Origin of the sequence: Shewanella sp. TB7-MNA-CIBAN-0143, from assembly GCF_040310065.1 — a bacterium.
Lineage (GTDB): Bacteria > Pseudomonadota > Gammaproteobacteria > Enterobacterales > Shewanellaceae > Shewanella.
On sequence record NZ_JBEOPL010000013.1, the window covers coordinates 1 to 57,671 of the forward strand.

53 protein-coding genes (1 of these 53 running past the window's edge) are annotated in these 57,671 nt (G+C 42.0%); 29 read left to right on the top strand and 24 right to left on the bottom strand.

Translation table 11 applies throughout. The annotated features are described in order from the left end of the window. Positions 1-766 precede the first annotated feature (766 nt). The 21 genes from AAEY97_RS11760 to AAEY97_RS11860 all read left to right on the top strand — a co-directional run bounded on the left by AAEY97_RS11760 (position 767) and on the right by AAEY97_RS11860 (position 23,735). Positions 767-1,222, top strand: coding sequence for a hypothetical protein (locus AAEY97_RS11760; protein WP_101085232.1), 456 nt, complete (start codon positions 767-769; stop codon positions 1,220-1,222). A 172-nt stretch (positions 1,223-1,394) separates the two neighbouring features. Beyond that, positions 1,395-1,853 (top strand): tRNA (adenosine(37)-N6)-threonylcarbamoyltransferase complex ATPase subunit type 1 TsaE, encoded by a 459-nt coding sequence (gene tsaE / locus AAEY97_RS11765; RefSeq protein WP_101085233.1) that lies wholly within the window; start codon positions 1,395-1,397, stop codon positions 1,851-1,853. Positions 1,854-1,855: 2 nt separating this feature from the next. Beyond that, positions 1,856-3,199, top strand: coding sequence for an N-acetylmuramoyl-L-alanine amidase (locus tag AAEY97_RS11770; protein WP_101085234.1), 1,344 nt, complete (start codon positions 1,856-1,858; stop codon positions 3,197-3,199). Between the two features lies 1 nt (position 3,200). Next, entirely contained in the window at positions 3,201-5,063 is a 1,863-nt protein-coding gene (mutL, locus tag AAEY97_RS11775; protein ID WP_162023871.1) for a DNA mismatch repair endonuclease MutL, read from the top strand. A 1-nt stretch (position 5,064) separates the two neighbouring features. Then, complete coding sequence (gene miaA, locus AAEY97_RS11780) at positions 5,065-5,991, top strand: tRNA (adenosine(37)-N6)-dimethylallyltransferase MiaA (protein WP_101085236.1); 927 nt, start codon at positions 5,065-5,067, stop codon at positions 5,989-5,991. Between the two features lie 83 nt (positions 5,992-6,074). After that, complete coding sequence (hfq, locus tag AAEY97_RS11785; RefSeq protein WP_011638750.1) at positions 6,075-6,332, top strand: RNA chaperone Hfq; 258 nt, start codon at positions 6,075-6,077, stop codon at positions 6,330-6,332. A gap of 20 nt (positions 6,333-6,352) precedes the next feature. After that, entirely contained in the window at positions 6,353-7,660 is a 1,308-nt protein-coding gene (gene hflX, locus AAEY97_RS11790; protein WP_101085237.1) for a ribosome rescue GTPase HflX, read from the top strand. Positions 7,661-7,693: 33 nt separating this feature from the next. Continuing rightward, positions 7,694-8,854, top strand: coding sequence for an FtsH protease activity modulator HflK (gene hflK / locus AAEY97_RS11795; RefSeq protein WP_101085238.1), 1,161 nt, complete (start codon positions 7,694-7,696; stop codon positions 8,852-8,854). 2 nt (positions 8,855-8,856) lie between these two features. Continuing rightward, complete coding sequence (gene hflC, locus AAEY97_RS11800; RefSeq protein WP_101085239.1) at positions 8,857-9,735, top strand: protease modulator HflC; 879 nt, start codon at positions 8,857-8,859, stop codon at positions 9,733-9,735. Between the two features lie 704 nt (positions 9,736-10,439). After that, positions 10,440-11,030, top strand: a complete 591-nt coding sequence (gene petA, locus AAEY97_RS11805) for a ubiquinol-cytochrome c reductase iron-sulfur subunit (protein WP_101085240.1) — start codon at positions 10,440-10,442, stop codon at positions 11,028-11,030. Then, positions 11,030-12,244, top strand: a complete 1,215-nt coding sequence (locus tag AAEY97_RS11810; RefSeq protein WP_101085241.1) for a cytochrome b — start codon at positions 11,030-11,032, stop codon at positions 12,242-12,244. The genes petA and AAEY97_RS11810 overlap by 1 nt, the downstream gene beginning before the upstream one ends. Then, entirely contained in the window at positions 12,244-12,978 is a 735-nt protein-coding gene (locus tag AAEY97_RS11815; RefSeq protein ID WP_101085242.1) for a cytochrome c1, read from the top strand. The genes AAEY97_RS11810 and AAEY97_RS11815 overlap by 1 nt, the downstream gene beginning before the upstream one ends. Positions 12,979-13,073: 95 nt before the next feature. Then, on the top strand, positions 13,074-13,703 hold the full coding sequence (gene sspA, locus AAEY97_RS11820) for a stringent starvation protein SspA (protein WP_011638743.1): 630 nt from the start codon (positions 13,074-13,076) through the stop codon (positions 13,701-13,703). After that, complete coding sequence (locus tag AAEY97_RS11825; RefSeq protein ID WP_011638742.1) at positions 13,703-14,173, top strand: ClpXP protease specificity-enhancing factor; 471 nt, start codon at positions 13,703-13,705, stop codon at positions 14,171-14,173. The genes sspA and AAEY97_RS11825 overlap by 1 nt, the downstream gene beginning before the upstream one ends. 97 nt (positions 14,174-14,270) lie before the next feature. Next, complete coding sequence (locus tag AAEY97_RS11830) at positions 14,271-14,840, top strand: aminodeoxychorismate/anthranilate synthase component II (RefSeq protein WP_101085244.1); 570 nt, start codon at positions 14,271-14,273, stop codon at positions 14,838-14,840. 128 nt (positions 14,841-14,968) lie between these two features. Further along, positions 14,969-17,458 carry a S9 family peptidase gene (locus tag AAEY97_RS11835; RefSeq protein WP_350998989.1) on the top strand — a complete coding sequence of 830 codons (2,490 nt, stop codon included), beginning with the start codon at positions 14,969-14,971 and terminating at the stop codon, positions 17,456-17,458. A 102-nt stretch (positions 17,459-17,560) separates the two neighbouring features. Beyond that, a complete protein-coding gene (locus AAEY97_RS11840) occupies positions 17,561-18,703 on the top strand; it encodes an HDOD domain-containing protein (protein ID WP_101085246.1) in 1,143 nt (380 codons plus the stop codon). 337 nt (positions 18,704-19,040) lie between these two features. Beyond that, positions 19,041-20,258, top strand: coding sequence for an aspartate aminotransferase family protein (locus tag AAEY97_RS11845; RefSeq protein ID WP_101085247.1), 1,218 nt, complete (start codon positions 19,041-19,043; stop codon positions 20,256-20,258). Between the two features lie 117 nt (positions 20,259-20,375). Next, positions 20,376-21,395 (top strand): arginine N-succinyltransferase, encoded by a 1,020-nt coding sequence (gene astA, locus AAEY97_RS11850; RefSeq protein ID WP_101085248.1) that lies wholly within the window; start codon positions 20,376-20,378, stop codon positions 21,393-21,395. A gap of 9 nt (positions 21,396-21,404) precedes the next feature. Further along, a complete protein-coding gene (gene astD / locus AAEY97_RS11855; RefSeq protein ID WP_350998993.1) occupies positions 21,405-22,865 on the top strand; it encodes a succinylglutamate-semialdehyde dehydrogenase in 1,461 nt (486 codons plus the stop codon). Positions 22,866-22,934: 69 nt separating this feature from the next. Beyond that, positions 22,935-23,735, top strand: a complete 801-nt coding sequence (locus AAEY97_RS11860; RefSeq protein WP_350998996.1) for a DUF1338 domain-containing protein — start codon at positions 22,935-22,937, stop codon at positions 23,733-23,735. 104 nt (positions 23,736-23,839) lie between these two features. Here AAEY97_RS11860 and AAEY97_RS11865 read toward each other — a convergent pair whose 3' ends face one another. From AAEY97_RS11865 to crp, 4 genes are all read right to left on the bottom strand, one after another. After that, positions 23,840-25,174 (bottom strand): ATP-binding protein, encoded by a 1,335-nt coding sequence (locus tag AAEY97_RS11865; protein ID WP_182743171.1) that lies wholly within the window; start codon positions 25,172-25,174, stop codon positions 23,840-23,842. Beyond that, positions 25,171-25,845 (bottom strand): response regulator transcription factor, encoded by a 675-nt coding sequence (locus tag AAEY97_RS11870; protein ID WP_101085252.1) that lies wholly within the window; start codon positions 25,843-25,845, stop codon positions 25,171-25,173. Before AAEY97_RS11870 ends, AAEY97_RS11865 begins: the two co-directional genes overlap by 4 nt. Beyond that, complete coding sequence (locus tag AAEY97_RS11875) at positions 25,826-26,176, bottom strand: PepSY domain-containing protein (protein WP_242445083.1); 351 nt, start codon at positions 26,174-26,176, stop codon at positions 25,826-25,828. The genes AAEY97_RS11870 and AAEY97_RS11875 overlap by 20 nt, the downstream gene beginning before the upstream one ends. 130 nt (positions 26,177-26,306) lie before the next feature. Beyond that, positions 26,307-26,942, bottom strand: a complete 636-nt coding sequence (crp, locus tag AAEY97_RS11880; RefSeq protein ID WP_101085253.1) for a cAMP-activated global transcriptional regulator CRP — start codon at positions 26,940-26,942, stop codon at positions 26,307-26,309. 297 nt (positions 26,943-27,239) lie between these two features. On the opposite strand from crp, the gene AAEY97_RS11885 reads away from it, so the two are divergent. Next, positions 27,240-28,019, top strand: coding sequence for a tetratricopeptide repeat protein (locus tag AAEY97_RS11885; RefSeq protein ID WP_502959399.1), 780 nt, complete (start codon positions 27,240-27,242; stop codon positions 28,017-28,019). Between the two features lie 240 nt (positions 28,020-28,259). Here the strand turns inward: AAEY97_RS11885 and AAEY97_RS11890 are convergent, their stop codons facing one another. The 3 genes from AAEY97_RS11890 to AAEY97_RS11900 all read right to left on the bottom strand — a co-directional run bounded on the left by AAEY97_RS11890 (position 28,260) and on the right by AAEY97_RS11900 (position 30,565). Continuing rightward, entirely contained in the window at positions 28,260-29,156 is an 897-nt protein-coding gene (locus tag AAEY97_RS11890) for a phosphoribulokinase (protein WP_059744602.1), read from the bottom strand. A 133-nt stretch (positions 29,157-29,289) separates the two neighbouring features. Beyond that, entirely contained in the window at positions 29,290-29,538 is a 249-nt protein-coding gene (locus AAEY97_RS11895) for a YheU family protein (protein WP_101085255.1), read from the bottom strand. 13 nt (positions 29,539-29,551) lie between these two features. Continuing rightward, positions 29,552-30,565 carry a hydrolase gene (locus AAEY97_RS11900; protein WP_192114210.1) on the bottom strand — a complete coding sequence of 338 codons (1,014 nt, stop codon included), beginning with the start codon at positions 30,563-30,565 and terminating at the stop codon, positions 29,552-29,554. 112 nt (positions 30,566-30,677) lie between these two features. On the opposite strand from AAEY97_RS11900, the gene AAEY97_RS11905 reads away from it, so the two are divergent. Both AAEY97_RS11905 and AAEY97_RS11910 read left to right on the top strand, forming a co-directional pair. Further along, entirely contained in the window at positions 30,678-31,190 is a 513-nt protein-coding gene (locus AAEY97_RS11905; RefSeq protein WP_101085257.1) for a TAT leader-containing periplasmic protein, read from the top strand. Between the two features lie 23 nt (positions 31,191-31,213). Continuing rightward, on the top strand, positions 31,214-32,803 hold the full coding sequence (locus AAEY97_RS11910; protein WP_101085258.1) for a GMC family oxidoreductase: 1,590 nt from the start codon (positions 31,214-31,216) through the stop codon (positions 32,801-32,803). A gap of 70 nt (positions 32,804-32,873) precedes the next feature. On the opposite strand, the gene AAEY97_RS11915 is transcribed toward AAEY97_RS11910, so the two are convergent. Together AAEY97_RS11915 and AAEY97_RS11920 are read right to left on the bottom strand one after the other, a co-directional pair. Then, positions 32,874-33,365 (bottom strand): TIGR02444 family protein, encoded by a 492-nt coding sequence (locus AAEY97_RS11915; RefSeq protein ID WP_350999001.1) that lies wholly within the window; start codon positions 33,363-33,365, stop codon positions 32,874-32,876. A 72-nt stretch (positions 33,366-33,437) separates the two neighbouring features. Continuing rightward, positions 33,438-35,348, bottom strand: a complete 1,911-nt coding sequence (locus AAEY97_RS11920) for an ABC transporter ATP-binding protein (RefSeq protein WP_101085260.1) — start codon at positions 35,346-35,348, stop codon at positions 33,438-33,440. 176 nt (positions 35,349-35,524) lie between these two features. Here AAEY97_RS11920 and AAEY97_RS11925 point away from each other — a divergent pair, with 176 nt between their 5' ends. Then, positions 35,525-35,722, top strand: coding sequence for a YheV family putative zinc ribbon protein (locus AAEY97_RS11925; protein WP_162023862.1), 198 nt, complete (start codon positions 35,525-35,527; stop codon positions 35,720-35,722). A 36-nt stretch (positions 35,723-35,758) separates the two neighbouring features. Here the strand turns inward: AAEY97_RS11925 and AAEY97_RS11930 are convergent, their stop codons facing one another. The 8 genes from AAEY97_RS11930 to sfsA all read right to left on the bottom strand — a co-directional run bounded on the left by AAEY97_RS11930 (position 35,759) and on the right by sfsA (position 43,047). Next, positions 35,759-36,277 (bottom strand): hypothetical protein, encoded by a 519-nt coding sequence (locus tag AAEY97_RS11930; RefSeq protein WP_101085262.1) that lies wholly within the window; start codon positions 36,275-36,277, stop codon positions 35,759-35,761. A 490-nt stretch (positions 36,278-36,767) separates the two neighbouring features. Next, entirely contained in the window at positions 36,768-37,622 is an 855-nt protein-coding gene (gene panC / locus AAEY97_RS11935) for a pantoate--beta-alanine ligase (protein ID WP_350979023.1), read from the bottom strand. 243 nt (positions 37,623-37,865) lie between these two features. After that, the gene (panB, locus tag AAEY97_RS11940; RefSeq protein WP_101085264.1) at positions 37,866-38,660 is read right to left on the bottom strand and encodes a 3-methyl-2-oxobutanoate hydroxymethyltransferase; all 795 of its coding nucleotides are present in this window, start codon (positions 38,658-38,660) and stop codon (positions 37,866-37,868) included. 68 nt (positions 38,661-38,728) lie between these two features. Beyond that, complete coding sequence (folK, locus tag AAEY97_RS11945) at positions 38,729-39,214, bottom strand: 2-amino-4-hydroxy-6-hydroxymethyldihydropteridine diphosphokinase (protein WP_162023860.1); 486 nt, start codon at positions 39,212-39,214, stop codon at positions 38,729-38,731. A 2-nt stretch (positions 39,215-39,216) separates the two neighbouring features. Continuing rightward, positions 39,217-40,518 (bottom strand): polynucleotide adenylyltransferase PcnB, encoded by a 1,302-nt coding sequence (gene pcnB, locus AAEY97_RS11950; protein WP_162024398.1) that lies wholly within the window; start codon positions 40,516-40,518, stop codon positions 39,217-39,219. Positions 40,519-40,759: 241 nt separating this feature from the next. Then, positions 40,760-41,641, bottom strand: a complete 882-nt coding sequence (gene gluQRS, locus AAEY97_RS11955) for a tRNA glutamyl-Q(34) synthetase GluQRS (protein WP_101085267.1) — start codon at positions 41,639-41,641, stop codon at positions 40,760-40,762. Between the two features lie 139 nt (positions 41,642-41,780). After that, positions 41,781-42,224, bottom strand: a complete 444-nt coding sequence (gene dksA, locus AAEY97_RS11960; RefSeq protein WP_011638715.1) for an RNA polymerase-binding protein DksA — start codon at positions 42,222-42,224, stop codon at positions 41,781-41,783. A gap of 118 nt (positions 42,225-42,342) precedes the next feature. Then, a complete protein-coding gene (gene sfsA / locus AAEY97_RS11965; protein WP_101085268.1) occupies positions 42,343-43,047 on the bottom strand; it encodes a DNA/RNA nuclease SfsA in 705 nt (234 codons plus the stop codon). A gap of 144 nt (positions 43,048-43,191) precedes the next feature. Between sfsA and pepB the strand changes: the two genes are divergently transcribed. Continuing rightward, positions 43,192-44,466 carry an aminopeptidase PepB gene (gene pepB / locus AAEY97_RS11970; protein WP_011638713.1) on the top strand — a complete coding sequence of 425 codons (1,275 nt, stop codon included), beginning with the start codon at positions 43,192-43,194 and terminating at the stop codon, positions 44,464-44,466. 53 nt (positions 44,467-44,519) lie between these two features. Here pepB and thpR read toward each other — a convergent pair whose 3' ends face one another. Continuing rightward, on the bottom strand, positions 44,520-45,065 hold the full coding sequence (gene thpR / locus AAEY97_RS11975) for an RNA 2',3'-cyclic phosphodiesterase (protein ID WP_350999005.1): 546 nt from the start codon (positions 45,063-45,065) through the stop codon (positions 44,520-44,522). Between the two features lie 208 nt (positions 45,066-45,273). Here thpR and AAEY97_RS11980 point away from each other — a divergent pair, with 208 nt between their 5' ends. The 3 genes from AAEY97_RS11980 to mrcB all read left to right on the top strand — a co-directional run bounded on the left by AAEY97_RS11980 (position 45,274) and on the right by mrcB (position 52,635). Continuing rightward, the gene (locus AAEY97_RS11980) at positions 45,274-47,535 is read left to right on the top strand and encodes a putative bifunctional diguanylate cyclase/phosphodiesterase (RefSeq protein ID WP_192114216.1); all 2,262 of its coding nucleotides are present in this window, start codon (positions 45,274-45,276) and stop codon (positions 47,533-47,535) included. A 184-nt stretch (positions 47,536-47,719) separates the two neighbouring features. Beyond that, positions 47,720-50,266, top strand: coding sequence for an ATP-dependent helicase HrpB (gene hrpB / locus AAEY97_RS11985; protein ID WP_350999100.1), 2,547 nt, complete (start codon positions 47,720-47,722; stop codon positions 50,264-50,266). A gap of 68 nt (positions 50,267-50,334) precedes the next feature. After that, entirely contained in the window at positions 50,335-52,635 is a 2,301-nt protein-coding gene (gene mrcB, locus AAEY97_RS11990) for a penicillin-binding protein 1B (protein WP_350999009.1), read from the top strand. Between the two features lie 141 nt (positions 52,636-52,776). Here mrcB and AAEY97_RS11995 read toward each other — a convergent pair whose 3' ends face one another. The 6 genes from AAEY97_RS11995 to AAEY97_RS12020 all read right to left on the bottom strand — a co-directional run. Beyond that, positions 52,777-53,586 (bottom strand): ion transporter, encoded by an 810-nt coding sequence (locus AAEY97_RS11995; RefSeq protein ID WP_162023856.1) that lies wholly within the window; start codon positions 53,584-53,586, stop codon positions 52,777-52,779. 129 nt (positions 53,587-53,715) lie between these two features. Next, positions 53,716-54,051: a hypothetical protein gene (locus AAEY97_RS12000; RefSeq protein WP_101085274.1), complete on the bottom strand. Its 336-nt coding sequence runs from the start codon at positions 54,049-54,051 to the stop codon at positions 53,716-53,718. Between the two features lie 23 nt (positions 54,052-54,074). Continuing rightward, entirely contained in the window at positions 54,075-54,728 is a 654-nt protein-coding gene (locus tag AAEY97_RS12005) for a hypothetical protein (protein ID WP_162023855.1), read from the bottom strand. Positions 54,729-54,734: 6 nt separating this feature from the next. Next, complete coding sequence (locus AAEY97_RS12010) at positions 54,735-55,424, bottom strand: PspA/IM30 family protein (RefSeq protein WP_101085276.1); 690 nt, start codon at positions 55,422-55,424, stop codon at positions 54,735-54,737. Between the two features lie 10 nt (positions 55,425-55,434). After that, positions 55,435-55,848: a YjfI family protein gene (locus AAEY97_RS12015; RefSeq protein ID WP_101085277.1), complete on the bottom strand. Its 414-nt coding sequence runs from the start codon at positions 55,846-55,848 to the stop codon at positions 55,435-55,437. Between the two features lie 79 nt (positions 55,849-55,927). Beyond that, a protein-coding gene (locus AAEY97_RS12020; protein WP_350999012.1) for a polyamine aminopropyltransferase crosses the window boundary here: on the bottom strand, positions 55,928-57,671 show its 3' portion. The gene runs 17 nt beyond the window's last position; only the last 1,744 of its 1,761 coding nucleotides appear in the window; its start codon lies beyond the right edge, outside the window — the gene reads right to left on this strand; it ends in the stop codon at positions 55,928-55,930.

Below are 57,671 nucleotides of genomic sequence, written 5' to 3' on the forward strand. Positions count from 1 at the left end.
AAACGTCGCTCCAAATCACTTCCCTAGTTTGAAATCCCTAGTTTAAAATACAACATTAGCTCAGTTGCGCTTTTAGAAAATGCGATACCTTTTTGTTTGCCAAGCTAGACGTCATAAAGCGGTCATCAGTTCGAACCACTCTTTATTTATAAAGAAACGTCGCTCCAAATCACTTCCCTAGTTTGAAATCCCTAGTTTAAAATACAACATTAGCTCAGTTGCGCTTTTAGAGAATGCGATACCTTTTTGTTTGCTAAACTAGACGTCATAAAGCGGTCATCAGTTCGAATCCCCCATTATTAAAAAGATATGTCACTCCAAATTACTTCCTTATTAATCCTATTTGCTCCAAATCTTCTTTGTTCTAAATCTTACGAATAACTACAGCGACATTAGCTCAGTTGCGCCCTTAGAGAATGCGATACCTTTTTTGTTTGCCAAGCTAGACGTCATAAAGCGATCATCCGTTCGAACCATTATTGAGAAACGTATAGCTCGATCTACATTTTTTAATAGCCATCAATCCGAGTCTAATTCAGTCTGAACCTTATTATTTTAATAAATTTGCATCATTTGTGTTTGAGCAAATCTTTTTGCAATCAACAAATAAGTGATCTAGTACTCACTTCTTCATGGATCTCTAAAGTAAGCGCATATTGGTGAAGTAAAACATGATCTGCTTCAAATCATTTACTGTTGTAATCTTTGATAATCAACTCAAGATAGATTTTCCTAAGAAGTTAGGGCTTTAAACGAGGTGAGTTTTATGCGGATCCAACAACTAAGTGAGCTACTTGATTACGTTGCTAATTGCCATCTCGATATGGAGAAATTATATAAGCGCTTAGATCGTAATGCGGATTCCTCTCGAGTTAAGATGATGTTGACTTATTTTCAACAACACCAAAGACATATTTACGAAACGTTAGAAAGCTATATTGAAGATGCACCATCAAGAATATTAAATACTTGGTATAAAGACATTACTTTTGAAGATTTTAGCAAGCGTTGCAATGAAACGTCACTCCCTGCCAATATGAAAGAAGACGAAGTGCTTGAATTGCATTTAGACCTAGAAAACCGCTTAATCGCGTTACTAGAAAAAACAGCTATTAGTAGCCCAACTGATGAAATTAAAAGTGCATTAATGGACTTAGTCCGTGTTGCACAAACTCAACAAAAACGTTTAGTTCATAGCACCATCCGTATGGATGACATTTAAACGAGGCGTTGAAATTTTAATATAACTTCCTGAAGTGTGATTTTGCCAGCTATTCCCAGTAGCTGGTTTTTTTATTAACAAAAAATAACCACTATAACAGTGGGAGTTCCCCGGTAACTTCTGGTATATTTAGCATTCTTGTATCTCTTTTTTATGGAAGCTGACTTTACACATGACATCGCTGTTTAAAACCCTTGAAAATGAACAAGCTACTGTTGCCCTTGGACAACAAATTGCACAGTGGATAAAGCCGCCACTCACTATTTATCTTACGGGGGATTTAGGGGCGGGTAAAACAACGTTTAGTCGAGGCATTATTCAAAGTTTAGGTCATCAAGGCGCGGTGAAAAGTCCGACATACACCTTGGTCGAGCCCTATGAATTTAATGATATGGATGTATTTCATTTTGACCTATATCGATTAGCTGACCCAGAAGAACTCGAGTATATGGGTATCCGTGATTATTTTACTGACAGAAGTGTGTGTCTAGTTGAATGGCCTAATAATGGTCATGGATTACTCCCTGAGGCTGACATCCATTTGCATTTGCGTTATAAAGAATCTCAAAGACAAATTGAATTACAAGGCTTATCCCCTGCTGGGCAGGCAATTATAAATAAAATAAAATAATAATGACTTTAAAAAATACGTTTTTTACCTCTGTAGTATTCATGCTGTTGTTTTTGCAGTCTAATGTGGTTTGGGCTGCCAACCAACTTGATAGCGTGCGCATTTGGGCTGCCCCAGAATCGACGCGAGTGGTGTTCGATTTAACTCAATCACCTAATTATGACAGCTTTACCTTAACCGGTCCTCATCGTTTAGTGGTCGACATTCAAGATACTGGCGCCAAGATTAATTTAGATAAAATAGCTAACAATAGTAAAATTATCAAAAAGATACGCTTTAGTTCTCCACCTAAAAAAGGTGTATTGCGTCTGGTTATGGATTTAACTAAACCGGTAAAGTCCAGTCTATTTACATTGCCTCCAACCGCTCCTTATGGCAACCGCCTTGTCGTCGATTTAGAAGATTCTAACGGCGAGTCGCCAACGGTGAATACGGTCAGTCGTTCTGCTAATCAGTCATCTAGAGATATTGTGATCGCCATTGATGCTGGACACGGTGGTGAAGATCCTGGCTCAATTGGCCCCTCTGGGACTTACGAAAAGCGTGTGGTGATGGAAATTGCAACGCGTTTAGCCAGCAAAATTAATCAAACAGCAGGAATGCGTGCTGTGATGACGAGACGTGGTGATTATTATATTCATCCAAATAAACGCTCTGAGCTGGCTCGTAATATTAAAGCAGATTTATTGATTTCAATTCATGCAGATGCATTTACTTCTCCTCAGCCTCAGGGCGCATCGGTTTGGGTATTATCTATGCGCCGTGCAAATACTGAAATTGGTCGTTGGCTTGAGCAAAAAGAGAAGCACTCTGAGTTATTAGGGGGTGCTGGAGAAATTATTCAAAACTCTGATAGCGAACAATATTTAGCCATGACCCTTTTAGATATGTCGATGAATAGTTCTATGGCGATAAGTAATTCTATTGCTGGCGATGTATTAAAAGATCTCAACAGTGTCACCAAATTACATAAGCATAAACCAGAAGCTGCTAGTTTGGCGGTACTTAAATCGCCGGATATACCTTCAATTCTGGTGGAAACAGGTTTTATTTCTAATCCACAAGAAGAGCGTTTACTAAGAAACCCAGCGCATCAAGAAAAGATAGCCCGCGCCATCCATTCGGGAGTGCAACGTTATTTTGCTAGTAATGCGCCCAGTGATACTTTGATTGCTAAAACACGCTCTGACAGCTCGCAAACACAAAAGCATAAAGTACAACGTGGTGAGTCATTGTCTGTTATCGCTCAGCGATACCGCGTTTCTATTTCACGTTTAAAGCAGGCTAATAACTTGAAGTCAGACGTGGTTCGTGTTGGTCAACATCTTGTGATCCCAAGGGCTTAATATGGCTATTCAGCTGCTACCACCTCAACTTGCAAACCAAATCGCAGCCGGTGAAGTAGTGGAACGTCCGGCTTCGGTGGTCAAAGAACTGGTTGAAAACAGTTTAGATGCTGGTGCGACTAGAGTTGATATTGATATCGACAAAGGCGGCAGCAAGCTTATTCGTATTCGCGATAATGGTGCGGGTATTCCTAAAGATGAGTTGGCATTGGCGTTATCGCGTCACGCAACCTCAAAAGTACATACGCTCGATGACCTCGAAGCTATTTTAAGCTTTGGTTTTCGGGGCGAGGCCTTGGCCAGTATTAGTTCGGTGTCGCGATTAACATTAACGTCGAAAACTGCAGAGCAATCTGAAGCTTGGCAGGCCTATGCTGAAGGCTCGCAAATGGACGTGAAAGTGACTCCTGCTGCGCATCCTCAAGGCTCGACTATTGATGTGGTCGATTTATTTTTTAATACTCCCGCCAGACGCCGTTTTTTAAAAAGTGATAAAACTGAATTTACTCATATAGATGAGTGGTTAAAGCGCATAGCCATTGTTCGTAGCGATATTCACTTTACCCTGACACACAATGGTAAGTTAGTACGTCAGTATCGTCCTGCTAATACTGACATTCAAACTCAACAACGTTTGGCGCAAATTTGTGGCAGAGCTTTTGCTGAACAGGCATTGAGCATTGCTTGTGAACACGATGATTTATTATTAACGGGTTATCTGCAGTCGCCACAAGACACTGTTATCACCGATACCAACTTTTTTTATGTCAACGGACGCTTAATTAGAGACCGATTGGTTAACCATGCCGTAAAACAAGCATTTGCTGAATATGGTATTGAACATCAGCCGGGCTATGTGTTGATGTTATCACTTGACCCACATCAAGTAGATGTCAATGTTCATCCTGCTAAGCATGAAGTGCGGTTTCATCAATCTCGTTATGTACATGACTTTATTTTACAAGCGGTGCAATCGGCATTAGTCGAAATGCCTTTGTTACCTTTATCAGATGAATTAGAACATCATGATACTGTTGTAACAATGCACACCGAATCAAACATGATGCATGATGCGAAAGTGGCCGATACCACAGAAGACATTTTTACACTTAATCATGGTTCGAGTAAGACGATTAACAGCGTTAGTCAATTTGGTTCGATGCATGTACCTGGTAAGACAAATGGCTCATCTGGTGGCTATTCAGCTGCAATTAAGCCTAGTTATGGTACAAAGCCTTCTGGTGCATCTTCATCTGCCCAGACGAAAACCGCTATTGCTAATTATGGGCAGTTGTTGCATACCCCGATGAATAGCGCGGTATCCTATGTTAACGAGGCTGTACATCAAGTTGCCATGCCGCCGTTATTAGCGGGTGAGCATTGGGTTATCTGTAAAGATGATAAGCTGTCATTACTGTCGATAAAAACCGTGTTATTGGCAGTAAGAAAGAAAGACATAGCAACCAAATTAGCTAACGGTTTAGTGTCGCAACCTTTATTAATGCCTGTGTCTTTAGCCGCAGATTTGGACTGGATAGAAACCTTAGCCGCTCGTGATCAATTACTGCGTCAAATGGGTATTGAATTAACAATTCGCTTCCAACAGTTGATTATTAAAAAAGTGCCCCCATATTTGAGGGAATGCCAACTTGCTATTGTGATCCCAGAGTTACTGCAATGGATACAATTAGAGCAACCTACAGAAAGCGCTATCGTAGGTTGGTTGGCACAACAAAGTTTATCGCAATTTGAGCCAGCTCAAGCTTTATGGCTGCAATTTTGTTCACTTGACGATGAAACGCAACAAACTTGTTATGACCAAGAGCGCATAATGCCTTGGCAAAATTGGATGAAAGATAATTAACGTGAATAGTGTCGATAAGCCGAAAGTGATTTTTTTAATGGGGCCTACCGCCTCAGGCAAAACGGCATTAGCCATTGATATGGCAACTCAATATAATTGTGAAATTATCTCAGTAGATTCTGCGTTGATCTATCGTGATATGAATATAGGGTCTGCTAAACCCAGTGCTGAAGAGCTGGAAATGGCTCCGCATAAATTAATTGATATTCTTGACCCTAGCGAAAGTTATTCCGCGGCAGATTTTCGCCGTGATGCATTATTGGCTATCGAAGACATTATTAGCCGTGGTAAGACCCCTTTACTCGTGGGTGGCACCATGATGTATTTTAAGGCATTGTTAGAAGGCTTATCACCTTTACCCAGTGCTGATGAAGCTATTAGGCAACAAATATTAGCGCAAGCGCAAACCGAGGGTTGGGATGCGCTGCATCAAGAATTGTGTAATATTGACCCTGTTGCTGGAGAAAGAATTCATCCTAACGATCCACAACGATTGTCGCGGGCTTTAGAGGTTTATCGGATCAGTGGCAAAACAATGACTGAATTGACACAAACTAAGTCAGCCGCTTTGCCGTATGATGTAGTGCAATTTGCTATTGCACCAAACGATCGAAAAGTATTACATGAGTTAATCGCAAAGCGTTTTAATATCATGTTAGAGCAAGGTTTTATCGAAGAAGTTGCGCGTTTGAAAGCGCGTGATGATTTGCATTTAGAGCTACCATCTATGCGTTGCGTTGGTTACAGACAGTGCTGGCAGTACCTAGATAATGAATTTGATCATGCGACAATGGTCGAAAAAGCTACCGCAGCCACTAGGCAATTGGCTAAACGTCAATTAACATGGTTGAGGAGCTGGCCAGATTTACAGTGGCTTGAAAGTGGTGTAGAAGGGAATTTAGTTACGCTTATGCGACAAAGCCGCTAGCTTATTAGCTGTTGCTGTATAATACTAAAACTAAACAATAAAACTTAATTCAACATATTTTAAAATAAAAAAGGAAATTGAAAATGGCTAAGGGGCAATCTTTACAAGACCCATTTTTGAACGCATTGCGTCGAGAGCGTGTACCAGTCTCTATCTATTTAGTGAATGGTATTAAATTACAAGGCCAAGTTGAGTCATTCGATCAATTTGTTATCTTGTTGAAAAATACTGTAAGCCAAATGGTTTACAAACACGCTATTTCAACAGTCGTACCAGCACGCCCATTTAATGTTTCTGCTCACCAGGGTACTGCCCATGGTGAAGAAAGCGATGCTGAATAATTTGAAAAGGAATATAATTTTTGTTTGATCGTTATGAAGCGGGTGAAACAGCTGTATTGGTTCATATAGACTTTTCAGACGAAGAGCGTCGAGAAGATCTAATTGAATTACAGTTGTTAGTTGAATCTGCTGGTGCTCGCTCTGTTGGAGTGATTACTGGCAGCAGACGCTCGCCGGACCGAAAGTTTTTTATTGGTTCCGGTAAAGCAGAAGAACTTGCTGCTATGGTCGCTGCTACTGAAGCCAATGTAGTGATTTTTAATCATGCATTGAGTCCAGCTCAAGAGCGTAATCTTGAAGTGGTGTGTCAGTGTCGAGTCTTAGATCGAACTACGTTGATCCTTGATATTTTTGCTCAACGAGCGAGAACTCATGAAGGTAAGATGCAAGTGGAGCTAGCGCAATTGCGCCACATGTCGACACGCCTAATTCGTGGTTGGACTCATTTAGAGCGACAAAAAGGTGGTATCGGGATGCGAGGGCCGGGTGAGACCCAGCTCGAAACAGACCGACGTTTATTACGAGGCCGGATTAAGAATATTAATCGACGCCTCGATAAAGTAGATAAACAACGTGAGCAAAGCCGACGAGCTCGTAAGCGCAGTGATTTAGCGACTGTGTCTTTAGTAGGCTATACAAATGCGGGTAAATCGACATTATTTAATGCGCTAACGTCATCGGATGTTTATGCAGCCGATCAGTTATTCGCAACATTAGATCCGACACTGCGTAAATTATCGTTACCTGATGGTGCGGTGATTTTAGCGGATACTGTTGGCTTTATTCGTCATTTACCTCATGATCTCGTCGCAGCATTTAAAGCCACATTACAAGAAACTCGACAAGCTGAAATTCTTTTACATGTCGTTGATTGTGCTGATGACAATATGACTGAAAATTTTGACCAAGTACAAAGAGTATTGGAAGAAATTGATGCAGATGAAATCACTCAATTGATTGTATGCAATAAGATTGATTTACTTGAAGATTTCGCGCCTCGTATCGATTACGATGAAGATGGTAAACCTGAGAGGGTTTGGGTCTCTGCGCAAAAACGCATTGGATTTGATTTGCTGCTGAAAGCGATAACCGAATTAATCGGTGAAGTGATTTGCGAGCTTACATTGAAAATACCTGCATCAGCAGGACATTATCTTGGCCAGTTTTATCGACTGGATGCAATACAGCAGAAAGAGTATGACAATCTGGGGAACTGTATTTTATCTGTTCGTTTATCGGACGCCAATTGGCGCCGATTAGCTAAACAGAGTCAAGGGGAATTAGAGGCATTTATTTTTGAACCTTCAGAAGTAGACGCCACTTGTTAATCTCATTTATTTCATCCAATTATGGAGTGCTAAATGGCTTGGAATGAGCCCGGTAACAAGGGGAACAAAGACCCTTGGGGAAATAAAGGTGGTAACGATAAAGGGCCACCAGATCTTGACGAAGTATTTCGTAACCTATCAAAACGCTTTGGTGGCAAGGGAGGCGGTAGCGCCACTGGTCAGCCATTTAATTCATCTTTACTGATTATAATAGCAGTGATTGCCTTAATTATTTGGGCATTGTCTGGCTTATACACGGTTAAAGAAGCTGAGCGTGGAGTGTTACTCCGTTTTGGTCAGCACATCGGTGAAGTGAGTTCCGGTTTACATTGGAAAGCCACTTTTATTGACGATGTGACAATGGTTGATGTGGAAACGTTCCGTTCGATTCCAGCGTCTGGCAGAATGCTGACATCTGATGAAAATATCGTGAATGTTGAACTTGTGGTTCAATATAGCGTATCAGATGCTTATTCATACTTGTACAGTGCAGTCGATGCCAATTCGAGTTTACGTGAAGCGACTGATAGTGCGTTGCGCTATGTCATTGGGCATAATCGTATGGATGACATTTTAACCACTGGACGTGATGCTATTCGTCGTGATACTTGGACTGAGTTAGAGCGTATTATTGAGCCGTATAAATTAGGCTTGGAAATTCGTGATGTTAACTTTTTACCCGCTCGTCCTCCAGAAGAAGTAAAAGATGCATTTGATGATGCTATCTCTGCTCAGGAAGATGAACAGCGCTTTATTCGCGAAGCTGAAGCTTATGCTCGTGAAATCGAACCCAAAGCGCGTGGTCAAGTAGAGCGTATGGCACAACAAGCTAGTGCTTATAAAGAGCGTGAAGTTCTTGAAGCTAGAGGTAAAGTCGCTCGATTTGAGAAGTTATTACCTGAGTATAAAGCTGCTCCAGGTGTAACCCGAAATCGTTTATACATAGATGCGATGCAATCTGTGTTGGCTGATACAAATAAAGTTCTTATCGACACTAAGAGTAGCGGTAATCTGATGTATTTACCTTTGGATAAGCTGATGGATTCTTCTAAGAGTCTGCGCAATCAAGTAGAACCTGAGGTAGAACGTCACATCAATTCTGTTTCTAGTAGTGGTGTAGATACACCTATTACTAGCATGCCGACTGATGGTCGTCTCAGCCGCGAAGATCGTATTCGCCAAGGGAGGAACTAACAATGGGTAGATTAGCTCTGATCATTCTAGTGATCATTTTAGGGGTGAGTTTTTCCTCTTTGATGGTGGTAAGCGAAGGTGAGCGCGCGATTGTTGCACGTTTCGGTAAGGTGCTTAAAGATGGAGACGTAACAACCGTTTTTGCTCCTGGCCTTCACTTTAAATTACCTTTAGTCGATAAAGTTCGCTATCTGGATGCTCGTATCCAGACATTGGACGGCGCAGCAGATCGTTTTGTTACTTCTGAAAAGAAAGACTTAATGGTCGACTCTTATGTTAAGTGGCGTATTCGTGATTTTGAAAAGTACTATCTTTCTACCAATGGCGGTATTAAAGCCAATGCAGAAAGCTTATTACAAGCCAAAATTAGCAACGATTTACGTACTGAATTTGGTCGTCGCACAATCAAGGAAATTGTTTCAGGTAAGCGTGATGAATTGCAAACCGACGCATTAGAAAATGCTTCTGAAAGTGCACAAAATCTCGGTATTGAAGTAGTTGATGTGCGCGTAAAGCAAATTAATTTACCTGCTAATGTCAGTATTAGTATTTACCAACGTATGCGTGCTGAACGTCAAGCTGTGGCGAAAGAGCACCGTGCACAAGGTAAAGAACAAGCTGAAATTATCCGTGCGACTATTGATGCCAATGTGACAGTAAAGATTGCTGAAGCTGAACGTAAAGCCCTTACTATTCGTGGTGAAGGTGATGCATTAGCGGCAAAAATTTATGCTGATACCTACAGTAAAGATGCTGAGTTTTATAGTTTTTTACGTAGCCTAGAAGCATACAAAGAAAGTTTTGCCGGTAAAAATGACATTATGGTGTTAGAACCTGAAGGTGATTTCTTCAAGTACATGAAATCATCTAGCGTTAAATAATACCCGCGTATGTTTTTTGCATTAAAAAGCTCGGTTTTTACCGAGCTTTTTTGTGCCTATTATCTAGGTCTGTAGATCTTTACTGGTTGAATTTTGTTCGAGATAAAAATGTGTTAACCGAGGCGAGTAGATTACAGCCTATTAATCTAAGTAACCATCACGTCGAGAAGATGCACTCAACAAAGAGTAAAACGTTTTTAGCCGAACCCTTGTGCAGTGTTTGTGAGTCATTTCTACTGCGTTATCAGCTTTTCATGTAGAATAACTACGCCACAAAGCCTCTGCCTTGTAGCTCTTGTTTAAGTAATGACCAAAAGTTCGCTGTAAAAATAACCTTGAAAGATCAACCACCCCTAATGTTTTTGCTATGAATTCAGTTTTCCCAAAAGCGGTCATCAATCACAACAGTAGATATTTCTGATGTCTTTTATTATTTATCATTAATAATTTATTGTTTTAAATGCATTTCTCAAGCTTTTTATTGCTAATTAAGTGGCAACTAATTGTTATAAAATGGCTGATTTATAAGCGATTTTAAAAAAAATGTTAATATCCTCATCTTAGATGTGTGTTTTCACTATGATCTGGTTCTAATTTTTCGCTATAATGAGCACCGCCTCAAACTATGATTTTAGCGTTTCACCATTTTGGGTCGCTAAAGTATTGAAATATAAAAATTCCAACACCCTCTGGGAGATAAGTGGATGAGCAATGCGCCAGTCGATACCGGACGTCGCAGATTCCTGACAGCTGCAACCGCCGTAGTAGGTGGTGCTGGTGCCGTCGCTGTAGCGGTTCCTTTCATCAAGTCATGGAATCCGAGCGCCAAAGCGAAAGCTGCAGGTGCGCCGGTCGAAGTAAATATTAGTAAAGTAGAACCAGGTCAGTTAATTCGTGTCGAATGGCGCGGAAAACCGGTTTGGGTCGTTCGTCGTACAGAAGCTGTGCTAAATAATCTTAAAACATTAGACAGTCAATTACGCGATCCTGCTTCAGAAGAAATGCAGCAACCAGAATATGCAACTAACCCTGCGCGTTCTATTAAGCCTGAATTTTTTATTGCAGTCGGTATCTGTACTCACTTAGGTTGTTCACCAACTTATCTGCCTGATTCATTCGGTGAGCAGGTTGAAGGTGTAACTTCTGGTTTCTTCTGTCCTTGTCATGGTTCTAAATTTGACATGGCCGGTCGTGTATTCCAGGGTGTTCCAGCACCACTAAACTTAGTGATCCCACCGCACAAATATGTTGATGATGCTAACGTTATCATCGGTGTAGATACAGGAGCGGCGTAATGGTTAAGAATATTATTGATTGGATTGATGCTCGCATCCCAATGACGGCTACATATAACCGTCATGTGGGGCAGTATGCGACACCAAAGAACTTTAACTTTTGGTATTTCTTTGGTTCATTAGCGCTATTAGTTTTGGTTAACCAATTGCTGACAGGTATTTGGCTGACCATGAATTACGTACCGACAGCAGAAGGCGCATTTGCTTCTGTTGAATACATCATGCGTGATGTTGATTACGGTTGGTTGCTACGTTATATGCACTCTACAGGTGCATCGGCATTTTTCTTTGTCATCTATATGCACATGTTCCGTGGATTAATATACGGGTCTTATCAAAAACCAAGAGAGCTATTATGGCTGTTTGGTATGTTGATTTTCCTTGTGTTAATGGCTGAAGCATTTATGGGTTACTTACTACCTTGGGGACAAATGTCTTACTGGGGTGCGCAGGTAATTATCTCTTTGTTTGGTGCCATCCCTATTATTGGTGATGACCTAACATTGTGGATCCGTGGTGATTACGTTATTTCAGGTGCAACACTAAACCGTTTCTTCGCACTGCACGTTATTGCGCTACCACTTGTATTGGTTGTGTTGGTGTTCTTACACCTAATCGCCTTGCATGAAGTGGGCTCAAATAACCCTGATGGTGTTGAGATTAAAAAGAACAAAGATGAGAACGGATGGCCTATTGATGGTATTCCATTCCACCCTTACTACACTGTAAAAGATATTATGGGTGTCGCTGGGTTCTTAATCGTGTTCTGTTATGTGTTGTTCTTCATGCCTGAAGGCGGTGGATATTTCCTAGAAAAGCCAAACTTTGAAGCGGCTAATCCAATGAAAACACCGGAACACATTGCGCCAGTTTGGTACTTCACACCTTTCTATGCCATTTTACGTGCTATCCCTGATAAATTGGTAGGCGTTATTGGTATGGGTCTGTCTATTGCAGTGTTATTCCTACTGCCTTGGCTTGACCGTTGTAAAGTGAAGTCTATTCGCTATCGCAGCATGATCCACAAGATCAACATTGCACAATTTACAGTGTCGTTCATTATTTTAGGATATTTAGGTGTTGTTCCTGCAACTCCTGAGTTAACTATTGCGGCACGTGTATTCACTTTCACTTACTTTGCTTTCTTCGTAGCCTTATGGGTTTACAGTAAGAATGAGAAAACAAAAGAAGTCCCAACGAGGGTGACACACTAATGAAAAAGTTATTAATTGCATTAGTTACATTGCTGCCATCTCTCGCAATGGCCGCCAGTGGACATAGTGTTCACTTAGAAAGTGCTAACGTTGATTTGCATGATAAAGCGTCATTAGAGCGTGGTTTGGATTCATTCCAACATTACTGCTCTGGTTGTCACAGCACTCAATACCAACGCTACGAGCGTGTTGCAACTGATTTAGGCATCTCTAACGATGATATGCGTAACAAGTACATGTTCACCGGTGCAAAAATCGGTGATTTAATGGAAAACGCTATTCCTACTCCAGATGCCGCTAAATGGTTTGGTGCTGCGCCTCCTGATTTAACGTTGGTTGCTCGTGTTCGTGGTGCTGATTGGGTATTTTCATACCTAAAAGGTTTCTACGCAGATGAGACTCGTCCATTTGGTGTGAACAATATAGTGTTCCCAGCAGTGGGTATGCCACACGTATTACAAGACTTACAAGGTCTTGCTACTGTTACGAAAGATGAAGCTGGTAATGTATCTCTTGTAAAAGATAAAGATGGTAATATTGTTACCACGGGTGGCAAATTGACGGCAGAAGAATACGACCAAGTCGTCCGTGATATCACGGGTTTCTTAGTTTATTCTGCCGAACCAGTTCAGCTAGAGCGTGAAGCTTTAGGTTGGTGGGTACTTGGATTCTTGTTTATTTTCTTCATAATTGCGTATTTGTTGAAGAAAGAATACTGGAAAGATGTGCACTAGCCATCAATAACGGTTAATATACATTATCCGCATTTTGTAAACGGGGGGCTTAGCCCCTCGTTTGTTTTGTTTTTTCTAGATTCTGGAGGGTATCAATGGCTGTTGCTGCCAACAAGCGCTCTATCATGACACTTTTTTCTGGTGCCGATGATTTATATAGTCACCAAGTACGTATCGTATTGGCTGAAAAAGGGGTTACCGTTGATGTTTTACAGGTAGACCCAAGTGAGATGCCTGAAGATTTACTTGAAGTAAATCCATACAACTCTGTACCGACTTTGGTTGATCGTGAACTCGTGTTGTACGAATCACGCATTATTATGGAATATTTGGATGAGCGTTTTCCACATCCTCCATTAATGCCTGTATACCCAGTATCTCGCGGCCAAAGCCGTTTAATGATGCACAGAATCGACACCGATTGGTATGCGCTTGTAGAGCGTATCCGTAAAGGTGAAAAGGCTGATGCAGCGCGTAAAGAGTTAATGGAAAGCTTAATTGCTTTAGCGCCAGTATTTGCTGAAATGCCATACTTCATGAGCGAAGAGTTTGGTTTATCTGATTGCTACTTAGGCCCATTATTGTGGCGTCTACCAGTATTAGGCATTCACTTAGATCCGCGTACATCGAAAGATATCAGTGCTTACATGACACGTATTTTTGAACGTGAATCATTTAAGGCATCGCTAACTGAGGCTGAGCGCGAAATGCGCATGGGCATGTAATGAAACCAATAACAGCTAATCGTCCATATTTGTTGCGTGCTTACTATGAGTGGTTGATGGATAACCATTTGACGCCACACGTAGTCGTGGATGCATTTGTTAACGGTACGCAGGTTCCGCAGCAATTTGTCAAAGACGGTCAAATCGTCTTGAATATTGCAACCGGAGCGGTGGCTAATCTTCACATGTCTAATGATGCAGTAGAGTTTAATGCACGTTTTGGTGGTGTACCACAGAATGTGTTTTTGCCTATGGCATCGATCGTGGCCATTTACGCTCGTGAAAACGGTGCGGGTACGGTGTTTGATATGGAAGATGCATATATGATCGAAGGTGAACATGATGAGTTATCATCTGTACCGCCATCAATGAAATCTGTTGATGACACTTCGACATTGCCACCATCGTCTAAATCGACAAAGCCTGATGATAAAACTAAGCGTAAAAACCATTTAACTGTGGTGAAGTAGCGGTTAGTTAACATTACATAAAACCAGTCGCAAGGCTGGTTTTTTTTAAGCTAAAATTGATGTGCTACAAACATTTATAGCGCAACTGGAACCCATAATGTTGTTGATGATTGATAATTATGATTCTTTTACGTTTAACTTAGTTCAGTACTTCCAAGCTCTTGGGCAAGAGATACTGGTTAAACGTAACGATGAAATCAGCATTGAACAAATTGAAGCTTTAGCACCTACACATTTGATAATCTCTCCCGGTCCATGCACTCCTAATGAAGCGGGTATTTCACTTGCAGCTATTAAACATTTTGCCGGTAAAATTCCGATTCTTGGTGTGTGTTTAGGACATCAAGCTATCGCACAAGTGTTTGGCGTTGATGTTGTGCGTGCCAAGCGTGTTATGCACGGTAAAACCAGTTTGATTGAACATAATCAACAGGGATTATTTCGTCAATTAGCATTACCTCTGCAGGTTACTCGTTATCATTCATTGTTGATTAACCATGTACCTCATGGCTTTAGTCTGGATGCGTGGTTTGATGACCCAATTTATGGCCGTGAAATTATGGCGATGAGCCATGACGCGTTACGTATTTACAGCGTCCAGTTTCATCCTGAATCTATTTTGACTCAGCAAGGCCATGAACTTTTGGATAACTTTTTGCATTTATAAAGCATTTTCGAATTTATATCTTCGGGTTCATTATCACGTATTCTGTTACAACTTCTGCAACTAATCTGGCTAAATTCTCGCGTCTATTTGTGCTATAAATAGCGCTTAAAATAATAAAAGGGATAACCATGACAAGCTTTATGCGAAACTTTGCGGTTAGCGCACTTTCTTTGGCAATGATAAGTGGCTGTTCTGCCACGGCTAAACCTGACGATACAATGGTTATCACAACGCCGAGTGCAACGACATTGACCGTGCCATTTGCACAGCCTCCAAAAGCCCAGCAACCGTTGACACTTAATCAAATTATGGCTAATCCAGATTGGATGGGCATATTTGCTCAAGGAGCTTATTGGAGCGATGACAGTCAGTCGGTATATTTCAGTCGCCAAGCACATCAATCTCCGGTCCGTGATTTTTATCAACAAGCTATTGGACAGTCTGAAGCAAATAAACTAGCACTCAATCAGCTACACCTTGCCGATCAACGTAATGGTGTCTTCGATCAGGCAAAGACTCAAAAAGCCTATATTTATCAAGGTAACGTATTTGTAAAAGATTTATCAAACGGTGAAATAAAGCAACTTACCCGTCAAAACGATGCAATTAATGGCGTACGTTTTTTAAAGGGTGGCGACCTTGCATTCTGGCAAGGTAATAATATTTTTCGTGTGCACCAGTCTAGCGGCCTAGTAGAACAAATTGCCGCGATCCAAATGGAAAACGAACCAAAAGCGACGCAAGAGCCAAGTAGCTTTATTGCTAAGCAACAGCATAGACTTATTCAATATGTTGCCATGGAACATGATAACAGCCTGACGCGTGATCAATACCGCGACTCATTGGCTAAAGCCGATCCCACTTTTTCTGCTAAACCTTGGTATTTAGGTGACGCTGAAGTGGTATCAGAAATGAGTTTGTCGCCAGATGGACGCTACGTAGTATTAGCGTTAACCGATAAAAATTATGATTGGCGTGCAGAACACGACATTATGCCTAATTATTTGGGCCAAGAGGGTTATGTTGACCCTGTACCAGCCCGCTCTCGGGTTGCCGAAGATGTCTTTCCTGGTCAACGTTTAGTGTTACTCGACCTTGTTGACCACAGTAAAAAAGACATTACCATTGAAGGCTTAACGGGTTTTGATGAGGATGTACTGGCGAGCGTTAAAGCTGAAAATGCTCAAGCGAAAGGTAAAACCTATAACAGCGAAAAAGCCCCGCGTTTAGTGCAGTTAATGCAAGATTGGGAATGGAGTCAGAGCGCAATTCAGTGGCATGAGTCTGACGATAAATTATTGGTGATGTTGGAAGCCGTTGACAACAAAGATCGCTGGATCGCCAGTGTTGATCTTCAAAAAGGTAAGCTGATAACCGAACACAGATTACATGATGATGCTTGGGTAAATTATAATTTTAATCAATTTGGCTGGATACCAGGTACAGATAGCATGTACTACTTATCTGAAGAAACAGGGTTTTCACAGTTATATATTAAAACCGCAGCAGGTAAGGTATCGGCATTAACCAATGGCAAATTTGTGGTTGATAATGTGACTTTATCACCCGATGCAAAACATCTTTATTATCGTGCCAATAAAGACCACCCAGGTAGCTATAATGTTTACCGTGTTGAGATTGCCAGTGGTAAGTCAGAGCAATTGACCCAGTGGTTAGGTACATTGGATTACAGTTTAAGCCCTGATGGACAATCACTATTATTAACCGCTTCGTCTGCGATTTATCCAGATGAGTTATATATTCAACCTATTGGCGGCGACATAAGCCAATTAACCGATTATACCAGCACAGCATTTAAACAATATCCATGGCAAGTACCACAAGTTGTCGCGCTAGCTTCAACTCATGGCGCTGAGCCAATTTATGCACGAGTTTATTTGCCGCAAGGTTATGATGCTAAGCAAGCTGAAAAATATCCAGCAGTGATGTTTAACCATGGTGCGGGTTATTTACAAAATGCCCATTATGGCTTTTCGGGTTACTTCCGTGAATTTATGTTCAATAACTTACTCACACAACAAGGTTACGTGGTAATGGACATGGATTATCGAGGCTCGAAAGGCTATGGACGTGATTGGCGTACGTCCGTTTATCGTAATATGGGCCATCCAGAAGTTGAAGATTTGAAAGATGGTGTGGCTTGGATGGCAAGCAATGTTAATGTAGATCCCCAGCGAGTAGGGACTTATGGCGGTTCATACGGCGGATTCCTTACTTTTATGGCGTTGTTTAATGAACCTGAGTTATTCCAAGCAGGGGCCGCATTGCGCCCTGTAGCTGATTGGGCTCATTATAATGCGCCATATACCTCTAATATTTTAAATACGCCTGACGTTGATCCTATCGCTTATGAGCGTAGTTCTCCGATAGAGCATGCTCAAGGTTTACAAAAACCATTACTGATCATGAGTGGTGTGTTAGATGACAACGTGTTTTTCCAAGACAGTGTGCGCATGGTGCAACGGCTTATTGAATTAGAAAAGCCGATGTTTGAAACCGCAATCTATCCTGTCGAGCCGCATGGATTTAAGCAACCTTCTAGTTGGTTAGATCAGTATCGTCGTATTTATAAACTGTTTGAACAAGAGTTGAAGTAATCGGCTCTGAGTTCAAAAAAACAAATAAATATCTATTAAGGCTTCCTTTGTGAAGCCTTAATTTTTATGATTAAGTGATGAAAACAGTAAAAGGTAATGTGAGTGGCAATATCAATAGCAGGTGGCGTTCGGCCCGGAAAAGTCATTGAGATTGAGCGCCGACTCTATAAACAACTTATTGTGGGTAAGCATAAAGCCAATGCAATGCCTGATGAGTTGAACGAAGAGTTAGAAGAGAGTGCCAATAAGCTTGATATTGAGCGCAAAGCATTGAAAGTGCGCCTTGATAAGCAAGCAAAAGAGAAAAATGTGTATTTAGAGGTGTCCGCGCTGTTAACTAATACGGTTAATAATGCGATAGAGCATCAATTAGCTCATCCTCAAATGATATTAGAAGCATCGGCAATTTGTGAAAATCAAATTTTACTGCTCGACCTATTATTACATCCTGACCTGAATATTAATCGACTTCGACCGATTATCGAAAGTATTAGCTGGTTATCACGTGATTTAATCAATTTAATTAATAGTCCAGCATCTCGTCACCGACGGCCTAAACATGGCGATGTTCAAGTGACCGACATAAAGCTGGTGCTTAACTACATTGGTATTGAAAATTTACGTTTGCTGATCCCTTATTTTTGTTTACGTAACTGGTTACCTTCAGGCAATGCTAATTTATTGTGGATAACCCGCAAGCTTTGGCGTTACAGCATGGTCAGTGCCATTGCGGCGCAAACCTTAGCAGAATTGCATAATGAAAAGCCTGGTTTGGCTTATAGCTGCGCGTTAATGTACCAATTTTCTACCTCGATTATACTGAGCCAAAGTGGACGTATATTTGATAACACTTGGGGGACTTGGTTACGAGAGGCAAGCCATAGTCGAGAAAAACAAGTTTACGATGCCATTATGGCAACGGATTTTCCTGCTGAAGCTGTATTGGGGCAAGTATTACTCCATAGCCATCGATTGAATTGGCAACTGTTGAGTTTACTTAAATTTGATGATTCACCGATCACACAAGTATTAAAAGAGCTCGACCACGATTACCATTTTACAGAGTTGTCTGTCGATGCCGCCATTGTGGCTAAGGCGAGTTGTTATGCCAAAGTGCTTTTGTTAGAAGAGCAACAACAAATCGATCCACAAGAGAAACGCATTATGTTTGATTATTATCAGTTTTCGGCGCAAGAACTGATTCGGCTTAAAGGGCAAAATTTTCGTAAGCTTGATTTACTGTAAATAGCCCTTTTTCTATCAAAAGCGTAAATGTTAAATCTGTGTAATTATTCACTTTTGATGAATAGCTACACAAATTCGAGTCAAATAACTTTTTTTATGACTATTTATGCTTCATAACCCCCCAATAAACGCGTTGTTTAGTCATATTTCTCAATCTTTATGCAGAATGCCAATCAGGCCTGCAGAAGTTAATTGTACTGAACTGGTATTTTGATCACATTTTCGCTAATAATGTCGCATAAATAACACAAACTTCCGCTAATGCACTTACAGAATATAAAGCAGACAGCGGAAATAGCGGCTTTCAAGCCGCTTACAACCTGAAGGATGAAATGCAATGAGTGTAGAAATGAATCTAACCCGTGCCCAATTCGATGAAGTTATGGTGCCTAATTATGCGCCTGCCGCTGTTATTCCTGTTCGTGGAGCGGGTAGCCGAGTATGGGATCAAGAAGGTAATGAATTCATCGATTTTGCCGGTGGTATTGCAGTAAATTGTTTAGGTCATTGTCATCCAGCTTTAGTGTCAGCATTAAAAGAGCAAGGCGAAAAATTATGGCATTTATCAAACGTAATGACCAACGAGCCCGCGCTTGAATTAGCGACAAAGTTAGTTAATGCCACATTTGCTGAGCGCGTCTATTTTGCTAACTCAGGTGCTGAAGCGAACGAAGCTGCATTAAAATTAGCTCGTCGTTATGCATTAGATAACCATGGTGCAGATAAAGACCAAATCATCGCATTCGATAAAGCGTTCCATGGCCGTACATTCTTTACTGTAACGGTTGGCGGACAAGCTGCTTATTCAGACGGTTTTGGTCCTAAGCCACAAAGTATTACCCACGTGCCATTTAATGATATCGCTGCACTTGAAGCGGTAATTTCAGACAAGACTTGCGCCATCATGCTTGAACCTCTTCAAGGTGAAGGCGGGATTATCAATGGTGATCCTGAGTTCTTAAAAGCAGTACGTCGTTTAGCAGACAAGCACGACGCATTAGTGATTTTTGATGAAGTACAAACTGGTGTAGGCCGTACTGGTGAGTTATTTGCTTACATGGGTACTGACATCGTGCCAGATATTTTAACCAGCGCCAAAGCACTAGGCGGTGGCTTCCCTATTGCTGCAATGCTAACCACGGCAAAAATTGCCGCTCATTTAAAAATTGGTACTCATGGTTCTACTTATGGCGGCAATCCATTGGCTTGTGCTGTTGGTAATGCGGTAATGGACGTAGTGAATACCAAAGAAGTACTCGACGGAGTTAAACATCGCGAACAGTTATTCCGTGATGGTTTAGCGGCTATTAACGCCAAATACAACGTATTCAGTGAAGTGCGCGGTAAAGGTTTGTTAATTGGTGCGGTATTAAATGAACAGTATGAAGGTCGTAGCCGTGACTTCTTGGTTGCTTCTGTTGCTGAAGGCCTTATGAGTTTGATGGCTGGTGCAAACGTTGTGCGTTTTGCTCCTTCATTAGTGATCCCAGAAGCTGACATCGCAGAAGGCTTGTTGCGTTTTGAACGCGCAGTAGCAAAAGTGGTTGCTGGTTAATTTGCAAATTTAGTACAGGCTTAGCTTGCACTAATTTGTTTGGGTACGCCAATTGGGTGAATACGCGTTGAAATGTATTTCAGCGCGGTTCGCTTATGGCGCAATGAGGAGATTAAGATGTTAATCATACGTCCTATCCGTGCAAGTGATTACGATGCACTTTATGGTATCGCAGTTGAGTCAGGCCACGGTTTTACATCTTTACCAGTTAACGAAGAGTTACTGCGTTCGAAGATTGCTAGGGCAGAGGCATCTTTTATCAAGCAAATTGATAAACCTTTTGACGAAGGTTATTTAATGGTACTTGAAGATACAAAGACCAATGAAGTTGTCGGCACCTGTGGTATTGAAGCCGCCGTCGGCATGCAAGATGCTTTTTATCATTACCGTTTAGGTACTGAGGTCTATCATTCTCAGCAAATTTCTGTTCGCAATGAAGTTGAAACCCTCACATTATGCCACGACTACACTGGCGCAGCAGAAGTGTGCACTCTGTTTTTAAAAGACGGATATCGCAAAGGCAATAACGGCCGCATGTTATCACGCTCGCGCTTTTTATTATTAGCACAGCATCCTGAACGCTTTGGCGAAACGGTTATTGCTGAAATGCGTGGTGTCAGTGATGAACATGGCGACTCACCGTTTTATGAATGGCTACAAAATCACTTTTTAGGTATCGATTTTGTTGAAGCAGACTACTTGTCTGGTTTAGGCAAAAAAGCCTTTATGGCCGAAATGATGCCGCGAAATCCCGTTTATGTTTGCATGTTGCCTAAAAAAGCCCAAAAAGTGATTGGTGAAGTGCATAAAAACACTAAGCCAGCATTACGTTTATTACAAGCTGAGGGTTTTAAGTTCCGTAATTATGTCGATATTTTTGATGGCGGCCCAACGGTTGAATGTGCACTAGCTGAGATCCGCTCAGTGAAAAAGAGCCGTTTATTGACCGTTTCAGTTGGCAAGATGCCACATGCCGATCATCATTTTATTATCTCCAACACCTCGCTTGCTGATTATCGTGCGTCAGCAGCTAAATTGTTGGTCTCTGATGAACACGATAATGTTGTGCTCAGCCCTGAAATCGCAGCTGGTTTACTGGTGAGCGATGGTGAGCAAATTCGTGTTTTAGCAATGTAGGAGCAAGAAATGACACAATATATTCAAGGTCAGTGGTTAGCTGGCGAAGGTCATGAGATTAATTCAAAAAACCCTGCCAACGGTGACGTAATTTGGCAAGGTAACACGGCTACTGCTTCTCAAGTTAATGCAGCTGTAGATGCCGCTCGTGCGGCGCAGTTTGATTGGTTTATGCTGGGGTATGAAGCTCGCTTAGCCATAGTCGAAGCGTATCGTGCACAGTTAGAAGCTAATAAAGCCGAGATCGCAGAAACCATCGCTCAAGAAACGGGTAAGCCACAGTGGGAAACGGCTACTGAAGTGGGCGCTATGATTGGCAAGATCGCATTGTCAGCAAAAGCTCATGACAAACGTACTGGTACTGAAACCAACGATTTGCCAGCAGGACGTGCCGTATTACGTCACAAACCTCATGGCGTGGTAGCGGTATTTGGCCCTTATAATTTCCCTGGGCATTTGCCAAACGGTCACATAGTGCCAGCATTATTGGCCGGTAACACCGTGGTGTTTAAGCCATCAGAATTAACGCCTAAAGTGGCTGAGCTAATGCTGAAGTGTTGGGACAAAGCCGGTTTACCACAAGGTGTGGTTAACTTAGTGCAGGGTGAAGTTGAAACCGGTAAAGCGTTAGCGTCACATCCACAAATTGACGGTTTATTCTTTACCGGTAGTTCACGTACTGGGCATATTTTACATGAACAATATGCTGGCCTGCCTGGTAAGATTTTAGCCTTAGAAATGGGCGGTAATAATCCGCTTATCGTTAAAGGTGTTACCGATACCAAAGCTGCGGTACATGACATTATTCAGTCTGCTTATATTTCGTCTGGCCAACGTTGTACCTGTGCCCGTCGTTTATATATTGAAGAGGGCGCACAAGGTGATGCGTTAATCGCAGAGCTAGTAAAGGCTATTAAACAAATTAAAGTAGGTGCTTGGAACGTTCAACCACAACCTTTTATGGGCTCGATGATTTCTGAAACCGCTGCACGTGGCATGGTTGCCGCACAGGCGACACTTCAGTCATTAGGTGGTATTTCATTAGTTGAGTTAGTGCAAGTTGAAGCTGGTACTGGTTTAGTCACTCCAGGCTTAATAGATGTCACTAAAGTCGCTGATTTACCTGATGAAGAATACTTTGGTCCATTATTGCAATTAGTGCGTTACAGCGATTTTGACCAAGCGATTCATTTGGCCAATGCGACTCGTTATGGTTTATCTGCCGGTTTATTAGCCGATAGCCGTGAAGATTACGATTACTTTTTAGCGCGCATTCGTGCTGGGATTGTTAATTGGAATAAGCAGATTACAGGCGCATCAGGTGCAGCACCGTTTGGTGGCGTTGGCGCATCAGGTAATCATCGTGCAAGTGCATTTTATGCGGCTGATTACTGTGCTTACCCTGTCGCTTCAATGGAAGCTGATTCAGTAAGCTTACCTGCTACTTTAAGCCCTGGTTTATCAATTTAACTGATAAATTCATCGCATGATCCGTGCTGGTGATTTTGTTCACCAGCCTTATTTTAGAAGGATTTAACCATGCATACTGACGTTAATGCTTTATTTGCTGCCTTATGGCAAGACTACATTAAGATGACGCCTTCAGCGGCGAAAATTCATCAGCTATTAGGCCATGGCGCACCAATTATCAATGACCATATCGCTTTGCGCACCTTTAATATTGCCAAGGTGAATTTAAGCGTATTGGCTAAACACTTTACCTCTATCGGTTATGTCGACAGTGGCGATTATCAGTTTGTGCAGAAAAAACTGATTGCCAAGCACTTTGAACATCCGGATCCAAAGCAGCCGAAGGTGTTTATTTCTGAGCTATTAGTAGAAGAATTTAGCCCTGAGTTGCAAAAGAGCATCCATGGTTTAATCGATCAGGTTGATGAAACGGCAACCACTGCAGATAATTTTATTTATTCTGGTCGTCATTGGGATGTAGATAAAACAACATACCAAGCCTTACTTGCTGAAAGCGAATATGCTGCTTGGGTTGCTGCATTGGGATATCGTGCCAATCACTTTACGGTTTCAATTAACGATCTGCCTGAGTTTGAGCGTATTGAAGATGTAAACCAAGCCTTAAAGCAGGCTGGGTTTGTGTTAAATAGCTCTGGCGGTGAAATTAAAGGATCGCCAGAAGTCTTGTTAGAGCAATCTTCTACCATGGCGGATAAAGTGGTGGTTAACTTTACTGATGGCGATGTGGAAATTCCAAGTTGTTTCTATGAATTTGCCCGCCGTTATCCAATGGATAATGGTCAGCTTTATACTGGTTTTGTTGCGGCATCAGCTGACAAGATTTTCGAAAGTACCAATGCAATGATGTAACGTTTATGCATGGACAAAAAAAGACCTAATTGAGTGATCAATTAGGTCTTTTTTATTGGTTATTTTAGGCAAAAAAGCTTAGTTGCTCATCAATATACTGACGCTTAGTTGCTCATCAAAATACTGACATTAAGTCCTTGTAATGCCTTACTACGACTAAATTGCAATACAAAACCATATTGGTCGCATATCTCTTTAACAATCGATAAGCCCAATCCGTGGCCAATAGTGGCTTCATCTAGTCGTGTGCCACGAGAGGTTAATAATGCAATTTGCTCTTGCTTTACGCCTCGACCATCGTCCTCGATCTGAATTAATATCTCTCCCGAAGGTAATTCTTCGACGCTGACATTAACCTGTGAATTCGCCCATTTAAAGGCATTATCGAGCAGGTTGCCAAACAGCTCCATACCATCTTCGCGATGTATTGGAATACGACTAATATGTTGTGGGTTAACAATGCTGCCATCAATACTCCGCTGATGATGCACTTTATGTAACGTTTGGATTAAACTATCAAAATCTTTTGGTACCGCCAGTTGTGCTGCGGGTAGCATGTCTCCGGTTATCCTCGCTGCAGCCAATTTACGTTCAATCATTTTATGAACTAAATCTAATTGCTGCTGCATGGCTATAGCGGCATCCGGATGGGTGAGCCCGAGCGCTTCAACTTGTTGCTGCATGACCGCTAATGGGGTTTTTAAGCCATGGCTTAAATTACCCAAGTTATTGCGACTACGTTCAATCTGTTTGGCTGTGTAGTCTAATAACTCATTATAGGTTTCGGCTAACGGGCGGATCTCTGCTGGAATTTGTGAAATGGCTAACGAGGCTATTTCCCCTTCGCGCAATTTAGCCAGCGCCCCTTGGATTTGATTCACCGGTTTAAATGATTGGCGTAAAATGATAAAAATACCGGCAATCATCGCTAATAACATGCCGATATTAATTGCCAGTTTAGTGCCAAATACTTCGCTAAAAACACGCCGTCCAATACTGAGATCTTGGGCGACAGTCAAGGTTGCTGTGTTGTGGCTGTTTGGCGCGCCGATGCCGATAGATAACAGCTGCATATCATTGTTTTTTGGCCCTTTAGCCTGCCAAACTCTTTTCTGCTGCGCTTGTAACTGTTCAATCTGTAATTCCGCATCCCACAGTGAACGGGAGCGAATTGTACGGTCGGGCAAATTTAATTGGAAATAACGCCCTGAATAGGCAGGTTTATAAAAACTGGATAGTTGGCTTTGGTCGATAACTATCTCACCATCATCGAGTCTGGTGGCGATAATGATGTGTTCTAAATCTTCTTCAAGACGATTAATAATGGAGTCATGAAAGGCATCTCGCAACATCGACTCAAATAAAAATAAACCTATGAGCGTGGCAATAATGATTAAGCCACTGAGCCATAAGCTTAATTTAAACCGAATTGAAATCATTCAATAATGCCATGGAAGATATAACCCTGACCACGGCGGGTTTCAATAGCGGTTTTACCGAGTTTTTTACGTAAGTGTGTTACGTAAACTTCCACGACATTACTTTCTTTTTCATCATCAAATTGATAAAGCTTATCTGTAAGCTGCTGTTTCGAAAGAAGCTTCTTTGGTGACATTAAGAAAATTTTCAATAACCTAAATTCCATCGACGTCAGTTCGTATACGTGTCCGCCTACCGTCACTTTTTGCTCATTTTCGTCTAAATTAACCCCGGCATAACATAGTTGCTTCGACGACGAATTAACCCGCCCATGGGCACGATGGATAAGTGCCTGAATACGGGCGAGGAGCTCTTGAGTATGAAAAGGTTTGCCTAAGTAATCATCAGCACCCGCATTAAAACCTTCAACTTTTTCGTGCCACTGACTGCGAGCCGTTAGCATAATGACAGGGGTACTGATGCCACGTTCACGCCATTGAGTCACTAATGACAAGCCATTGCCATCGGGTAAGCCGATATCTAAAATGACACAGTCATAATCTGTTTCTTTCATCAAATAATCGGCTTCAATAGCTTTGTCTGTAACATCCGTAATATAACCAGCTTGCTTGAGTTGTTTTTCAAGTTCAGCAACCAGTAATGGGCTATCTTCAACGAGTAACAGTTTCATGTTTAGTACATTCGCTCGGTAATTGAGTCAATGAGTCCTGCATACCGTTAGCTGCATCTAATTGCAGATTAACAACATGCCCTTGTTTTAGCTTAAATTGTAAATCATAGCGCCACTTATCTTGATGTTGATAAAGCTGGGCGTCGATTAAGTGACCATCACAATACTGCGATAGCCAAGTTAAGTAATCATCTAATGAACGTATATTACCAGAAGATACCAATTTTTGGACGTAGTCATGATCCAGAGGGAGTTCTTTTGCGGGAATATCTTGTTGATTAATGGTGATGGCCATTAAGCTGCTTATTGCTGTAAAGAACAAGCTATTCATGGGCGCTCCAAAATAAAAAAGTGGCGTTCAGAGTATGAACACCACTTTAAGTATCTTGGCTTAAATCAAGCTGAAGCTTATATGATTAAACATAAACATTTTGCTTGATTCGTCGTTAGCCTTTTGTCATTTAGCGTGTACCGTAAACTACGATCGTTTTACCGTGTGCTTGGATCAAGTTTTGTTCTTCAAGCATTTTTAAAATACGACCAACAGTTTCACGTGAACAACCAACAATTTGACCAATCTCTTGACGGGTTATCTTAATCTGCATGCCGTCAGGATGTGTCATAGCATCGGGTTGTTTTGCAAGATGTAATAGCGTTTGTGCAATACGTCCAGCAACGTCAAGGAAGGCTAAGTCGCCTACTTTTTGACTAGTACTTTGTAAACGATAGGCCATTTGCGCCGAAAGTTTCATCAAGATTTCAGGATTTACCTGAATCAATTGCTTAAATTTCTTATAAGAAATTTCTGCAATTTCACATGCTTGTTTAGCACGAACCCATGCAGTACGTTCAGATTGCTCTTCAAACAGCCCTAGTTCACCGATAAAATCGCCTTGATTTAGATAAGAAAGGATCATTTCTTTACCTTCTTCATCTTTGATCAATACAGCGACGGAACCTTTGACGATGTAATATAAAGTGTCAGACTCTTCACCTGCGTGAATTAAAGTACTCTTTGCTGGGTACTTATGAATGTGACAATGTGAAAGAAACCATTCTAATGTTGGGTCAGGTTTTGGCTTACCAATCAGAGCCATATGATATTCCTCGATTGATTAAAAATGAAAGTAAGTAATGTCTAATTAAGCATTCTACGCTATTGAAACGGTGAAAACTTTGATAGAGATCGTATTTAGAAGTGTGCGTAGTGTATATTAACTTGTTAAATTTTAGATTAAATTTATCTCGTTTGTGATGGCGGTCGACTTTTTTTGTGAATTTGTCTTAATCATCACTACGATTGAATTGTTGCCAATGTTATTTGTCTATTGTATTGGATCCATGAGTTAGCTAATGTTATTTAATCAGCTTCATAAATAGTTGTCGAGGTATGCGTGAAAAAACTGAGTCAAATTGGGGTTATTGTCTGTGTTGTTTTATTAAGTGGACTTAGTTCATCTGTAAAAGCATTTGTTATCCCGCCCTCTATTGAGTCTCAAGCGGCGAGTAAACTGGTTCATATTCAGATTAAAGCTAAACAAGGTAATGCAGACGCACAATTTCTATTGGGCTTAATGAACCTTTCCGGACGATTTGTTTCTCAAGATACCAAGCAAGGATTAAGCTGGGTTAATCTTGCTGCGCAACAGCAAAATATTAAGGCGCAACAAACATTAGCCGACCTAGCTTTTGACGGCAAATTAATTCCGCGGGATTTAGCACTTGCCGAGAAATGGTATTTGCAAATGGTTGCACAGGGGGATAAGTGGGCTCATTTTCGTTTAGGGTTTATTTATTCTGCTGGTGGTGATGGCGTAGTGCGTAATTGTGGTAAAGCAATGGAGCAGTTTAGTGCTGCGGGAGATGCTGTTTCAATGGGCAATATTGCGTGGATATTAGCTACATGCCCTGAAGCGGAATATCGCGATGGTTCACGTGCAGTATCGATGTCGTTAAAGTTACTTGAGCATAATCAGAATGATCCGACGGTATTAGATAATCTTGCGGCCGCGTATGCAGAACAGGGTGACTTTACTGCGGCGATAGATACCCAGAAAAAAGCGATTGATGCATTGAAAGATAACCCTGAGATTGTGCGCAGCGATGAATTTATTTTACGTTTGAAGCAGTATCAGAATAATCAAGCTTATCGAGAAGTTATCCCACTGATGTAATGCTCTGAGTGAGCAATGTGAGTCATTTACTATTATCAATCAGTCAGTGTATTCACTTGTTTATCAGAAGAGATAAAAGTTGATGTGGGTGCTGGAACATCGACTTTTTTGGGTTTCGTTGATGTGCTTAATGCACTAACAGATCAAAAAGGGGGAATTAGCACTTCAAGCACATCAACTGCCGTTATTTCGCTTGAAATCACGATGCAGCTATCTTAATTGTTCTGACTTAAATCAAACTTAATCGGGTTTGATATCATCAAGGTTTTGCAACTCTATACGCTTATCCATTAAGTCTTTAACTAATGGCGTTAAAATTAATTCCATTGCTAATGACATTTTTCCACCGGGAACAACCAGTGTATTAACGCGTGACATAAATGAGCCTTGGATCATGTTGAGGTAATAAGGGAAATCAACATTGTTAATGCCGCGAAAGCGAATCACTAAAAAGCTTTCATCTAGGCTAGGTATGTCTTTTGCGCTAAAGGGATTTGAGGTGTCTACGGTCGGCACTCGTTGAAAATTAATGTGTGTCCGTGAAAATTGCGGCGTCATGTGCTTGATGTAATCGTCCATACTACGGACTATCGAGCCCATTACTTTTTCACGACTATGACCCCTATCGTTTGTGTCGCGAATAATTTTCTGAATCCACTCTAAATTGACAATCGGCACCATGCCTATCAATAGATCAACATGCTTAGCGACATCGGCATCTTCCGTCACCACACCACCGTGAAGCCCTTCGTAATACAACATATCGGTATTGGCTGGCAAATCACGCCATTGCGTGAATGTACCAGGCATTTGGTTAAATGGCACCGCTTCATCGAAGGTGTGCAAGTAGCTGCGGGTTTGGCCATTGCCTGTATCACCATAGCTGGTAAAACACTCTTCGAGTTTTTTGAAATTATTGGCTTCGGGGCCAAAATAGCTTAGATTTCGATTTTCAGCCTGTGATTTTCGAATTAACACTTCCATTTCTGCGCGGGTGAAATTATGGAAACTATCACCTTCAACGAATGCAGCATTAATACCCAGCTGTCTAAAAATATGAATGAAGGCCGTCGTGGTTGTCGTTGTGCCAGCACCAGATGAACCGGTTACAGCAATAATAGGATGTTTTGCTGACATGTTATTTGCCTAGGTAAAGTTGTGGACGCGAAAAATCGAGTCACTAGTTATACGGTAATCATCACCCGTGGGTCAATTCTTCGCGGGTAACAATGTGATCATTTTGTGGTAAAACCATTGTTTTGTTTTACAACTAATCGAAAGATGAACGTGAAATATGCTCGCGTTGTCTAATGGCGATAGACTCATCATCCTCACTATACTCGACAACTAAGTCGCCTTTTTTTAGTGCTAGCTTACATTGGTCCATTGCACGACTTAATTGTTGCTCGTCTGCGTCACTAAAACTGCCATCTTCAAGTTGTGATAACAGATATTCTTTTATCATACGTTGAAGTACTTCTTGAGGTAATGAAAGTAACGCTTCATAAGGCACAAGCATGGTGTATTTCCTATTAATGACTGACTAAAGAAGCGTGGGCATCGTGTTCGGTTACTGTATCACTCGCCGTTAGTATAAACTCGATGATGCGACGTTCGAGGTAAAAGCGCGGTTTCCAAGGCCAGCCACCTTCAACAAAACCTACATGTCCGCCAAACTGATGCAACTCGTATTCAACCATAGGCGACAATTGAGCTTGGTTTGGGATCACTTCATCAGTCATGAAGGGGTCATCTTTGGCGTGGATGACTAATGTGGGCTTGGTAATATGTTGCAAATAGCCTAGGCCGCTAGATTGTTGATAATAATCATTAACGTCAATAAAACCATGCAAAGGTGCAGTGACTTTATCGTCAAATAAATAAAAGGTATTGAGCATTTTGAGCTGTTCTTTAGTGATCGGCATTTGCTCGGTTAACTCTGCAGTGTTAATTTTTTCGAGCATTTTATCTTGTAAGCGTTTAATTAAAAAGCGTTGATACAGAGTTGAAAAACCATTTTCTAAGCGTTTTGCACATGCGCTTAACGTGAGAGGCGCCGACACAACCACAGCGCGTTCGAGTAAGCTATGCTGTTGTTTGCTGCCTTGGTATTTTGCCAATACATTACCGCCTAAACTGTAGCCAACAGCATACAATGGCGAGTCTGGATAGTAGTGTTTTAGTTGTTCTAAGGTGTAGGCTAAGTCGTTTACATCGCCGCTATGATAACTGCGAGCTAAGCGGTTAGGTTCACCCGAACAACCTCGATGATGATGAACGACAGCAGACATTTTGGCTTTTTTTGCTTCGATGAGCATTCTGCGTGCATAATGCGATTCTGTGTTACCTTCAAGACCATGGATAATCACTAAAATAGGCGCGCCATTTTGCGCTTGGCCTAGCCAATCTAAATCGATAAAGTCGCCGTCGGGTAACTCTTGTCGTTGCCTAAATGTTATTGGTCTGGCCACTTTAAAAATGAATGGTAGAATCGTTTGTACATGCGGGCTAGCAGCCCACCAAGGCGGAGTGAACAAGGTTTTCATAGAAGGAATATTTCTGTAATTGTTTGTGAAAATTTAAACGTATGTTTAAATGTTACTCATGCCACTCTACCACATAAAAAATAGAGACAACAATAAACTCAAGGGGAAGTAAATGAAGCGGCGTGCCTTTCTTACTGGTGCTTTTGCTGGAACTGCGGCAATAGCACTCGGCGTTAATTTATATTCACCTAGCATCACGACCTCTACCGATGATATTCATCATCGAGTGTTGTTCAGTGTGTTGCTGCCAGTGTTCTTAGACGGTGCATTGCCCGAGGTTCCAAGCCATAGAGAAATCGCGATAAATCGCACATTGGATGCGATTTCACAATCAATTACTCATTTGCCTGTAGAACAACAACAAGAGTTAATGGAATTGTTGGAGTTGCTTGAAGGACGCTTCGGCTTATTGTTGCTCAGTGGCAGTATGACACCGTTGTTAATGCGTGAACCAAAGCAATTGATTGACATGTTAGAGTTTTGGCGCCACAACTATTTGGACATGTTAACGACCGCTTATAACGGATTACGTGAATTGATAATGGCAAGTTATTACGCCTGTCCGGAACATTGGGGCAATTTACGTTATGTAAAGCCTACTTTCTTGGTGCATAACGCGCATTAATCCCTCATGTAAGGAGCTCTCCCTTGGCCATTATTGATCCTATTATTACCGGATTAAGTTCAGGCTGGCATCATATCGATGCTAGTACCTTAGAAATGGATCGTCACTTTGACGCTGATGTTGTTATTGTTGGCACCGGAGCTGGCGGCGGCACCGCAGCAGAAATACTCACTGAAGCTGGATTAAAAGTGATTATGATTGAAGGCGGATCGCTAAAATCATCAACTCACTTTGATATGGAAGAGCGCCACGCTTATCCGAATTTGTATCAACAAGCAGCAGCAATGAAAACTGCAGATAAAGGTATTGGTATATTTCAAGGTCGAACGGTAGGCGGTTCAACCACGGTCAATTGGACAACCTCAATTAGAACCCCAGAACAAACCTTGGCCTTTTGGGAGCAAGAAAAATCGGTAAAAGGTTTGTCCTCGCAAGATTTACTGCCTTGGTTTGAATTGATGGAGCAGCGGCTCAATATTGAGCAGTGGCAGTTTGAGCCCAATAGAAACAATGGTGCACTGCGCGAAGGTTGTGAAAAGCTGGGTTGGGATTACACCGTCATTAAACGTAATGTTAAAGGTTGCTGGAATACCGGTTACTGTGGCATGGGTTGTCCCGTTAATGCCAAACAATCTATGTTAGTGACTACTATTCCAGCGGCTTTGGACAAAGGCGCGACGTTGATTTCTCGCGCCAAGGTCATCAAACTTGAACACAAAGGCGATCAAGTTGTTGGTTTAACGGCGCAGGCATTAACCGAAGGGTTAATGCCGACATCGGTTAACATTACTTTTAGTGCTAAGCATTATATTTTAAGTGCGGGTGCAGTTCATACACCAACGATATTAATGCGTTCTAATACCCCAGATCCACATAAGCAATTAGGCAAAACGTTTTTACATCCGTCATTGTTATCGGGCGGTATTTTTGCAGAACAAATTAATGGTCACAGTGGTGCGCCGCAATCTATCTATTCAGATGAATTTGTTTGGCGTGATGGCGCGACTGGCGATTTAGGTTATAAGCTTGAAGTTGCGCCTGTACATCCGGTGTTGATTGCATCTAAAACCATTGGTTATGGTGTAAGCCACGCACAATTAATGGCTAACTTTAACCAAATGCAGGTGACTATTGCGCTTATTCGTGATGGTTTTAATCAGCAATGTCCTGGTGGTCAGGTAAGATTAACCGATACGAGTTTGGCGTTAGATTATCCTTTAGATAAAGGCTTTTGGGATGGTGCTCGTCGGGCATTTTTGTCGATGGCCGAATTACAATTTGCTGCAGGAGCCAAAAAGGTGTTGCCGATGCATGATGGCTTGTCATTTCTTAATTCGTGGAGTGAAGCAAAGCAGGCTATCAATAATGCCGATTTAGGTTTATTAAAAACCATTGTCGCGTCGGCCCATGTGATGGGCGGTTGTGCAATGGGTGAAGATAAAACCCTATCAATGGTCGATACTTTTGGTTATTCGCATTACCTTGAAAATTTATCGGTGATGGATGGTTCGGTATTTCCAACAAGTTTAGGCGCGAATCCGCAGTTGTCTATTTATGGTCTAGTGGCTCGAAATGCAACGGCATTAGCACAAAAATTGACTCAAACTAGCTAACTGAACGGCTTGGTATGCCGTAGCATGGCGGTATATCAACGTACGGCAAGTCGCTAAACCAGATGATGCGTTATGAGTGAGTAAGGCCGGTTTGGGTGGTCAACTCAGTCATAATGCTTTCATCTAAGCCAAATAAGCTAAGGTAGTGTTGTATATTGCTCGGCTCAGTATTATCAAGTTCAGTATCTAACGTTTTTCCCTGCAGTAAGTTCAATTTGTGCAATAACATGTACTGAGATTTACGTTCCATAATGAGCTCAACATCGAGCATTTTTTGATATTCTTCACCGTCTAAGTATGCTTTAGCAATCCGCCGTAATCGTCGATAAGGTTGCAACACATTTGCTTCCCATTGATCTACAATACCCGTCAATAATTCCCACAGTTGTGGCGTCAACACATAATGCTGTTGATCAAGGTATTGAGCCAATAATAAAATATTCACATTTACTTGGTAAGTGTCTTGTAAGTTTATGTAAAAATTGGGATTAGTTGAGTAATTTTGTTCGCAATCATGCCAAATTAAATAGCTAAATGTTTGCTGGTGAGAAGGCCGCGACATACAGTATCCCTTACAGCCTTAAGTGGTGTGAGTTAACACCACTTAAGGCTTGAATAAAATAAAACTAACTGTTTATTGAAAATCTTGCTCGAAAAGCTCTATCTGCTCTTGAATGTCTAACCAATGCATTTCACTTTCATCCATAGCTTGAGTCAGCGTAGTCCGTTCGTTGAGAACATTGGTCATTTTAGCTTTGTTCTCGGCTTCGTATAAGCTGCCATCGGCTAACTCAATTTCTAATTCGGCTAATCTGGCATTAATTTTTTGCTGTTGAGTTTCTAACTTTACTTGTTGTTTTTTCAGCGGCGATACTTTCTGACGTAATTCAGCTTCCATTCTTTTTTGCTGTTTTTTATCAACAGCATCACCGCCAGTGCCAACATCTGTTTTGTTGTTGGCTTGTGCTAGTTTGGCGGCATCGAGCAACCATTGATGGTAGTCATCTAAGTCACCGTCAAAAGGTGTTACAACACCTTGGTCAACTAAGTAATAATCACTACAACTTAAGCGTAATAGGTGACGATCGTGTGACACGATGACCATTGCACCCTCAAAGGTTTGCAATGCCATGGTGAGTGCGTGACGCATCTCTAAATCTAAATGGTTGGTCGGTTCATCGAGTAATAGTAAATTTGGACGCTGCCAAACCACTAATGCTAATACTAGGCGGGCTTTTTCGCCGCCAGAAAACGGCCGTACTGGCGATAAGGCCATATCACCATTAAAGCCAAACCCGCCTAAAAAGTTGCGTAATTCTTGTTCGCGAACACTTGCTGGTGCAAGTCTTACTAAGTGTTGCATTGGAGAGTCATCAAGCGTTAAAAATTCAACTTGATGCTGAGCAAAATAACCAATATTCAATCCTGGGTTAGGTTGGTATTTACCCGTTTTAGCTTGTAATTGCCCTGATAACAGTTTGATCAGCGTCGATTTACCGGCACCATTTCTACCTAACAAACCAATACGCGCACCAGGGACTAGGTTTAACTCAACCTGTTTAAGGATGGTGTTATCTTCATAACCAATAGAGACATTTTCCATTACCACTAATGGGTTAGGTAGCGCTTCTGGTTCTCTAAAGGCCATTTGAAATGGATTGTCTACTTGCGAGGGCAACAAATCGGCCATGCGTTCGAGGGCTTTTAAGCGGCTTTGTGCTTGTTTAGCTTTACTGGCTTTATAGCGGAAACGATCAACAAATGACTGCATATGTGAGCGTTCTTTTTGTTGACGCTCAAAGGCGACTTGTTGCTGGGCCATGCGTTCGGCGCGTACTCGTTCAAAAGAAGAGTAATTACCTTTATAGTAATTTAGTTTGTGATTTTCAACATGAACAATTTCACCAACAATGCCATCGATAAAGTCACGATCGTGACTGATCAAAATGAGTGTCCCTTGATAAGATTTTATCCAACCTTCTAACCAATACATGGTATCTAAGTCTAAGTGGTTGGTTGGCTCATCGAGTAACAATAAGTCTGAACGACATAATAGTGCTTGGGCTAAGTTGAGGCGCATACGCCAACCACCAGAGAAGCTTTTTACCGGGTTACTTTGGTCTGCATCTTTAAACCCTAAGCCTGCTAATAGCGCGCCTGCTCGAGCTTTGATGGCATAGCCGCCAATAGCATCAATTTTGCCGTGAATAAGCGCAATGGCATTACCGTTATTGTCGGTTTGGGCTTTCTCTAGTTGGGCTTCTAAATCACGGTATTCAGTGTCACCGTCGAGGACATACTCTAGAGCCGACACATCTAATGCTGGTGTTTCCTGCGCAACAGAGGCAACTTGCCAGCCTGAGGGGAAACTAAATTCACCCTTATCTAGATGTAAATGACCCAAAATCAAGGCAAGCAATGATGATTTACCTGTACCGTTGGCGCCGACAAGGCCAACCTTGTGTCCGGGATATATCGTCAGTGAGGTTTCATCGAGTAAGGTTTTACTGCCGCGAATTAACTGAGCTTGGCTTATGTTGATCATTAATTACAACTTGATACTTAAGAATAGAATAATGGTGCAGATAATATCGCATCTACGATTTATTTCCCACAATCACGGGACTCATGTGGGCTAATCATGGCAAAATAGGCGTATAAATCAGGTAAAGACCTTATTGAGTTAACCGCTCATTCAGTAAACACTAAGTTGAGTAAATCATGACCAAAATTAAAAAGCGTTTTGTTGCAGGGGCTAAATGCCCTAAATGCAGTGCTAAAGACAGTATTTTATTGTTTAAAGAAAATGGAATTGAAACGGTTGAATGTACTGACTGTGATTATCGTGAGCAACAAACGGATATTAAAGTGCCTCAAAAAACCAGTGGTAGCATGATCGGGGTATTCAAACCTGATTAACGTGGCGTGGCACCTCAACGCAGATGAAGAGTTGAGTTAGTTACTCATATATTCATCTGGTTGTGTTTCAGCAGATATCTTCATTTTATGTTTAGTTAATATCTGGATAACATTAGTATTATTTTTAATTAGGCCGTTGAAGCGTGTAGTAATTTCTTGTAATTCTAGGCCGTAACTTGGGTCGTCTCTAGGTTTAGTTTGCCAGTAACGCTTACGATCCAATTTTTGTATTTCGCTAGCCCGTAAAATTTCAAAATAGCTGTTTTCTTGATTTAAGCGATAAATTTCACCATCAAGTAGCTGCAGTAATTTCTCTTTAGAAATGGTTTGTTTATTGAGTATTGCTTCTAAGGGATCTTGTTTGAGCTCGCGCTTGTCCGAGTCAACCTCAGTGGTTATACCCAATTGGTATTCAATTTTATGTTGGCTATATTCCTGAGGGCAAGCTGTTTGGCTGAAAACGACTTTTTCATCCATCATGCATTTGTAAATAGTATTGGCTTGAGCAGTAAAAGTGCTCATGGCGAGTACGATGAATAACAGTCTTTTTGCCATGCGGCCACACATCCTTTTGTCATCACTATTACGATTTTGATATCACATGTTTACGTTTTCGACACTAGGCCTTGTCGATGATGCATTCAGCCTCACAGTTGACAACCATGTCTAGCTGCTAATGGTAAGCAATCACCGGTTACGTATTTTGGCTAAAGGTATTGTTTTTACTGTATCTTGCCAACTCACTTATTTAACTAGTGTTTTGATGAGCTTATGTACTTAAACAGATTAGCATGTTTTAACGCTACGCAAGTAAGACATTACCCATACTCGTTACCGGATATTGAATACTCGGCAATCATACCTTGCTAACTATATAACTATAATCACGTCGATAACACTATTCTAACGCTTAAATATGGTTCAATTTTATCGATAAAACCAGTTTTTTGACAATGGAAATATCGATAAAATAAAAAATCTTTGTTTTTTATTTTATTGAGTTAAGCCAAAAAATAATATTTTTTTAGCGAAGCGTGCTATGTGCCTAACTTGAATGACGAGAAAATGACACGTTGTCTATCAAGCGCGCTTTGCCGAGATATGCCGCCCCAATAACCACTAGCTCACTGTCAGCTGCCGTTACTTGGCGTAATGTATTGGCATTTCTCACTTCGAGATAATCAGGAGTAAAACCAACTGTTATAAGTCGTTTTTTGGCAATTGAGATAGCTTGTTGTATTGCTTCACCGCGTTGAATCGCGTTAACAATACTGTCTAATGCTTGTTTTAATGTTGCTGCTGAGTGTTTTTCTTCAGTGGTTAAATAGCCATTACGAGAGCTCATCGCAAGACCCGACGCTTCTCGGATAGTTTCCACTCCAATTACATCGATTGGCATCGATAAATCTTCAACCATGGTTTTGATAATCATCAATTGTTGAAAATCTTTACGGCCGAATAAGGCGATATCAGGTTGAACAATATTAAACAGTTTGGAAACTATAGTGGCCACACCACGAAAATGACCTGGGCGGCTTGCACCGCATAATTCATCACCAATTTCTGGTACTTCAATAAATGTTTGCTGTGCCAATCCTTTGGGATAAATAATCTCAGGTGTTGGAGTGAAGAGTAGTTCTGTTCCGGCAAGCATTAGCTTTTCGCTATCTTGTGCGAGTGTGCGTGGGTAACCATCTAAGTCTTCATTGGCACTAAATTGCATCGGATTAACAAAGATAGATACCACCACATGGTCTGCGCGCTTTTTAGCTTCATTCACTAAGGTAATGTGACCTTGGTGTAAGTTACCCATAGTAGGCACAAAAGCAACCGTTTCGCCTTTGCTGCGCCAAGTCTTAACATGTTCGCGAATGGTTGAGATAGCGGAAGTGGTTATCATTTTCTGTTCGAACCTTAATAAAAACAATGTAGTCATTGATGTAGATTTAATGATTAGCCTCAAGCCGAATAAGAGCTAGGGTAATCGATAACAACGGGTTTATTTCGCATCTGCAAATCAAACTTGCCGTTTGTGTTGCTAACGAAGGTGCATTGACTCATCAACTGTCGATCTATTGTAAGTCAATGCAACGTAGATAGCAGAGCAAAAATGATAATAAATTTATATTATCAAGATGTTATATTAATTAAAGGTATGTTCTTCCGCTGGGAATGTGCCGTTAGCAACTTCATCAATATAAGCTCTGATAGCCGAACGGATTTCGCCGGTTTGTTTGAGATAGTTTTTTGAAAAACGGGGAATGTAGCCACTCGAAATGCCTAAAACATCGTGCATAACAAGAATTTGGCCATCGGTGTCAGCTCCAGCGCCGATACCGATAACTGGAATGGTTAGTGCTTCAGTAATGGCTTTAGCCAGGGAGGCTGGAATACACTCAACCACTAATAATTGCGCACCAGCAGCTTGCAATGCTTTAGCTTCATCTAGAATGCGTTGCGCGTTATCAGCGTCGCGACCTTGCACTTTAAATCCGCCAAAAACGTTCACCGACTGTGGCGTTAATCCTAGGTGAGCACAAACTGGAATACCACGTTCGGTTAACATTTTTACGCTTTCAAGTAACCAATGTCCGCCTTCTAATTTAACCATGCTGGCACCTGCCTGCATTAATATTGCAGCGTTAGTCATGGTCTGTTCTGGGGTGCTATAGCTCATAAACGGCATGTCTGCGATGAGTAATGCGCGCGAAACACCACGTTTGACACAAGCGGTATGGTAAGCAATATCGGCAATGGTTACTGGTAAGGTATCGTTATGGCCTTGAAGCACCATACCGAGTGAATCACCCACTAGAAGTACATCAACACCTTCACTGTCAAATGCGCCGGCAAAGCTAGCGTCATAAGCCGTTAATGCGGTGAACTTTTTACCTTCTTGTTTGAACTTGATTAGGGTCGAACTGGTGACTTTTGACATAGTAGACTCTTAAAACAATATTGAAATACTAAAAGCTGAGCTTAATCTTCTGTCTGTTAAGATCAACTTTAATCGATAAGCTTTTGTAATTCATCACGCATTGCCACACTAATAAGGCTTTCAAGGCTTGTATTACAAGGCAATGTTAGCGCTGGTGCAATGTCTGCTAATGGAACTAACACAAAACTGCGTTGCTTCATGCCGTAATGAGGCACACAAAGTCGAGGTTCGTTGATGTGTTGTTGACCATAGAGTAACAAATCTAAATCTAAGGTACGAGGTCCCCAGTGTTCAAGTCGTACACGCCCTTGTTGTTGCTCGATTTCTTGTAAGGTATCGAGTAACTCAATGGGCAATAGCGAGGTTTCAAACCCCGCGACAGCATTGACATAATCTGGCTGAATAACATCACCCATGGGCTTGGAACCATAATATGCTGACACCGTAAAAGTGTTGTTTATTGCCAATGCCTTTAGCGCCAATACTGCAACATCGAGTTGTTGTATTGGCTCAGCTAAATTAGCGCCTATGGCAACATAAACTTGAACCGCCATTGTTATTCTTCTGCTGGCTTGGCTGCTGGTTTACGGCGACGCTTACGCTGTGGTGCATTTCTGTTACGATTATTGCTGCCTTTGATGCTTTTAGCTATGTCGCTACGGTCAGTTTCATCAGCTTCTACAAACGCTTTCCACCACTCAGCTATCTTGGCAATATTACCCATTTCAACTTCACCGCGCAGTAGCAGTAAATCATAAGCTGCTCTGAATTTAGGGTGCTCTAGTAGTTTAAATGCTCGAGTGCCTTGACCGCGTTCTAATCGTAACTGCAATTGCCAAATGTCGCGTGCTGGAGTGCTAAATCGGCGTGGTAAGCTAATTGTTAGACACTGTTTTTCAAGCACATCACCCATTGCAGCAACATATGCATCGTAATGAGTTAAGCCGCTTTCAATGGCAATATCATCAGCTCGTTGCTTAACGGGATACCACAAGATTGCCGCAAAGAAAAATGCCGGAGTCACGGTTTTATCTTCGCTAACACGGATATCGGTATTACGCATAACGACTTGGAGCATTTTAGCGGCATACCCTTTAGGCGACTCTTCAATTAATGCACCGACTTGTGGGAACAAGGGCGCGAATAAACCAAAACGTTGCATCATGTGGTAATTAGCTTCTGCTTTACCGGCAAAAAACAGTTTCAATACTTCTTCATACATGCGCGCAGCAGGAATATCTGCTAGCAATGGAGCAAGGGCTTTGATGGGATCCGCTGTTACTGCATCGATTTGCATATCAAGTTTCGTCGCAAAACGAACAGCACGAAGCATACGCACCGGGTCTTCGCGGTATCGTGTGTCTGGATCGCCAATAAGCTTAATCGTTCTAGCATTGAGATCGTTTATTCCACCACCATAGCTGCGAATAGAATAATCACTAATATCATAGTAGAGCGCGTTAATGGTGAAGTCACGGCGCTCAGCATCTTCATCGATCTCACCGTAGACGTTATCGCGTAACAAACGGCCTTCAGCGTTGGATTTTGATACTTTATCATTGCTTTCACTGTGGTGACCGCGGAAAGTGGCAACCTCAATGACATCACGACCAAAAACGATATGCGCCAGTCTAAAGCGACGGCCGACTAAGCGACAATTGCGGAATAACTTTTTAATGTCATCTGGGGTGGCGTTAGTGACGACGTCAAAATCTTTCGGTTCAAGACCTAATAGAATGTCACGTACTCCACCGCCCACTAAATAAGCTTTGTAGCCAGATTTATTAAGACGATAAAGTACTTTTAGTGCATTTTCACTAATTTGACGACGTGAAATTGAGTGACCATCTCTGGAGATAATATCCAGACGTAAGCCATCTTCTTGAATGGGTTCTTCAAGGACTGGAGCTACTTTGTTGTTTTCAAATAGCTGTTTACAGAATTGGCTAATACGGCGAAAAATAATACACCTCGAAATGCTATAATAATTTGATTAAAAATCTGGCGGGTATAATACATTAAATGTGACCGAATGAGTATACGTACAGTTGCGCTAAAAAGGGCTTAATGCAATAACTTATGTCAGTTAATGACGATACCTAGTTGTTTATTGTCGATAAGACAATTTCTTTTTGTGCAGGAATCGTGCTTAGGTCAAATTGTTCAACAGCCTGTTTAAGCATCACTTCTACCGAATCTACATCGACAGCTTTTTGGCCTAAAAAGGTCAGTGCCGCATTAATACTGGCTTGAGGGTGAATGACATCTATGGCTGGAGCATAATTCTGCTTGGATAATTTAAAGCCTTTCTCGGCACAAACTAACGGCAAATGTAGCCAATCAGGTGGCGTAAATTCCAATTGGGTAAACAAACTTATTTGTCGGCAACTGGCTTCAAGTAAATCACAACCTCTGACCACTTCAGTTATGCCTTGATACGCATCGTCGAGTACAACGGCGAGTTGGTAAGCATACAAACCATCACTGCGTTTAATAATAAAGTCTTCTTCGGCGAAAGCTTTATCAACCATCACCGAGCCTTGAAGTTTATCAACAAAATGATCAATTTTAACGTGATTACGAATTCGAATTGCGCCGTGTGTCAGTCTAGGCTGAAGTCGGCCACAACGGCCATCATACACTCCGCCGCTGGTTTGAATTATTTTACGTGTGCATTGGCAATAATAAGCAAGATCACTGGCGATAAACGCTTCAATTTGATCTTGATAAGCCTGATATCGTTGCTGTTGAAATAGTACGGTTCCATGCCAATGTAAGCCGTAGGCATCGAGTGTTCTAAGGATGTTATCGCTTGCACCGGGGACTTCGCGTGGCGGGTCGATATCTTCTATGCGGACAAGCCATTGGCCTTGTTGACTGTGCGCGCGAAGATAACTGCCTAATGCAGCAATGAGTGAGCCAAAATGCAGTGAACCTGATGGTGAGGGCGCAAAACGTCCGATATAGGATGGGGGAATCATGTTATAGCGTTGTTTTTCGTTAACATCGTATTGTTATTATCGTCAGTTAATGCGACAACACAATAGCCTTGTTAATTTGTTAGTGGGTAAATAAAGTCAATAAAAAGGGCGAGATAATCTCGCCCTAATCAATAACGGGTTAACCCGCCATTTGTTTTTCTTTTATTTCAGCTAGCGTTTTACAATCGATACATTGATCGGCTGTAGGGCGAGCTTCAAGTCGACGGATACCAATTTCTACGCCACATGAGAAGCAGAAACCAAAATCGTCTTCTTTGATCAACTGTAAAGTCTTTTCAATCTTTTTGATCAATTTACGTTCTCTGTCACGAGCGCGTAATTCTAAGCTGAATTCTTCTTCTTGTGCTGCACGGTCGACAGGATCAGGAAAGTTTGCAGCTTCATCTTGCATGTGAGTTAACGTACGGTCGACTTCTTCACGCAATTGGTTACGCCATGCTTCGAGGATCAATGTAAAGTGACCACGTTGCTTGGTATTCATATACTCTTCACCAGCCGATTCCTGGTAAGGATCTACTCCAGCGATAGCGAGTACGCCAAGTTTTTTCGTGCCTTGAGGCATAACGCATCTCCTGTAATCATTTGCGTTTTAAGGACGTCTTAAATTTATGGCCGCTATCTATACCAGAAACTCTATAGCGTGGCAAATTTTTTACTTGTTATTTAATTTTTATTTTGATCTACAGCATGACTTTACAAGCTGAAGTGATCAGGCTTCCCTGTGGCGAAAGCGCTGTTTTATAAGCTAGCACTTCAACGCCATTTGCTACGGCTTGTTCAAGTAAGTCTGCATATTGTGGATCTATATGTCGCGCGGGTTTAACACTCGTGATGCCACTGTGCTGCACCACAAATAATAAAACAGCACGATGGCCTAATTCCACCATGTGGATGAGTTCTCGCAGATGCTTTTGTCCACGAGTGGTTACGGCATCGGGGAAGTAACCCATTTTATCTTCTAGTAAAGTACAACTCTTCACTTCAATATAGCACTCTGGCCGGTTTTGGCTAGTGAGCAAGATATCGATGCGGCTATTTTCACTGCCATACTTTACTTCGCGTTTTAAATGCTCGTAACCTAATAGTTCGGTAATCACTTGCCGATTAATCGCTTCTTCTGCAAGAGCATTGGCTCGCCCGGTATTAATCCCGATATAATGCTGCTGATCTGTCTGCATTAATTCCCATGTGTGGGCATATTTTCGTTTTGGATTGTCGGAGCTGGAAAACCACACCTTTTCACCAGGGAATAAGCAATTTTTCATTGAACCAGTATTTGGGCAATGAATCGTGATTTCTTGCCCGTTAGGTAGCATGATATCGGCAAGAAAGCGTTTGTATCGTTTAATTAATACACCGGATTCTAATTCGGGAGTAAATTTCATCGATGACTCATCTAATGAGTTGATTTACAACAATGCTAACAAACTTTAGCGTGGTTTATCGATTATGTTTTGTCTACACTACTGCCATTAGCTCGTGATTAAGCTCGAGCATTGGTGTTATTTGGCTTACTACAAGGGATTATTATGAATATTATGACCGTTACGCTCACCACCGAAGCCCCTGCAGAACATTGGGGTAAAGCTGATGTGACTTACCAAGGTACTAAGGCAACAATCCATCTATCGGGTAGCGATGAACTGCGTCAAGTGCAGATGGCCGCAAGAAAAATCCGCAATCAAGGCATTAATTATGTGCAGCTAGACGGTGGCTTATGGACCCTGAATTCACAGTGGGCATTTGCACAAGGTTTTGCCACGGCTAAAGCAGGATACCAAGTGGACTGGTGTGGTAGTGACGCCGATAAAGAAACGTTGAATCAACGTGCCGTAGCGGCCCAGTTTGCTCGCAAATTGATCAATGATACTCCAGAAGATTTATCGCCTTTATCGTTAGCTAATCAAGCGGCGTCTTGGCTAAAAAATATTGGTGGTGACCATGTAAGTTTTAACATTATTGAAGGCCATGAATTATTAGAAAAAAAATGGGTCGGTATTCATGCTGTGGGTCGTGGTAGTGAACGTCCTCCTGCATTGTTAGAGCTTGATTTTAATCCGTTAGGCGCAGATGCTCCAGTCTCTGTTGCCTTAGTGGGTAAAGGTATTACGTTTGACTCAGGCGGCTATAGCTTGAAGTCGTCAGAAGGTATGTTAGCGATGAAGTGTGACATGGGCGGTGCTGCCACGGTTACTGCTGCATTGGGATTAGCCATGAAGGCTGGTTTGAACAAACGCGTTAAGCTATTTTTGTGTTGTGCAGAAAACTTAGTTAGCGGTAATGCTTTCAAGCTGGGTGATGTTCTAACCTACAAAAACGGCACCACGGTTGAAATTGTTAATACAGATGCTGAAGGACGTTTAGTACTAGCCGATGGTTTGCAAGCTGCATCAGAAACGGGCGCAGGCTTAATTATTGATGCTGCAACGTTAACCGGCGCTGCTGTGATGGCTGTGGGCTCAAATTATAACGCCATTTTTTCACCACAAAAGGCGACATTACAGCTTGCACAGCAATGTGCTGAAGCAGTTTCTGAAAACGTATGGCCATTGCCGTTAGATGCTTGGCATAAAGATATGTGTCCATCAGCTTATGCTGATACTGCAAACAGTCGCCCAGTTAAAGGTGGCGGTGCAGGTGGCGCATCAAATGCGGCCGGTTTCTTATGGCGTTTTGTGTCACCAAAAGCGAATTGGTTACACGTTGATCTCGCAGGTGCTTTTGAATCATCAGCGTCGGCGCTATGGGCCGCTGGTGCAACAACACATGGCGTATTGACCATTGCTGAGTTATTAAAAGACTAGTCATCAATTGTACTTAACATTAAACCGTCGCTCACATTCTGTGGTGACGGTTTTTATTTTTGCCGTAACGGCCAACTTTCTAATATCGTGTAGTTAACGTTATGGTGGTGGCCAGTCGATTGATATAAGTGCAAATGGCTTGGTGCGATGATGAGCTGAGTGTCCTTTACCACGGCTGGTAAAGAAGCTGTTGTCACCCCACGAAATAGACTAATGTGCGGAACATAATCGTATTGACTGATGGCTAGATGGTGAGTTTTTGCAATGTTCTTAATGTCATTCGCCATAGTGTTTAATGATGTACTCGCTTGTCCTTTTAAACAGATTAATTGTGCTGTTTGCCACCAAGCGAAGGTGTCGATAACTTGACTGAAAGTTGTTTTAGGCATCTGATTTATTGCTTCATGGATTTTTGAACAAGTGGTCGGATCTATTTGACCGAAAAAGCCTAATGTTATGTGTAAGTTGTGTGCTAAAGTGACTACTGAATTTGTATTTATTTTAGTTATAAGTGTTTGTTGTAGATGTAATATTTTATCTATTTGTGGTTTGTCTACGCTAAAGCCGACAAATAATCTTGCTGACGAAGGTGTTTGCATCCGGTTGGCCCTATTATTTATTGAGCTGAAACATAAACGTTGATAGATTAACAATACTACTGATTTTAAAAACATATCGTGGTTTCAGTTAACTACCTAATCAATATAGTGCTTATAGTTAGCGCTTATAGTTAGCGATATGGCATCCACAAGATAACTGATTTTATTCCCAAGCAAATTGAATTGCTAACCTTGAATGAGTTGATGAATGGCCGATAGCACCCAGCAACTATTGAAAAGTGTTTTTACAAATGGACCTATTGAGGGTAGTAATACTTCGGTGTTATCACTGCTTAATCAAGCATTACAGTTAGTCTGTCAAAGGCTAGAATGCAGCGCTGCATTTGTGTTGACGAGTCAATATGATAAATTATTTGCCGTCGATACTGATATTATCGACACTTCAGAGCAACAATGTGTCAGTCATTTTGGTGCTTCACCAGCATCAGAAGCGCTGTTTAACCAGCATTTACAAGATAATTTGTCACTGTGCGAATCATTATTTAACAGCTATCAAGCAATCATTTATCCTCATTCCCCAGAGCAATCATTTACCTCTGACGAAAATCGACTCCTTACACCGCTTTTAGGCATCTTTAATCAACTCGATATTGATTGTAAGCATCTTGCTCTGAGTCCTGTTTTGCATGTTGGCAATGTTAAAGTTGTTTTAGGCACTATGTGTGCATCCGATGCTAACACAGTAGTGAGTCAGCAAGATGATCCTTGTGCGTTTGTGCAAAAGTTACTCGATGATACTGCATATCAATTAGCCTCTTCACTTGAACTTCGTCGTTTATCCGTGCTTTTAGACAGTAAAGATAAACAGTATCAAGAGCTATTTCAGTTACTGCCGATGCCATGTGCGTTGATTGATTTACACAATAATGTTGTATTGCAAAATGATGCGAGTAAACAAAATTTACCCATTACAGTCGGGCAGAGTTTATTTACGTTGCTACGAGAAGATGATCACCCACTATTACTCGATACCTTGCATATCGTTCGAGAAGGTATTTTACGCCAAGCCTGGTGTGAAGTGCCGTTACGAAATGGGGTTCAAATATACTGGTATAAGTTTAGCTTTTGCCATGCACTTAATAAACAGCAACAGTTATTATTAATGATTGAAGATGTCACCGAACGTTATCGACTTGCCGATGAGTTATCGTTTCATTCCAATTATGATGTGCTAACCGGATTACCAAATCGATTACAGTTCGAAAACATGCTTGAAGAGTTATTAAAAGACGACGAACATGCTCCGGCTTGTATTGCCTTTCTCGATCTCGATCAATTTCAAGTGGTAAATGACCTTAGTGGTCATCAAGCGGGTGATGTGTTGCTGCAACAAGTGGCGACTCGCTTAAAACAATTATTACGTAAAGACGATGTGGTTGCGCGTTTAGGCGGCGATGAGTTTGGCTTATTGATGCATTATTCTGATACCGCATCGGCGCAACAAGTGGCAAAACGAATTTGCCAACAGTTGTTTGATCATGAATTTACTTGGAAAGGTATCAAACACAACATTAGTGCCAGCATTGGCATTGCCAAAGTCGATTATGTTGACTCCGATATTTACGGTGTGATGAGCAAAGCTGATGCCGCTTGCCGCTTGGCCAAAGAAGAAGGCCGTAACCGTTGGCATTTTTATAATCCTGACGACCCACAAATGCACATGATGTATAACCAAATGCTGGCATCTGTGGATATTACAGGCGCACTGGCATTAAATCAGTTTGAGCTATTCTATCAATTAATTGAGCCGCTCGATAAACCCGACACTGGCATCCACATGGAAATTCTACTTCGCATGGTGCAGAGTGATGGCCAATATGTATCGCCGGGGGTGTTTTTACCTGCTGCTGAGCGTTATAACTTAGCGCCTCGAGTAGACCGTTGGGTTATCGATAATTTATTGACGTGGGGCGGCAATAATTTAGCTACATGGGAACAGCTTTCTATGGTGTCGGTGAATTTGTCTGCGATGTCACTTGCTGACCAAAAGTTCATGACTTGGCTCGAAATGCGTTTAATGGTTGAACCTGAGCTGGTGAGTAAATTATGTTTTGAAATAACCGAAACTGCAGCGGTAAGCCAATTAGACCAAGCTACCGGATTAATTGAGTTGTTACGACCATTTGGTTGTAAGATTGCATTAGATGATTTTGGTTCTGGTTTTTCTAGCTTTGCATATTTGAAATGTCTTGATGTCGATTACGTTAAAATTGACGGCCAATTTGTAGTGAATTTATGCGAAAACCGCAGTGATAAAGCCATTGTTTCGGCTATTTGTCAGCTCGGAAAAGACATGGGGTTTGAAGTTATCGCAGAGTTTGTTGAAAACACTGATATTGGCGTATATCTTAAAAATATTGGTGTCGATTATGCGCAAGGCTATGCTATTAATAAACCGACACGATTAGCTGAACTACAACACGGTTTACGGACTCCTTGGTTAATCTAAATGAGTAAAATGACTCAATAACTGAGAGCGGTTAATTGCTTTGTTAAAAAGGTAGCCAAATAGGCTTTTAAATAGGCAATTAATGACACCTTGATACAATGTGGGTAAAATGAACCGCAGAAAATAGCCGTAAAAGTTAATCGCGTTGACCTCAAAACAAGTATTGCAGCAGCACCCATCATTGATGCCCACGACATTGCCGATTCACGCGGTACTCGACTCGTTGCGTGTGCAGTTTTCGGCCCATTCACACATTATTATCGAAGCGCCAACCGGTGCAGGTAAATCCACAGCATTACCATTAGCGATGTTAGCCTGGCCTGAAATTCATGGCAAAATTCTGATGTTAGAACCCCGTCGAGTTGCGGCCCGCAATGTCGCTAAGTTTATTGCCCAACAATTGGGCCAAAATGTTGGCCAGCAAGTGGGTTATCGTGTCCGTGGCGAATCAAAAGTCAGCGCAGATACTCGATTAGAAATTGTCACCGAAGGTATTCTGACCCGCATGATCCAACAAGACCCAGAGCTTAGTGGGATTGATGTGATTATTTTCGATGAAATACATGAGCGTCATCTTACGACTGATTTAGGCTTGGCTTTAGCACTGGAAGTGCAGCAATCATTACGTGACGATTTACACATTATTGCTATGTCTGCCACCTTGTCTGGCTTACCGCTAGACACGTTAATGCCCGATGCTGCGCAAATACACAGTGATGGTCGCAGTTTTGAGGTTGAGATTGCTTATCAGCCTTGCCCTGGGCAACAGTTGTGGCTAACACACATGTCCCGCGTGGTTATCGATACCATTTCCGATCCCAATCTAGCGCAATATCAACAGGGCAGCGTTTTGGCGTTTTTACCCGGTAAAGGTGAAATTCGTAAATTAGCTGGATTATTGCGTGAGCGTTTAGATGCATCATGGCTTATTTGTCCTATGTATGGCGACTTGTCGTCAGCGGAGCAAGATCAAGCGATTCGTGCAGCAGAACCGGGTAAACGTAAAATCGTCCTCGCGACTAACGTGGCTGAATCGAGTTTAACGATTGAAGGCATCACCCTTGTTATAGACAGCGGTTATCGACGTGAAGCGAGTTTTAACCCTAAAACCGGCGTGACACGCTTAGGGCTTAAGCGCATTAGCCAGGCATCGGCTATTCAACGTAGTGGCCGAGCAGGGCGCTTAGCTGCGGGTTATTGCGTGCGGTTATGGAGCCAAGAAGAACAAGGGCGCATGCGCAAAGTCGATGAGCCCGAAATCACGCAAGCAGAACTGACTTCTATGGCACTTGATTGTGCCAGTTGGGGCGCTAAATCATTTGCTGAATTATCATTGCTCACACCACCGCCGCCGATCCATGAACAAGTCGCATGGCGATTACTTATTCAACTTGAATTAATTGATCCACAACGTAAATTAACGTCACTTGGCCGAGAGGCTTATGCATTAGGTTGCCATCCACGCTTAGCGCATATGCTGCTTAAAGCTAAGCAACTTGCCTTGCACGACAATCAGCCGCAACTTTGCCTGCTGGCTTGCGTATTAGCAGGCATTATTGAAGCCCGTGGACTACCGAAAAAAGGCGCTGATATTCATCATTATTTGACCGAGGCTTTGCAGGGGCAAATTAAACAGCAAGTTAGGCAATGGCAACAATCTTTGGCGATATCGGGTCAGGTCAATGAGGCAATACGTAATGCATCGACTCGTGATATAAGCTATTTGTTAGCACTTGCTTACCCTGATCGTATTGCCAAAGCTCGTGGCCATGAAGGCTTTTTATTAAGTAATGGTACGGGTGTGGTGATCAATGCCGAAGACAGTTTGGCTCATGAACCTTGGTTAGTGGTTGCTGACTTTCAAGAGACTCAAGGTCGTAATGCTGGCCAAATTTACCTTGCAGCAAGGTTAGATGAACGCTTGTTTACTGCCGAACTTGCCTCGTTAGTAACTACTCATGTTCACGGTGGTTGGGATGAAGCAAAAGGGCGTTTTTTTGCTGAAAAACATACCAAAATCGGTGAGGTTATCATTAAAATCGACACCGGTATTACGCCTGAACGGGCACAAATTACCGCAGCATTATTAGAACAGATCCGTATAAAAGGGTTAACAATCCTTAATCGTGACGAGCTGTTAATCCAGTTACAATATCGGGTTGAATTGGCTCGATACTTTGCGCCAGAGCATGATTGGCCTTGTTTAAGCGATGAGTACTTACTGGCGACGTTAGAAGATTGGCTTGGGCCACATTTGGATAACATTCGTTCATTGGCCGCATTGGCTAAAGTAGCCGCGTATGGATTGGTGAAAAATTTACTCAATTGGCAACAGCAGCAGCTATTAGAGCAACTGGTGCCAACACATTGGCCGATGGCAACTGGCACTCGTGCCCCCATCCGTTACCAGATGCCACTTGATACTGACGGACATTTTTATCATAACAATGACCAACAAGGCCGTGCGTTGCTTAGTGTACGTTTACAAGAAGCATTAGGGATGGCGCAAAGCCCGACAATATTGCACGGCAAAATGACGGTTACTATGGAGTTGTTGTCGCCAGCACAACGACCATTAGCCGCCACGGCAGATTTAGCCAGCTTCTGGCAAGGCCCATATATTGATGTAAAAAAAGAAATGCGTGGTCGTTATCCTAGGCATTTATGGCCTGATGACCCAGTGAATACAGTGGCAACAAAATTTACTAAAAAGAAAACTCCAGGCGTGTAAATAAGTCATCTAGCTTATTAATAACATGCAATTATTTCAGCGTTATATGGAAAACGAAACCATTATTTATGAGTAAAAAACCCAAAAAGTCTTCAGCCAACACAAAAAAAAGTGGCTCATCTTGGTGGCAAAACCTGTGGTCGCTCACATGGAAATTATCAATCGTTGGTATTGCTGTTGTGAGCTTTTACGCTATTTATTTAGACCAAATTATTGCGCAGAAATTTGAAGGGCAAAAGTGGCATTTACCGGCCCAAGTTTTTAGTCGTTCAATGGCATTGTACCCAGGTGCTGCGATAAACCATCCGCAGTTAATGGCTGAGCTTAATTTGCTGGGTTACCGTAAAGTGTCCAATCCGCGGCAAGTTGGCGAGTTTTCTGCTTCAAGTACTCGTATCGAATTATGGCGTCGGCCGTTTTTGCATCCCGAAGGCAACCAAGCCGAGCAGCGAGTGATGATAAGCTTTGACTCTGAAGGCGTTAGCTCAGTTAAGCGGATGTCTGACAAACGTGAATTAGCGGTATTTCATTTAGAACCGGTATTACTTGACCGTATTATTGCCGGCGATGGCGAAGACCGTTTATTTGTGCGAACGCCAGAGATGCCTTCAATGATTATCGATGCGCTTATTTTGGTTGAGGACCGCAGTTTTTATGATCACTTTGGGGTAAACCCATTGGCGATTGCACGCGCTGCGGTGGTCAATATTACTGCCGGTCGTACGGTGCAAGGGGGTTCAACCTTAACTCAGCAGTTAGCCAAAAACTTCTTTTTAAGCAGCGAACGCTCAATTGTGCGTAAAGTGCGTGAAGCCATAATGGCATTGATTATCGATTTTCGTTATAGCAAAGATGAAATTTTAGAAGCTTATCTCAATGAAGTGTACATGGGCCAAGACAAGGCCCGTGGTGTGCATGGTATGGGATTAGCCTCACAATTCTATTTTGGTCGCCCCATTGGTGAATTAACCGTGTCGCAGCAAGCCTTTTTAGTTGCGGTCATTAAAGGACCTTCTTATTACAACCCGTGGCGTTATCCTGAACGAGCCCAAGAGCGCCGTGATTTAGTGTTACGTTTGCTTATGGAAAACGATAAATTAACCGTTGCCCAATATAAAGCTGCAGCAGAGTCGCCAATCGGTCTACGCAGTGCTAAAAAATCGGTACATCAGAAGTTACCAGCGTTTTTTGCTGTGGTTAAACAAGAGTTACGCGACCGTTATGGTGATTCGTTACTGAAGCAGTCGGGCGTAAAAGTGTATACCACGCTCGATCCTATGGCCCAAGAAGCCGCAGAAAAAGCCGTGTTGTCTACCATGGCATCACTGGATAAACGGGCTAAAAACGTTCAAGTCGGCATGGTTGTTACCGACAAATATACTGGCGGCATAGCAGCAATGGTGGGTGATAAACAACCGAGTTATGAAGGGTTTAATCGCGCGGTTGAAATTAGACGTCCAATTGGGTCGTTAATAAAACCATTCGTGTATGCCAGCGCATTACGCCAAGCAGATAAATTTACTTTAGCCACTCCCGTAGAAGACAAACCCATCACCCTTAAAAATGAGCAAGGAAAAACGTGGTCACCTAAAAACGTCGATAAAAAGTTCAGTGGTCAAGTGCCTTTATTAAGCGCATTTAAAGATTCAATGAACGTTCCAACGGTTAACGTTGGTTTGGCTGTTGGTGTTGAAAAGGTTGCTGCTACATTGAAAAAATCGGGTTGGGAGGATGATATATCCCCTTATCCATCGATGTTGTTGGGTGCGGTGAATGGCTCACCATTAATGGTGGCTCAAGTTTATCAAACCATTGCTGATGAAGGTCGCTATCGTAAGTTATCATCGATTACAGCGGTATTAGACAGTCAAAACCAAGCGTTGGAAGTCACTCGTGTTCCATCGTCGATGGCGATTGATCCGGCAACCGATTACTTAGTTCAATATGCAATGAACCAGGTAGTGCGAAATGGTACGGCTAAGCGTTTAGGCGCTGCATTTCCTGGGGTTCGTTTAGCGGGTAAAACCGGCACCAGTAATGATAGTCGTGACTCGTGGTTTGCTGGATTTGATGAACGTAACGTAGCGGCTATTTGGGTCGGCCAAGACGATAACAGTAAAACGGGCTTGTATGGTAGTAGTGGCGCAATGGCCGTGTATCAGGCCTTTTTACATGAACGTCCACCGCTTAGTTTACGAATGATGCCCGTTAATGGGGTTGTTAATGGTTATTTTGATCGTACAACGGGTGTGGCTAAGAAAGGTAATTGTGACAATATTATCGGTCTACCGGCATTAGACGCAAGCTATCATCCGGTTGCCAATTGTGGCGAGTCATTATCTTGGTGGCAGAAGTTGGTGGGAGAGTAACGCGTTAGCTTAGCCATTATGTCGTTGCCAGCAATAAGCCCAAAGTAAGTGATTACTTTGGGCTTATTTTTTGGTCTCGCGCAGGATAATCAACATTTTTAAGCAATCTTTTTTCCTGCTGACGATATTGCAGAGCAGAAGCTATTTACCTTGTCCGAGTTGATTACGTAAGGTAGCAATTTCTTCGATCATTTGCTGCTGATTGTGCTCCATGCGCTCTAGCGCTTGTTCTAGCTTGGTATTGATTTCTGCTTTATGCGCTGCTTGAGCCTCTTGCGCTTCGTTACGTTCTTGCTCATCTGGTGCGACGAAAACAGATGCCATATAACCGGATATCACTCCGAAAAAGCTGACACCACTAATGATCACTAATCCACCGATGATATGGCCTACCGTACTGACGGGATAGAAGTCACCGTAACCGACGGTTGATATGGTCACTAATGCCCACCAAATAGCTTGCTCTGCTGTTTGGATATTGGCGTTAGGTTCAGTGCTTTCTACTAGTAAAATAAGTACAGATGCAGTGGCCAAAATTAATACCATCGCCACCAGTAAACTGGCCAATGTAGATTGTTTTCGCTGACGCAATAATGGGATTAATAATGACCGGCTCATGCGGATTAAACGAATAACCCTTAATATTTGGAATATACGGGCGATACGCAGTGCTTCAATGGCTGGAATGCTGGCAACAAAGTCTATCCAATGGTGCCTAAAGTAAAAGGCTTTATTACGTGCTTTGAACAAACCATGGAAAAACTTGGTCATAAAAATCATGCAGATTGTAGTGTCTATATACAGCAGTACTTTGTTGGTTTCAGCGTCTAACTTACCAAAGGTAATCGTGAGTACTATCACCACAGAGATCAGTGATAACACCATCATTGCGAGTTCGAATGGACTTGGGCCATCGACATTTTTGACCGACCAACGTTTAGATTCGAGCATATAATAAGTCCGTTTGCATTCGTTCGCCGTGAGGCTTTGTTAAGATGTTGAGTTTATCATAACAAAAAACGCACAAGACAAGTGTCTGGTGCGTTGTTTTTAGTTAATGTATTGTGCTGATAACGGTGTTTATTTTGACGATTTAGTATCAACGAAGTGGACCAAATCATCTAATACGCGCTTTTTGATTTCCAGCTGCGACTCAGATTCTAAGCCGTATTTCTGGGCTAAAATCACATAATCTTCAGCATTTAATGACACAGTTAAACGAGGACGCTTTGGACGTTTGGATACAGAGAGTCCAAGTATGGTCCTGATTTGGTCTGAAGGACTGACGCCTTTATCTAAGGCTTCTTTTCGGATTGAGTATTGAAATTTCTCATCCAGATCAAAAGCCACTTGGGTTGCTTTTGCAGCTTGTTGGTTTTTAAGCCATTTCTCTGGTAACGGTTTGCCTGAACTCATTAGAAAATCGTCTCCTACCTGTATCAGCTTGCTGGCCAATACTCTCTAATATCGGTCAGTGGGCGATATAAAGTCAACATCACTTCAGTGTCTCCACTTTCGTAAACTTCAATATCAACCGCGTGAGAGTCATCAGCATTAGCCAAACTGTAACCTTCAAAACCTTCACCGCGAGCATCATCGTCATTTTGAGGAGGCTTTAGGTCGCGATAATCTTGACGATGGAAGTAACCAAAACCGGCAAATTCAACTTGATGATATTCATCACTGAGCCATTTATCGAACTCAGCGGCTAACTCGGCAGGAAGTGCCTGCAATGTCAGCGTTGCTTTGCCTGGTTCTTCAAATATTTCAGCAAATGCGTCAAGTTCAAACAATTGTTCAACCACAGCGCGGTTGATTTTGATTGAAATACTTAAGTAAGATTCGTCTTCTTGCACGTAGGATAAATAGATTGCGGTGCCGCTATGGCCACGTAATAAGAATTCACAAAGCTGCGAGCGTTGGTATTCATAAGTATGAATAGCTTCAACCTTAAGCTGTTGCCCGCGCAATTGCGTAGGCAAAGCAAAACTGTCATCAAAGGTGATCATATCACCTTTGAGCAGTTTATTTGGATGGTCAAGCTTACGCTTCGGGGCTTCTTTTTTGCCGAATAGGCCACTAAGAAATCCCATAATAGCTTAACCTTTACGTGCTTTAATGCGATCTAGCACAGCATTAGCATTCGACTTTTGCTCACCAATACCTGCTTCAGCTAGCTTGGCATGTAATGACTTATCGCTATTCTCTTCAGCTAATGTTTCTGACGCTTTTAAGCGGTCATCAAACTGTTGTTGACGTGCTTTGATGCGCTCTAGTGAATCTTTAGCGTTAAGCAGTTTTGAATTACTTGACGCAAATGAGTCAGTGATAGTTGCAGTGGCTTTTTGCACGCTTTCAGTGGTTTTAACCATAGTAAGTTGACGTTGATAATCATTTAACTGACGCTCAGTCTTCTTCACTAAATCTTTTAAACGCACTGCATGTGAGCTAAAGCTATCATTGGCTGTTTGTTGTTCAGCTAATTCTTCGTCTAGCTGAGCGATCTTTTCAGCTATTTCAATTGCTAAAGCTTCGTTGCCTTTGTCTAGCGCTTGGGTGACATAGCCTTCGTGCTCAACAACACTACGCTTTAGGCGATCAATTTCGCGGCTGGCTTGCATTTCTTTAGCCATAACGTCAGTCAATTCACGTTTAGCGCGAGTTAAATGTTTTTCTGCATCACGAATTTCTTGTTCAAAAATTCGGGTTGAGTTTGAGTCAACGATATTTTGGCCAACTTCAGTTGCACCACCACGAAACGCTGTAAGAATCTTGTTTAGAATGCCCATAATTGGCTCCTTAGATTAAAAATTCGACGAGTTCGTCGATGACTTCCAGACAGTTGTCTGACAGTACTGCTAATTCTTGTTCAATTTCTTCCATGCTTGATTGCACAGATAATGCCCCGTAAACCACATATTTATCATCAATTTTAGCAAACGATGATAATGGCATTGGAATGTTGAGCTCTAACATGGTCTCGAACATTTCAGCGCGGCGAGCTTGGTTTACTTCGTTTTCGCCCCACAAGTAACTGATACACAATATTTGGTTGTCAGTTACTGATACAAACACCGGAATTTCTTCTCGGCCGACAATATTGACTTGTAACACTTCAACATCACCGTCAATCGGATAACAATCAAACTGAAAACCGGTTTTGCTGTGATCGCATAGTCCGTTTAGGTGACCTGCAATAGTATGGATGTTCATATTCGTCCTTAATTGACATATTATGTCTGTGAGTAAAGATAGCATCTAGACATAATATGTCAAGCGCTATCTGGTCCAATTAAAAAAGATTAATTACTTCATTTTCTGACCAAGCCGCTAAGTGGTAGTAATACAGCTGTAATGAACCAATTTCGTTTACTTTGATGTTGTCTATATCGGCATAGAAATTCTTTGGGAATTCAAATGAAGCGTGAATAAGTCCTGGGGTTAGCCATTCTTCTGGTACCGGTATATCTGTTAGTGCAGCAAGACGTTGTTGTGGGTTTTTACCCATTTTACTGCCAATGCTCCAACCCCATTCACCAAAGCTAGGGACATTATGGTGATACTGTTTTACATTAAACCCTGCAGCAGTCAGTGTTTTACCAACCGATATAAACGCTTTTGGCGCATGATAAGGTGAGGTTGATTGCACCGTTATCACGCCATCGGCGCTAAGTAATTCATTAAGCTTACGATAAAATAAGTCTGAATACAGTTTGTTTAAATCAGGATGACTTGGGTCGGGTAAGTCAACAATAATGGCATCAAACATTTTGCCATTTTGAATTAGCTTATCAACCCCGTTAAATGCATCGTCGACCATTAAGGTTAAGCGTGGATCGTTTAACGCATCGCCGTTTAACGCCAGTAATGCATCCTGTAAGCGTTGTGGCATATCTGCTGGTGGCCATTTAAACAGTGCCAGTAAGTCTTTATCTAAATCCATTAAGGTAACCGCTTTAGGTTGCCATTTGAGTACTTGCTTTAGTCCTAAGCCATCACCACCACCAATAATGAGCACGTTATCGTGCCGTGCGCTGGCAGCCAATGTTGGATGAACCAAAAAGCTATGATAGATGTGCTCGTCGCTGCTTGAAAATTGTAACCGACCATTGATGTATAAATTATAAACGGGAGGTAAACCACCACCGCGCAAACGCTCAGTAAAATTGAGCTGCTGAAAGCGGGTCGCTTTGGCATAAACCACATGATCTTTATACAAAAGATTATTAAAATGCTGTTCCCAGCTCGGGCCTTTAACGGCTAATATGCCAATCACCACACTGGCAATAATATGGCCGATAAGCAGCAATTTTACATGATTTATTTTTGACCAAAAACGCCAAATAAACACCAGTCCAGCGAGTAGGTTAACGCTCGCTGTAAGCGCAGCAGCTAATTGAATATCAATGGCCAGCATAAAACCGACCCAGATTGCGGCGCCTATTCCAGCGCCAATGTAATCGGCACCATATATGGTGCCGGCATTATGCAGTAAGTGCGCTTCAGACAATGATTGTCGAACGCGGGCAATAAGTGGAATTTCCATACCAATCATTAACCCGAGTAATACACCCCAAACATAAGGTAAATATGTACTGAGAGTTTGCAAACTGGCAATAAAGCCACCATTGGGTAAATGATCTGGCGGTAGGCCGAGTGTATTGGCGATGGTTAACGGCAGTTGTTGACCGAATCCGATGACCGCTGCGGTAATGATAATGGCAAAAGAGCCACACAGTGCTACGGTTAATTCAAGCATGGCAAAGCCAGTAAAAGCGCATTTTATTTTACGTGCGGCAAAAGCGCCCACACCCATAGACACAATCATTAGACCAATCATGGTGTAAATGGCGGCTTCTAATGCGCCGAGAATGCGACCTGCATAGTGTGATAATAAGTATTCATAAATAAGACCGCATCCCGCCAACGAGGCCATAATGCCGAGTAATAAGGCATCATCAAACCATGATACTTGACGGGATGGAGGGGAACTTTGCTGCGAGTCCCCCTGTGTAGTGTTAGCGGGAAGATCATCG

Excerpts from the sequence above, each read along its gene's own strand:
- mrcB (WP_350999009.1), top strand. The coding sequence starts at position 50,335 with ATGAGTAAAAAACCCAAAAAGTCTTCAGCCAACACAAAAAAAAGTGGC.
- astA (WP_101085248.1), top strand. The coding sequence starts at position 20,376 with ATGTTAATCATACGTCCTATCCGTGCAAGTGATTACGATGCACTTTAT.
- AAEY97_RS11830 (WP_101085244.1), top strand. The coding sequence starts at position 14,271 with ATGTTGTTGATGATTGATAATTATGATTCTTTTACGTTTAACTTAGTT.
- tsaE (WP_101085233.1), top strand. The coding sequence starts at position 1,395 with ATGACATCGCTGTTTAAAACCCTTGAAAATGAACAAGCTACTGTTGCC.
- astD (WP_350998993.1), top strand. The coding sequence starts at position 21,405 with ATGACACAATATATTCAAGGTCAGTGGTTAGCTGGCGAAGGTCATGAG.
- AAEY97_RS11925 (WP_162023862.1), top strand. The coding sequence starts at position 35,525 with ATGACCAAAATTAAAAAGCGTTTTGTTGCAGGGGCTAAATGCCCTAAA.
- AAEY97_RS11865 (WP_182743171.1), bottom strand. The coding sequence starts at position 25,174 with ATGATTTCAATTCGGTTTAAATTAAGCTTATGGCTCAGTGGCTTAATC.
- AAEY97_RS11870 (WP_101085252.1), bottom strand. The coding sequence starts at position 25,845 with ATGAAACTGTTACTCGTTGAAGATAGCCCATTACTGGTTGCTGAACTT.
- gluQRS (WP_101085267.1), bottom strand. The coding sequence starts at position 41,641 with ATGATTCCCCCATCCTATATCGGACGTTTTGCGCCCTCACCATCAGGT.
- AAEY97_RS11995 (WP_162023856.1), bottom strand. The coding sequence starts at position 53,586 with ATGCTCGAATCTAAACGTTGGTCGGTCAAAAATGTCGATGGCCCAAGT.
- panC (WP_350979023.1), bottom strand. The coding sequence starts at position 37,622 with ATGATAACCACTTCCGCTATCTCAACCATTCGCGAACATGTTAAGACT.
- AAEY97_RS11815 (WP_101085242.1), top strand. The coding sequence starts at position 12,244 with ATGAAAAAGTTATTAATTGCATTAGTTACATTGCTGCCATCTCTCGCA.
- petA (WP_101085240.1), top strand. The coding sequence starts at position 10,440 with ATGAGCAATGCGCCAGTCGATACCGGACGTCGCAGATTCCTGACAGCT.
- thpR (WP_350999005.1), bottom strand. The coding sequence starts at position 45,065 with ATGCAAACACCTTCGTCAGCAAGATTATTTGTCGGCTTTAGCGTAGAC.
- hfq (WP_011638750.1), top strand. The coding sequence starts at position 6,075 with ATGGCTAAGGGGCAATCTTTACAAGACCCATTTTTGAACGCATTGCGT.
- AAEY97_RS11920 (WP_101085260.1), bottom strand. The coding sequence starts at position 35,348 with ATGATCAACATAAGCCAAGCTCAGTTAATTCGCGGCAGTAAAACCTTA.
- AAEY97_RS11900 (WP_192114210.1), bottom strand. The coding sequence starts at position 30,565 with ATGAAAACCTTGTTCACTCCGCCTTGGTGGGCTGCTAGCCCGCATGTA.
- AAEY97_RS11835 (WP_350998989.1), top strand. The coding sequence starts at position 14,969 with ATGACAAGCTTTATGCGAAACTTTGCGGTTAGCGCACTTTCTTTGGCA.
- AAEY97_RS11845 (WP_101085247.1), top strand. The coding sequence starts at position 19,041 with ATGAGTGTAGAAATGAATCTAACCCGTGCCCAATTCGATGAAGTTATG.
- AAEY97_RS11890 (WP_059744602.1), bottom strand. The coding sequence starts at position 29,156 with ATGTCAGCAAAACATCCTATTATTGCTGTAACCGGTTCATCTGGTGCT.
- AAEY97_RS11810 (WP_101085241.1), top strand. The coding sequence starts at position 11,030 with ATGGTTAAGAATATTATTGATTGGATTGATGCTCGCATCCCAATGACG.
- AAEY97_RS11895 (WP_101085255.1), bottom strand. The coding sequence starts at position 29,538 with ATGCTTGTGCCTTATGAAGCGTTACTTTCATTACCTCAAGAAGTACTT.
- AAEY97_RS11980 (WP_192114216.1), top strand. The coding sequence starts at position 45,274 with ATGGCCGATAGCACCCAGCAACTATTGAAAAGTGTTTTTACAAATGGA.
- pepB (WP_011638713.1), top strand. The coding sequence starts at position 43,192 with ATGAATATTATGACCGTTACGCTCACCACCGAAGCCCCTGCAGAACAT.
- panB (WP_101085264.1), bottom strand. The coding sequence starts at position 38,660 with ATGTCAAAAGTCACCAGTTCGACCCTAATCAAGTTCAAACAAGAAGGT.
- hflK (WP_101085238.1), top strand. The coding sequence starts at position 7,694 with ATGGCTTGGAATGAGCCCGGTAACAAGGGGAACAAAGACCCTTGGGGA.
- AAEY97_RS11860 (WP_350998996.1), top strand. The coding sequence starts at position 22,935 with ATGCATACTGACGTTAATGCTTTATTTGCTGCCTTATGGCAAGACTAC.
- crp (WP_101085253.1), bottom strand. The coding sequence starts at position 26,942 with ATGGCTCTGATTGGTAAGCCAAAACCTGACCCAACATTAGAATGGTTT.
- AAEY97_RS12005 (WP_162023855.1), bottom strand. The coding sequence starts at position 54,728 with ATGGGATTTCTTAGTGGCCTATTCGGCAAAAAAGAAGCCCCGAAGCGT.
- AAEY97_RS11905 (WP_101085257.1), top strand. The coding sequence starts at position 30,678 with ATGAAGCGGCGTGCCTTTCTTACTGGTGCTTTTGCTGGAACTGCGGCA.
- hflC (WP_101085239.1), top strand. The coding sequence starts at position 8,857 with ATGGGTAGATTAGCTCTGATCATTCTAGTGATCATTTTAGGGGTGAGT.
- AAEY97_RS11825 (WP_011638742.1), top strand. The coding sequence starts at position 13,703 with ATGAAACCAATAACAGCTAATCGTCCATATTTGTTGCGTGCTTACTAT.
- folK (WP_162023860.1), bottom strand. The coding sequence starts at position 39,214 with ATGGCGGTTCAAGTTTATGTTGCCATAGGCGCTAATTTAGCTGAGCCA.
- AAEY97_RS12010 (WP_101085276.1), bottom strand. The coding sequence starts at position 55,424 with ATGGGCATTCTAAACAAGATTCTTACAGCGTTTCGTGGTGGTGCAACT.
- dksA (WP_011638715.1), bottom strand. The coding sequence starts at position 42,224 with ATGCCTCAAGGCACGAAAAAACTTGGCGTACTCGCTATCGCTGGAGTA.
- AAEY97_RS11930 (WP_101085262.1), bottom strand. The coding sequence starts at position 36,277 with ATGGCAAAAAGACTGTTATTCATCGTACTCGCCATGAGCACTTTTACT.
- AAEY97_RS11915 (WP_350999001.1), bottom strand. The coding sequence starts at position 33,365 with ATGTCGCGGCCTTCTCACCAGCAAACATTTAGCTATTTAATTTGGCAT.
- mutL (WP_162023871.1), top strand. The coding sequence starts at position 3,201 with ATGGCTATTCAGCTGCTACCACCTCAACTTGCAAACCAAATCGCAGCC.
- AAEY97_RS12015 (WP_101085277.1), bottom strand. The coding sequence starts at position 55,848 with ATGAACATCCATACTATTGCAGGTCACCTAAACGGACTATGCGATCAC.
- AAEY97_RS11760 (WP_101085232.1), top strand. The coding sequence starts at position 767 with ATGCGGATCCAACAACTAAGTGAGCTACTTGATTACGTTGCTAATTGC.
- AAEY97_RS11875 (WP_242445083.1), bottom strand. The coding sequence starts at position 26,176 with ATGAATAGCTTGTTCTTTACAGCAATAAGCAGCTTAATGGCCATCACC.
- AAEY97_RS12000 (WP_101085274.1), bottom strand. The coding sequence starts at position 54,051 with ATGAGTTCAGGCAAACCGTTACCAGAGAAATGGCTTAAAAACCAACAA.
- sspA (WP_011638743.1), top strand. The coding sequence starts at position 13,074 with ATGGCTGTTGCTGCCAACAAGCGCTCTATCATGACACTTTTTTCTGGT.
- sfsA (WP_101085268.1), bottom strand. The coding sequence starts at position 43,047 with ATGAAATTTACTCCCGAATTAGAATCCGGTGTATTAATTAAACGATAC.
- AAEY97_RS11770 (WP_101085234.1), top strand. The coding sequence starts at position 1,856 with ATGACTTTAAAAAATACGTTTTTTACCTCTGTAGTATTCATGCTGTTG.
- hrpB (WP_350999100.1), top strand. The coding sequence starts at position 47,720 with ATGCCCACGACATTGCCGATTCACGCGGTACTCGACTCGTTGCGTGTG.